Origin of the sequence: Anaerobacillus sp. 1_MG-2023, from assembly GCF_030547345.1 — a bacterium.
Taxonomy (GTDB): Bacteria; Bacillota; Bacilli; order Bacillales; family Guptibacillaceae; genus Guptibacillus; species Guptibacillus hwajinpoensis_B.
In genome coordinates this window covers 1-57,671 of sequence record NZ_JAUORD010000016.1, presented here as the reverse complement: position 1 = coordinate 57,671, position 57,671 = coordinate 1, and the positions used below count along the sequence as shown (strand labels likewise).

The 57,671-nt window shown below is 42.3% G+C and carries 44 protein-coding genes, 1 pseudogene and 1 riboswitch (1 of these 46 running past the window's edge); of the genes and pseudogenes, 37 read left to right on the top strand and 8 right to left on the bottom strand.

Translation table 11 applies throughout. The features are described from left to right. From Q4550_RS20540 to Q4550_RS20490, 11 genes are all read left to right on the top strand, one after another. Positions 1–3,338, top strand: the 3' portion of a protein-coding gene (locus tag Q4550_RS20540) for an alpha amylase N-terminal ig-like domain-containing protein (RefSeq protein ID WP_303535642.1). The gene continues 2,176 nt to the left of window position 1, outside the view; only the last 3,338 of its 5,514 coding nucleotides appear in the window; its start codon lies off the left edge, out of view; the stop codon is at positions 3,336–3,338. A 359-nt stretch (positions 3,339–3,697) separates the two neighbouring features. Then, positions 3,698–4,315 (top strand): transposase, encoded by a 618-nt coding sequence (locus tag Q4550_RS20535; protein ID WP_303535640.1) that lies wholly within the window; start codon positions 3,698–3,700, stop codon positions 4,313–4,315. A gap of 52 nt (positions 4,316–4,367) precedes the next feature. After that, positions 4,368–5,246, top strand: coding sequence for a DNA-processing protein DprA (locus Q4550_RS20530; RefSeq protein ID WP_303535639.1), 879 nt, complete (start codon positions 4,368–4,370; stop codon positions 5,244–5,246). Positions 5,247–5,770: 524 nt separating this feature from the next. Then, entirely contained in the window at positions 5,771–9,601 is a 3,831-nt protein-coding gene (locus tag Q4550_RS20525) for a cell wall-binding repeat-containing protein (protein WP_303535636.1), read from the top strand. A 183-nt stretch (positions 9,602–9,784) separates the two neighbouring features. Continuing rightward, the gene (locus tag Q4550_RS20520; protein WP_303535634.1) at positions 9,785–12,229 is read left to right on the top strand and encodes a cell wall-binding repeat-containing protein; all 2,445 of its coding nucleotides are present in this window, start codon (positions 9,785–9,787) and stop codon (positions 12,227–12,229) included. 140 nt (positions 12,230–12,369) lie between these two features. Then, positions 12,370–13,998 carry a cell wall-binding repeat-containing protein gene (locus tag Q4550_RS20515; RefSeq protein ID WP_303535632.1) on the top strand — a complete coding sequence of 543 codons (1,629 nt, stop codon included), beginning with the start codon at positions 12,370–12,372 and terminating at the stop codon, positions 13,996–13,998. A 150-nt stretch (positions 13,999–14,148) separates the two neighbouring features. Further along, the gene (locus Q4550_RS20510; RefSeq protein ID WP_303535630.1) at positions 14,149–16,911 is read left to right on the top strand and encodes a cell wall-binding repeat-containing protein; all 2,763 of its coding nucleotides are present in this window, start codon (positions 14,149–14,151) and stop codon (positions 16,909–16,911) included. 172 nt (positions 16,912–17,083) lie between these two features. Then, positions 17,084–18,961: a C40 family peptidase gene (locus Q4550_RS20505; protein WP_303535627.1), complete on the top strand. Its 1,878-nt coding sequence runs from the start codon at positions 17,084–17,086 to the stop codon at positions 18,959–18,961. Between the two features lie 229 nt (positions 18,962–19,190). Further along, positions 19,191–20,459, top strand: coding sequence for a D-serine ammonia-lyase (locus Q4550_RS20500; protein WP_303535624.1), 1,269 nt, complete (start codon positions 19,191–19,193; stop codon positions 20,457–20,459). 188 nt (positions 20,460–20,647) lie between these two features. Further along, the gene (locus Q4550_RS20495) at positions 20,648–20,935 is read left to right on the top strand and encodes a hypothetical protein (RefSeq protein WP_303535622.1); all 288 of its coding nucleotides are present in this window, start codon (positions 20,648–20,650) and stop codon (positions 20,933–20,935) included. Between the two features lie 58 nt (positions 20,936–20,993). After that, complete coding sequence (locus Q4550_RS20490; protein WP_303535620.1) at positions 20,994–21,383, top strand: nucleoside 2-deoxyribosyltransferase; 390 nt, start codon at positions 20,994–20,996, stop codon at positions 21,381–21,383. Positions 21,384–21,436: 53 nt separating this feature from the next. On the opposite strand, the gene Q4550_RS20485 is transcribed toward Q4550_RS20490, so the two are convergent. Further along, entirely contained in the window at positions 21,437–22,153 is a 717-nt protein-coding gene (locus Q4550_RS20485; RefSeq protein ID WP_303535618.1) for a hypothetical protein, read from the bottom strand. 168 nt (positions 22,154–22,321) lie between these two features. Here Q4550_RS20485 and Q4550_RS20480 point away from each other — a divergent pair, with 168 nt between their 5' ends. Both Q4550_RS20480 and Q4550_RS20475 read left to right on the top strand, forming a co-directional pair. Next, the gene (locus Q4550_RS20480) at positions 22,322–22,660 is read left to right on the top strand and encodes a helix-turn-helix domain-containing protein (protein WP_303535615.1); all 339 of its coding nucleotides are present in this window, start codon (positions 22,322–22,324) and stop codon (positions 22,658–22,660) included. Next, a pseudogene (locus tag Q4550_RS20475) lies at positions 22,657–23,532 on the top strand (IS3 family transposase); the annotation flags it as partial. The gene Q4550_RS20480 and the pseudogene Q4550_RS20475, both read left to right, overlap by 4 nt. Before the next feature lie 166 nt (positions 23,533–23,698). Here Q4550_RS20475 and Q4550_RS20470 read toward each other — a convergent pair. The 4 genes from Q4550_RS20470 to sat form a co-directional block, all read right to left on the bottom strand. Further along, positions 23,699–24,457: a sulfotransferase domain-containing protein gene (locus tag Q4550_RS20470; RefSeq protein WP_303535613.1), complete on the bottom strand. Its 759-nt coding sequence runs from the start codon at positions 24,455–24,457 to the stop codon at positions 23,699–23,701. Positions 24,458–24,552: 95 nt separating this feature from the next. Then, on the bottom strand, positions 24,553–25,155 hold the full coding sequence (gene cysC, locus Q4550_RS20465; RefSeq protein WP_303535611.1) for an adenylyl-sulfate kinase: 603 nt from the start codon (positions 25,153–25,155) through the stop codon (positions 24,553–24,555). An 18-nt stretch (positions 25,156–25,173) separates the two neighbouring features. Next, complete coding sequence (locus Q4550_RS20460) at positions 25,174–26,928, bottom strand: SLC13 family permease (RefSeq protein WP_306558535.1); 1,755 nt, start codon at positions 26,926–26,928, stop codon at positions 25,174–25,176. Between the two features lie 15 nt (positions 26,929–26,943). After that, positions 26,944–28,101: a sulfate adenylyltransferase gene (sat, locus tag Q4550_RS20455; RefSeq protein WP_303535610.1), complete on the bottom strand. Its 1,158-nt coding sequence runs from the start codon at positions 28,099–28,101 to the stop codon at positions 26,944–26,946. Between the two features lie 195 nt (positions 28,102–28,296). Continuing rightward, positions 28,297–28,481, top strand: a riboswitch (cobalamin riboswitch). 133 nt (positions 28,482–28,614) lie between these two features. On the opposite strand from sat, the gene Q4550_RS20450 reads away from it, so the two are divergent. From Q4550_RS20450 to Q4550_RS20390, 13 genes are read left to right on the top strand one after another with little or no spacing between them, the layout of a single operon-like run. Next, a complete protein-coding gene (locus Q4550_RS20450) occupies positions 28,615–29,598 on the top strand; it encodes an ABC transporter substrate-binding protein (RefSeq protein WP_303535609.1) in 984 nt (327 codons plus the stop codon). Beyond that, entirely contained in the window at positions 29,582–30,622 is a 1,041-nt protein-coding gene (locus Q4550_RS20445; protein WP_483298575.1) for a FecCD family ABC transporter permease, read from the top strand. The genes Q4550_RS20450 and Q4550_RS20445 overlap by 17 nt, the downstream gene beginning before the upstream one ends. Before the next feature lie 2 nt (positions 30,623–30,624). Continuing rightward, complete coding sequence (locus tag Q4550_RS20440) at positions 30,625–32,094, top strand: adenosylcobinamide amidohydrolase (RefSeq protein WP_303535605.1); 1,470 nt, start codon at positions 30,625–30,627, stop codon at positions 32,092–32,094. Continuing rightward, entirely contained in the window at positions 32,091–33,053 is a 963-nt protein-coding gene (gene cbiB, locus Q4550_RS20435; RefSeq protein WP_303535604.1) for an adenosylcobinamide-phosphate synthase CbiB, read from the top strand. The genes Q4550_RS20440 and cbiB overlap by 4 nt, the downstream gene beginning before the upstream one ends. After that, entirely contained in the window at positions 33,031–34,095 is a 1,065-nt protein-coding gene (gene cobD, locus Q4550_RS20430) for a threonine-phosphate decarboxylase CobD (RefSeq protein WP_303535603.1), read from the top strand. Before cbiB ends, cobD begins: the two co-directional genes overlap by 23 nt. Continuing rightward, entirely contained in the window at positions 34,083–34,646 is a 564-nt protein-coding gene (locus Q4550_RS20425; RefSeq protein WP_303535602.1) for a bifunctional adenosylcobinamide kinase/adenosylcobinamide-phosphate guanylyltransferase, read from the top strand. The genes cobD and Q4550_RS20425 overlap by 13 nt, the downstream gene beginning before the upstream one ends. Further along, on the top strand, positions 34,643–36,130 hold the full coding sequence (locus Q4550_RS20420; protein ID WP_303535601.1) for a cobyric acid synthase: 1,488 nt from the start codon (positions 34,643–34,645) through the stop codon (positions 36,128–36,130). The genes Q4550_RS20425 and Q4550_RS20420 overlap by 4 nt, the downstream gene beginning before the upstream one ends. Next, a complete protein-coding gene (gene cobS, locus Q4550_RS20415) occupies positions 36,127–36,918 on the top strand; it encodes an adenosylcobinamide-GDP ribazoletransferase (RefSeq protein ID WP_303535599.1) in 792 nt (263 codons plus the stop codon). Before Q4550_RS20420 ends, cobS begins: the two co-directional genes overlap by 4 nt. After that, positions 36,876–37,490, top strand: coding sequence for a histidine phosphatase family protein (locus Q4550_RS20410; RefSeq protein WP_303535598.1), 615 nt, complete (start codon positions 36,876–36,878; stop codon positions 37,488–37,490). Before cobS ends, Q4550_RS20410 begins: the two co-directional genes overlap by 43 nt. After that, the gene (locus Q4550_RS20405; RefSeq protein WP_303535596.1) at positions 37,442–37,876 is read left to right on the top strand and encodes a bifunctional adenosylcobinamide kinase/adenosylcobinamide-phosphate guanylyltransferase; all 435 of its coding nucleotides are present in this window, start codon (positions 37,442–37,444) and stop codon (positions 37,874–37,876) included. The genes Q4550_RS20410 and Q4550_RS20405 overlap by 49 nt, the downstream gene beginning before the upstream one ends. Before the next feature lie 16 nt (positions 37,877–37,892). Beyond that, a complete protein-coding gene (locus Q4550_RS20400; protein ID WP_303535595.1) occupies positions 37,893–38,483 on the top strand; it encodes a cob(I)yrinic acid a,c-diamide adenosyltransferase in 591 nt (196 codons plus the stop codon). A 2-nt stretch (positions 38,484–38,485) separates the two neighbouring features. Continuing rightward, the gene (locus tag Q4550_RS20395; protein ID WP_303535594.1) at positions 38,486–38,971 is read left to right on the top strand and encodes an ECF transporter S component; all 486 of its coding nucleotides are present in this window, start codon (positions 38,486–38,488) and stop codon (positions 38,969–38,971) included. Then, positions 38,968–39,699: an ATP-binding protein gene (locus Q4550_RS20390; RefSeq protein ID WP_303535592.1), complete on the top strand. Its 732-nt coding sequence runs from the start codon at positions 38,968–38,970 to the stop codon at positions 39,697–39,699. Before Q4550_RS20395 ends, Q4550_RS20390 begins: the two co-directional genes overlap by 4 nt. A 77-nt stretch (positions 39,700–39,776) precedes the next feature. Here Q4550_RS20390 and Q4550_RS20385 read toward each other — a convergent pair whose 3' ends face one another. Both Q4550_RS20385 and Q4550_RS20380 read right to left on the bottom strand, forming a co-directional pair. Next, positions 39,777–39,941: a Fur-regulated basic protein FbpA gene (locus tag Q4550_RS20385; protein ID WP_303535590.1), complete on the bottom strand. Its 165-nt coding sequence runs from the start codon at positions 39,939–39,941 to the stop codon at positions 39,777–39,779. A gap of 228 nt (positions 39,942–40,169) precedes the next feature. Then, positions 40,170–40,787, bottom strand: a complete 618-nt coding sequence (locus tag Q4550_RS20380; protein ID WP_303535588.1) for a cell wall hydrolase — start codon at positions 40,785–40,787, stop codon at positions 40,170–40,172. 517 nt (positions 40,788–41,304) lie between these two features. On the opposite strand from Q4550_RS20380, the gene Q4550_RS20375 reads away from it, so the two are divergent. The 3 genes from Q4550_RS20375 to Q4550_RS20365 all read left to right on the top strand — a co-directional run bounded on the left by Q4550_RS20375 (position 41,305) and on the right by Q4550_RS20365 (position 44,951). Further along, entirely contained in the window at positions 41,305–42,705 is a 1,401-nt protein-coding gene (locus Q4550_RS20375; protein WP_303535586.1) for a cell wall-binding repeat-containing protein, read from the top strand. Between the two features lie 206 nt (positions 42,706–42,911). Next, positions 42,912–44,294 (top strand): cell wall-binding repeat-containing protein, encoded by a 1,383-nt coding sequence (locus Q4550_RS20370; RefSeq protein WP_303535585.1) that lies wholly within the window; start codon positions 42,912–42,914, stop codon positions 44,292–44,294. 519 nt (positions 44,295–44,813) lie between these two features. Then, the gene (locus Q4550_RS20365; RefSeq protein ID WP_303535584.1) at positions 44,814–44,951 is read left to right on the top strand and encodes a hypothetical protein; all 138 of its coding nucleotides are present in this window, start codon (positions 44,814–44,816) and stop codon (positions 44,949–44,951) included. Between the two features lie 54 nt (positions 44,952–45,005). Here Q4550_RS20365 and Q4550_RS20360 read toward each other — a convergent pair whose 3' ends face one another. Then, positions 45,006–45,911, bottom strand: a complete 906-nt coding sequence (locus tag Q4550_RS20360; RefSeq protein WP_303535583.1) for an LCP family glycopolymer transferase — start codon at positions 45,909–45,911, stop codon at positions 45,006–45,008. Between the two features lie 1,032 nt (positions 45,912–46,943). Between Q4550_RS20360 and tagD the strand changes: the two genes are divergently transcribed. The 8 genes from tagD to tagH all read left to right on the top strand — a co-directional run bounded on the left by tagD (position 46,944) and on the right by tagH (position 57,451). Beyond that, entirely contained in the window at positions 46,944–47,336 is a 393-nt protein-coding gene (gene tagD, locus Q4550_RS20355; RefSeq protein ID WP_303535581.1) for a glycerol-3-phosphate cytidylyltransferase, read from the top strand. Between the two features lie 71 nt (positions 47,337–47,407). After that, positions 47,408–50,281 (top strand): CDP-glycerol glycerophosphotransferase family protein, encoded by a 2,874-nt coding sequence (locus tag Q4550_RS20350; RefSeq protein ID WP_303535580.1) that lies wholly within the window; start codon positions 47,408–47,410, stop codon positions 50,279–50,281. 24 nt (positions 50,282–50,305) lie between these two features. Continuing rightward, positions 50,306–51,475: a glycosyltransferase family 4 protein gene (locus Q4550_RS20345; RefSeq protein ID WP_303535579.1), complete on the top strand. Its 1,170-nt coding sequence runs from the start codon at positions 50,306–50,308 to the stop codon at positions 51,473–51,475. A gap of 29 nt (positions 51,476–51,504) precedes the next feature. After that, the gene (locus Q4550_RS20340; protein ID WP_303535577.1) at positions 51,505–53,610 is read left to right on the top strand and encodes a DUF6270 domain-containing protein; all 2,106 of its coding nucleotides are present in this window, start codon (positions 51,505–51,507) and stop codon (positions 53,608–53,610) included. Positions 53,611–53,626: 16 nt separating this feature from the next. Continuing rightward, complete coding sequence (locus tag Q4550_RS20335; RefSeq protein WP_303535576.1) at positions 53,627–54,175, top strand: hypothetical protein; 549 nt, start codon at positions 53,627–53,629, stop codon at positions 54,173–54,175. Continuing rightward, the gene (locus Q4550_RS20330; RefSeq protein WP_303535574.1) at positions 54,162–54,590 is read left to right on the top strand and encodes a hypothetical protein; all 429 of its coding nucleotides are present in this window, start codon (positions 54,162–54,164) and stop codon (positions 54,588–54,590) included. The genes Q4550_RS20335 and Q4550_RS20330 overlap by 14 nt, the downstream gene beginning before the upstream one ends. Beyond that, a complete protein-coding gene (locus Q4550_RS20325) occupies positions 54,517–55,713 on the top strand; it encodes a DUF6270 domain-containing protein (protein WP_303535572.1) in 1,197 nt (398 codons plus the stop codon). Before Q4550_RS20330 ends, Q4550_RS20325 begins: the two co-directional genes overlap by 74 nt. A gap of 64 nt (positions 55,714–55,777) precedes the next feature. Then, positions 55,778–57,451, top strand: coding sequence for a teichoic acids export ABC transporter ATP-binding subunit TagH (gene tagH / locus Q4550_RS20320; RefSeq protein ID WP_303535571.1), 1,674 nt, complete (start codon positions 55,778–55,780; stop codon positions 57,449–57,451). Positions 57,452–57,671: the final 220 nt, after the last annotated feature.

The following is a 57,671-nucleotide window of genomic DNA, read 5'->3' as shown; positions in this document are numbered from 1 at the left end:
CATGGTTAACAAATGGGGCTTCCGGATGGCGCCTTGATGTCGCAAATGAAGTCGATATGGAATTCTGGCGTGAGTTCCGTGATGAATTGAAATCTGAAGAAATGGCCGGTGCCGGAGCAACGCTCAAGGATGGGGAAGAGCCGCTGATTCTAGGTGAGATCTGGGATGACGCATCAAAATACTTCCTTGGGGATCAATATGATTCCGTGATGAACTATCGTTTCGAAGGTGCTATTCTTGATTTCTTGAAAAATGGGAATGCAGCAAGTACAGATGAGAAGTTGATGGCAGTACAAGAGGATTACCCTGGTGAGGCGTTTCATGCGCTCATGAATTTAATGGGGTCTCATGATACGCCGCGTGCAATCTATGTACTTGGTGGCGGAACTGACACGTATGAACGAGCTGAGTTTGATCCGAATTACGATCACGAGCTTGGCGTGCAGCGCTTAAAGCTAGCTGCGGTTCTGCAAATGGGTTACCCAGGTGCCCCAACGATTTATTCCGGTGATGAAGCAGGTGTAACGGGTTCTAAAGATCCTGATGATCGTCGCACGTATCCGTGGGGAGATGAAAATGCAGAGTTAGTAAAGCACTATCAAGCTGCAGGAGCTGTTCGTACTGAAAATGCAGATCTTCTTGCATACGGGAAGCTCACAACCCTGCATGCAGACGGGGATGTCTATGCTTTTGCTCGTACGAATGATGACGGTGCAGCAATCATTGCAGTGAACCGCGGTACCAAGGCGCAAACGATTGAACTAAATGTGAAGGAAGTTGTGAAAAACAACATTTCATTTACAGATGGACTCGCGAAAGATGACAGCGTAACGGTGAAGGATGGTAAGGTTTCGGTAACGATTCCTGCGATGACTGGCCGCATGCTAATTGCTAATGAAGGTCAGAATTTTGAGCGACCAAAAGCGGCTAGCGACTTGAAAGCTTCTGCTGGAGAAGGAAGCGCAACCCTTTCTTGGACAGGAGATGCAGCGAAATACAAAGTGTATCGCTCAACGCTACAAGGGGCGATGTATGAAGAAGTGAGTGTAACGGAAGACAAGGAACTTACCGTTGATGGATTAACTAATGGCCAAGCTTACTTTTTTGCCGTAACGGCGATCGATGAGGGTGGCAATGAATCGGTAAAGGTGGAAACGAAGGAACCAACGATTCCGCACATCGAGTGGAAAGAAGGAAAATACGAAATTTTTTCAGTTTCAGTCATTGATGATCAAGTGCTGGATCTATCTAACACTTTCGCAATCGAAGCCAGTGTAAAAATAGATGGCGCAACGGAATCAGGTCTTGCAAAAGGATTAATTGGAAAACTTCAAGTAAAGCATGACGGTGAGTGGCAAGAGTCTAAAGCGACTTACACAGGACAGGAAGAAGAGGCTAATGGATTTAAAGCGGAATTCCGCCCAATTGAGAAAGGAACATACGCTTACCGACTTGCTTTTTCAACTGACCGTGGAGCTACGTGGAAAACAACGAATACAGAAGAAGTCACGTTCTCTCAAGATCAGGATGATATGAAGGCCCCTGCAGATGCTGTGAAGCTTGAAGAGCCGTTAAAGGAATCTGCACAGGTAACATTAAACTGGGCACTTGAAGGAGCTGACACCCCTTACTTATTAGCGGTTGAGCGGGATGGTCAAACGGTTGAACTTCTAGATAATGTAGAAGCGATGACGTACACCGACTTCGCTGTTGAGAACGGCAAAGCGTACACCTATCGCATCGTAGCGTATGACAAAGCTGGAAATCAAACCGCTTCTAATAAAGTAACGGTAACTCCGGATATTGTGATGGTAGACGTAACATTTAAAGTGCATGCGCCTGACGATACACCACTTAGCGCAAAAGTAACGATGCCTGGTGATCAAAATGGGTGGAGTACAAGTGCATGGGAAATGTCTCGTAATGGAGCGGTATCACCGGATTGGGAACTACAAAAATCTTTCCCAGAAGGAACGGTCTTAACGTACAAATATGCAAAAGGGGAGTCATGGGATCAGGAAGGACTTGCCGACCATACGCGTAATGATAAGTCTGATGATGACGTCAGCTTCTATGGTTACGGAGCAGAAGGTACAGACCTTAAAGTGACGGTAACTAACCAGGGCAGTAATAAAATGGTTGTACAAGATGAAATTTTCCGTTGGATCGATATGCCCGTTGTCGTAAACTCTCCTGAAAATGGTGCCGTCTCGGAAGGCGATACGGTTACTTTTAAAGGAAATGCGATCAAAGAAGGTAACCTAACAATTAATGGTGAGAAAGTAAACGTGAATGAGGATATGACGTTCACACATGAAGTAAAGCTAGTAAATGGTGAAAATGAAATACCAATTACAATTGAACCATCTGAAGAAAATAAATCTAAGATTTTCAATAACGATGGTGGAGCGATTGGAAAGAATACAAAGAAATATACGTGGAAAGTGACATCTGATGCTGGTGAATCGGAGTCGAAGCATCCAGTGAGGATATTTGGAGATAATCGCTATGATACAGCTGTGGAAATCTCAAAAGAAGGCTGGGACGAAGCGGATACTGTTGTTATTGCACGAGGAGATAACTTCGCAGATGCGCTGGCAGGGGCACCACTCGCGTATAAATTAGATGCACCAATTCTTTTAACGCGTGAAAAGGGGCTTGAGAAATCGGTCATAAGCGAAATTAAGCGCCTTGGTGCGAAGAAAGTGATTATTCTTGGCGGGACATCAGCCGTACCGAAATTTATCGCTTATCAGTTAGAAGGACTCGATTTGAAAGTGAAACGAATCTATGGAGATGATCGTTTCGAAACAGCTGCTAATATCCAGGCGAGTCTTGGTGGTAACCCTGATAAAGCTGTCGTAGCAAGTGGAATGAACTTCCCTGATGCCCTTTCTGCGGCATCTTACGCAGCAGAAAATGGTTATCCAATTCTGTTTACAAAGCAAGACGTTGTGCCAAAAGCAACGGAAGTAGCCCTGCGCAGTGTCGACCAGGCGATCGTCGCTGGTGGTGAAGCGGTGGTTAGTGAAAAAGCGTTCAGCAAGCTACTGGATGCGAAGCGCTATGCTGGAGAAAACCGCTTTGGTACAGCGGCGTCAATTGCAACTGAACTTAACCCATCTCAGCACGTGTTCATAGCAACAGGAATGGACTTTGCTGATGCGTTAACAGGTTCCGTTCTAGCTGCCAAACAAGATGCAGCGATGCTTCTTGTAAAGCCAGATGACTTGCCGTCTGAAACAACTGAAGCCATTGAAGAACTAAAAGCAGATACGTACACCATTTTAGGTGGAGTCAATGCGGTTAGTGATGATGTGGTGGAGGGGTTGAAGTAGGCAATGCTTGATGGAGTTCAATGGGGTCAGGCTCGTGCCTGACCCCATCAAAAGACAAAAGCTCTGAAAGTGTCCGCCTCAGGTGGACACTTTTTTAATGCAAATGACTCTTCAATTGCATTGAACCTATAGTGGATAAGGGTTTAACGGTAGGAGATGAATGAGGGGGTCAGGTACGTACCTGACCCCCTCATTCATCCCTATTACCTCCCTCTCCATTTTCCTTCAAATGAATTAAAAAATATTTCTGAATAATTTACAAATTAACTATTCCCAAATTCTTGAAAGGTGGTATACTACAATTATTAACCCCGATATGGTAGAAATTCCCCATTTTCCTTACTAAAGGAGCAATTCGAATGGCTCGTAAGAAACGCAATTGGTTCCCAGGCGCTAAGTACCATATTATCTGTCGAGGGAATCGAAAAGGACCACTTTTTGAAGAGCGTATTGATCGTCTGAAGTACTTATTACTTTTAGAACAAGCTCGTCTCGTTTTTTCGTTTCGCCTACACGCATACTGTCTCATGACTAACCATGTGCATCTCTCCATCGAAACCTTCGATCATCCCCCTGGTGAAATCATGAAAGTGATCAACTCCAACTATGCAAGATATTTCAACGACAAATATGAGTACACAGGACATGTCTTTCAAGGTCGCTATTTCGCTGAACTGCTCGATTCGATTGATTATGAAATTGACGTGAGTAAATACATCCACCTTAATCCAGTTAAAGCCCATATGGTAGTAAAGCCAGCGGACTATATGTGGAGCAGTTATCGTGCGTACATTTCTGATCGCAAGAATCCACACGCTTTCCCAGATTACATACTCTCACTTTTTCAGGAACCTGCCAGGAAAGCCTACCGGCGTTATGTCGAGAATAGTGAACCCTCAACACCACCAGATCTTGTTAAACAATGTCCAGAGCGAAAAGGTAGCAAAGTATATGTGCTCTCTAATCTTCCAGAGTAACAATTGAAAAAAATCCCGCCATAAAAATTAATCACGAAAGAGAAGTGAACGAATGGAGCGCTGGATCTGGCTAAGTTCGATTCCGCATGTGGGTCCGGTGACACAAAAAAAGCTGTTGACCGCTTTCGGAACTCCTGAACGAGTCTATGATGCCTCTCTCTCTGAACTTCAAAATGTCCGTGGAATCTCTCGCCTTGCACGTGAAGCAATAATGGCTACCCGTTCACTTGAGAAACCAAAGCGCATTCTCGAACTTGTTCAGCAAAAGGAGATCTGGCTATTACCCCGAGATGACCCGCTTTACCCTGTTTATGCAAAAAATGTTCCTGAATCGCCTGTTCTCTTATATTACAAAGGTCATATCAAGCCAAGCTTACCTTCTGTCGCCATAGTTGGTTCCCGTTCTTGTTCTAACCATGCACGATGTGCTGCGGAAGAGTTATCCACCAAACTCTCAAGCCTGAACATCCCTGTTATTAGTGGTCTCGCTAAAGGAATCGATCATGCTGCTCACACTGCCTGCCTCGCAAATTGTGGGCATCCGATTGCTTTTGTTGCAAATGGAGTTGATGCTTGTTACCCGAAAGAGCACCGCTCGCTCTTCGAAGCAATATCAATTGAAGGCGCTGTCATATCGCAGTATCCACCTGGCACAGCACCTACACCAAAGCAATTTATTCAGCGAAATGCGTTAATCAGTGCATGGTCAAGTCATCTCGTGATTATGGAAGCTAAAGTGAAAAGTGGTGCTATGACGACAGCTCACTTTGCGCGGAAGCAAGCAAGAAACGTCTCTGTTTTCAATAGCAATGATGCTCGATTTAGACAGGGGACAAACTGTCTAATGAAGCAAGGTATACGCCCTTATATTGATTTTCATTCAATTGAAAACGAATTAGAAAACCCATATACTCTTGAGTCACCAAACTAGTATACTCCTCGCTAGACTAACGTGTAATGATCCCTCAAGGATCTTCAAGATCATCTCCCCCGACTAGAGCATGATGGATCCAACCCATCAGGGAAGAGATGTAAGAAAGAAGAAGATAAACCTGCCTCTTAACCATCCAATCGAGCCATCGATAGGATGGTTTTTCTTTGTGATCAAAAAACTAGTTCTTAAGACTAGTATGTTAATAAAAAATGAAAGGGTAAAGAAAAGTGAAATCTATCGTTATATATTAATTTCACCGTTTCTTTACAATGCGAAAAATTAAATAAAGAGTTTTCAAGGAACAATTAGTGTCCCGTAAGCGCGGACAAAAGTAGCGAAAACAGCGGTTTTGTATGTGAAGGGGGTCAGGCTCGCGCCTGACCCCCCTACCACAAAATGAAAGCGTCATCTAAATTTAGACAATTTACGCTATTTTTACACATCTGGGTCAAAAGTTATTGTATACTGACAATTGGTGGTATCATCACCAAAATTCGACTACATATCCGGGGGGATGAAATTTGAAACGAAGGTCAACCAGTCGTTTTATTAGCTTTGCGCTAATATTTTCAATGGTTCTTAGCTTTTTCGCATTACCAGTTTCACAGCTTTCTGCTTCTGCTGAAGGAACAATTACCGTTAGTGAAGCAATCGCAAATAATACTGGTTCTGCAACAGTAGAAGGGTATATTGTAGGCACAACTTCTAACGGACCATCTTACAACTTAGAAAATGCTAATAACGTAGACACAAATATTGCTATTGCAGATTCTGCCAATGAAACACAAGCAGAAAATATTATTCCAGTACAACTACCAAAAGGATCTTTAAGAGATGACCTTAATTTAATCGCTCATCCTGAAAACAAAGGGAAGAAGATCCAAATCACTGGAAACCTCGCAACGTACTACGGTGTTCCGGGACTCAAAGAGCCTTCAGCTTACACATTTCCTGATGGAACAGCTCCCGACCCAGGCCCAGATCCAGAACCTATCGAGCTCTCAACAATCACTGATGCTAGAAAAGTAGCAAATGGTACACAAGTAAAAATAAAAGGCATTGCCACAGCTTCCTTTGAAACGGGTGGCCAAACGAACTTGTTTATCCAGGATGACACTGCTGCCATTATTGTGCGTGCTGCAGGCATTACGGCTCAACCAGGTGATGAAGTAACTGTAGAAGGCGCCATGTCAGATTATTTTGGCATGCAGCAAGTACAAACTAGTGCCTCTAATGTAGCCATCACAACGGAAGACAAAGGTATCCCGTCCCCTCAGTCACTCAAATCCACTGATCTTTCCAAAGATAACGGTGAACAGCATGAAGCTTCATTCACTCAATTTAATGATGTCACTGTTAAGTCAGTCGATAGCAATGGAAATTTCACCGCTGAAGACGCTTCAGGTGAATTTGTCATTAAACCAACAAATAAATCCCTACTTGAAGTAGGTAAAACCTATGAAATTCTTAAAGGTGTTATTGACTACAACTATAACGAATACAAACTCGTACCTAGAAGTGCGGCTGACGTCATCGAAACAGCTTTCTCAGTAACGGCGAATCCTGCCTCAGGTTCTGTTATTGAAGGCACGATGGTGAAGCTTGCAACAGCAGAAGAAGGCGCGACGGTTCATTACACAACAGATGGCAGCGAACCGACAGCTGAAAGTACAGAATACTCAGCGCCAATTGAACTAACTGAAGATACAACGATTAAAGCTGTCGCAGCTAAAGACAATAAATTAAGTGAAGTCGCGACTTTTGATTACACTGTTTTAAAGTCTGCTGATGGCATTAGCATTCACGATATTCAAGGTTCAGACCACAATTCTCCTTATGAAGGAATGGCTGTTACGAAAATTGCTGGGATCGTTACGGCAAAAGACGGCAATAACGCCTTCTACATGCAAGAAGTAAATCCCGACGATAGCAACGCCACTTCAGAAGGAATCTATGTTTATAAAAGCGGCGGCGCTGGCGTAAACGTTGGCGACAAAGTAGAAGTAGACGGTCAGGTGAAAGAGTATAAAGAAGGTGGTTATAGTGACGCGAAAGACCTTCTCACTACTCAAATTACTGCCTCTTCCATTACAGTTGCTTCTTCCGATAACACATTGCCAGAAGCGATCGTAATCGGAACAGACCGCACGCCTCCAACTGAAATCGTAGAAGATGACGAAATGAAATCTTTTGATCCTGAAACAGATGGACTGGACTTTTATGAAAGTCTTGAAGGAATGCTTATTGAGATTCCAGATGCAAACGTAACAGGGCCGGTGAAATACGATGAGCTTCCTGTATACGTAAACACAAGTGAAGATCAACTTCTTACTCGTGCTAACGGACTGCTGCTTTCTGCAGACGATCCAAACCCTGAACGTCTCTTAATTGACGTTGATGGCATTGATATTGACGTAACGACTGGTGATCGTCTCGATGGCTCCGTCACTGGAATCGTGAGCTACGATTACAGTAATTTCAAAATCCGTCCGACGGGCACATTCCCATCTGTGATTGATGGTAATACAGAACGTGAAGTAACGAAAATGGAGTCATCAGAAGGCGATCTAACTGTTGCTTCTTATAACATTGAAAACTACTATCCTGGTGTTGGGGAAGAGAAAACAGGCAAAATTGCTGAATCGATTGTAAAGAACATGAAAACACCAGACATCGTTGGTTTAGTCGAAGTACAAGATAACAATGGTCCTACAGATGACGGCACGACAAGTGCAAACGAATCATATGAAGCGATTATTCAAGCGATTGAAGAAGCAGGTGGCCCAACATACAAGTTTACTGAAATCGCACCTGAGGATAAAACAGATGGCGGACAGCCTGGTGGAAATATTCGCGTTGGGTTCATCTATAATCCTGAACGCGTTAATTTCTCTGAGAAGAAACCTGGTGATGCAACAACTTCAGTTGGCGTCGATGAAAACGGACTAACGCTTAATCCTGGACGCATTGATCCAACAAATGAAGCGTTTGAAGATTCCCGTAAATCACTTGCAGCTGAGTTTGAATTTAATGGTGAAAAAGTGGTGGTTGTAGCGAACCATTTTAATTCAAAAGGCGGAGATGGCGCACTATTTGGTGCTGAGCATCCTGTTGTATTAGGAAGTGAAGTACAGCGTGTGAAACAGGCGTCAATCTTAAACAACTTCGTAAATGACGTAGTGACGAAGATGGATGGTGGCAACGTTGTTGTTCTAGGTGACTTGAATGACTTTGAATTTTCGAAGCCAATCCAAACGCTAGAAGGCGACGTACTAACAAATATGGTCAAAAAGCTTCCAACAGAACAACGCTATTCTTACAACTATCAAGGAAATGCGCAGGTGCTCGATCATATTCTCGTATCGAACAATCTAGCAAACCGTACGATGATTGATAGCATTAACATTAACTCTGATTTTAGTGAAGCAGATGGCCGCGCAAGTGACCACGATCCAATGCTTGCGAAGATTCAAATGAACAACAGCGTTGACCGCACTTCAGGAGACACACGTTACGAAACAGCAGTAGAAATTTCGAAAAAGGGATGGGAAAGTGCTGAAACAGTAGTGATCGCAAGAGGCGATGAGTTCCCGGATGCCCTTGCAGGAGCACCGCTTGCGTACAAATATGATGCACCGATTCTTTTAACTGAACAGAATAAGCTAAATCCAGCTGTGAAGAAAGAAATCGAACGTTTAGGCGCGAAAAAAGCGATCATCCTTGGCGGTACCTCAGCGATTTCTTCATACACGGAATATGAACTAAAAGGTCTTGGTTTAAAAGTAGATCGTATCGGAGGAGCAACGCGTTACGAAACAGCTGTGAACATTGCAGCGAAGCTTGACGGGACGCCTGAAAAATCGATCCTGGCGAATGCCTTTAACTTCCCAGATGCCCTATCTGTTGCTTCGTATGCAGCGAAAAATGGCTACCCAATCGTGCTAACAGATGACGATCAGCTTCCTGCTGTTTCGAAGAAAATTTTAAATTCAACGGACGAACAAATCGTTGTTGGTGGAGAAAGTGCGATCAGTGAAGAAATTGTAGACATTCTTTCCAAACCAGTTCGTATTAGTGGAGATACTCGTTATGAAACGTCAGCTGCTATCGCAACCGTTCTAACACCTGATGCGGATACAGCGATTGTAGCCACTGGTGTGAAATTTGCGGATGCGCTAACTGGTTCTGTCCTTGCAGCAAAAGAAGATGCTGCGATCCTTCTTGTGAAGAAAGATGAAGTTCCTGAGAAGATTTCAGAAGCAATTGACGAAAATGACATTCATAACTTCCATATCCTCGGCGGTCCTAACGCTGTAAGTGATGATGTTATGAACGATTTAAAGAACAACTAAAGTAAGGATAGGGCGGGAATTCTCCGCCTTCTCCTTTTCTATGAAACTAGTTATAAAGTAATGTTTTGAATATGTTAACTATTGCGACAAAAAGGACCATTCACCTAGTAGTCTAGTATATAATGAAAATCGCGGAGGCATTCCGACAAAATTTGAGTTTTCGAAAGGGAAGGGATTACGTACATGAATATGAAAAAACCTCTTTTCGGTGTTCTATCAACAGCAGCACTAGCAATGGGGATTGCAGCAGCATCACCGTCACCTGTAGAAGCAGCAGGCGATTTCGATCTTACAATTATGCATACAAATGATACACATGCGCACCTTGATAATGCTCCAAAAAGAGTAACAGCTGTAGAAGAAATTCGTGCAGCTCGCGCCAATACCATTTTATTAGACGCTGGAGATGTTTTCTCTGGTACCCTCTTTTTCAATAAATACAAAGGTCTCGCTGATGTTCAGTTCATGAATATTATGAAATACGACGCGATGGTACCGGGTAACCACGAATTTGATGAAGGTCCAAAGACGTTCTCTGAATTCGTCAAGCAAACGAAATTCCCGATCGTAAGCTCAAATATTGATTACAGCAAAGATCCTTATCTTAGCCCTCTATATAAAAATGAAATGGCGATGACTGGTGATGATGGTACCATCTATCCAGCCGTTATCCTTGATGTAAACGGCGAAGAAGTGGGTGTGTTCGGTCTAACGATTGAATCAACAGATGAGCTATCAAGCCCAGGCGAAACGATTTCCTTCCAAAATCATCAGGAGCAAGCTGAAAAGATGATCAAAATGTTCCAGGATAAAGGCGTAAACAAAATCGTAGCTCTTACTCACCTCGGAAAAGCGGTTGAAGTTGAGCTAGCTAAATCAGTAGAAGGCATCGACGTGGTTGTTGGTGGTCATAGCCACACGAAAATTGAAGAAGCGGTTGTAGTTGATACATTTGAAGATCCAACTCTAGTTGTACAAGCAAATGAATATAGCAATTTCTTAGGTGATCTTGAAGTGACATTTAACGAAGAAGGCGTGCTAACGGATTGGGATAATGAACTTCTTGATTTGGGTAGTAAAAGTAAGTTCGAACCTAACGCAGAAGCAAAAGCTCTTTATGATGAACTGAAAAAACCACTCGAGGAAATTGAGAAAGAAGTAGTCGGTCAATCTGATGTTTATCTTAATGGAAAACGTGCATCTGTAAGAACAGGTGAAACGAATCTAGCAAACTTAATTACTGACGGCATGCTTTACAAAGCTCAGCAGTTTACTGATGCAACAATCGCAATCACAAACGGCGGAGGAATCCGTGAATCAATCGATGAAGGGCCAATTACGTTAGGAGAAGTTCTCACAACGATGCCTTTCGGAAACAACCTCGTTACGCTAGATATGACTGGTGCAGAAATCATTGATTCATTGGAACATGGGGTAAGCGGTGTGGAAACGCAGGAAGGTCGCTTTGCTCAAGTAGCCGGGCTTCGGTATTCCTTTGATAAAGATCTTCCTTCTGGTGAACGAATTCTAGATGTAAATGTGAAAACAGAAAACGGCTATGAAGATATTGACCCAGAAGCGACTTACACTGTAGCAACTAACGCTTATATCGCTCAAGGTGGAGACGGATACGATGCAATGGGTGAAGCTGCCGCTGACGGACGTATGAACGAACTTTTCTTCGTAGACTTTGAAGTATTTACAGAGTATCTCGATGAAATTGGAACAGTTAAAGCGAAAGACGAAGCACGTATCGTTGAAGCAGATGCTGAGCGTATCCAGGGTGAAACGCGCTATGAAACGTCTGTGAAAATTTCGCAAGAAGGCTGGGAGACTGCAGATACGGTTGTTCTCGCACGTGGCGATTCCTTCCCGGATGCACTAGCAGGAGCACCACTTGCTTATAAATACGATGCGCCAATTCTTTTAACAGAAAGCGGATCACTGAATAAAATGGCGAAAGAAGAAATTGCACGTCTTGGTGCGAAAGATGTCATTATCCTTGGTGGCACAAGTGCAGTAAGCAATTACGTGAAGTTCCAGCTTGAAGGTATGGGAATCGATGTTGAGCGTATTGCAGGGGACAACCGATTCGATACAGCTGCAAACATTGCAGCGCGTCTTGGTGGATCTCCAGATAAAGCGATTGTAGCAAACGGCATGAACTTCCCAGATGCTCTTGCAATTGCACCATACGCTGCACAGAAAGGTTATCCAATTCTACTAACAGAAGCTGATGAAATTCCATCTGCAACTAGCAATGCGCTTAAAGGCATTGATGGATCGATCATCGTGGGTGGCGAAACAGCTGTTAACGGTAAGCTAGATAAGAAGCTACATGCTGAAGATCGCTATGCAGGAGACAATCGTTTCGGTACAGCGGCTGATATCGCTACAAGCCTTAACTCTTCAGCACGCGTTTACGTTTCCACTGGCATGAACTTTGCTGATGCCCTTTCAGGATCTGTTCTTGCAGCGAAACAAAATGCTGCAATGCTATTAGTGAAGCCGAATATGCTTCCGAAAGAAACAGCAGAAGCGATCGAGGACATGGAAGCTTATGACTTCAACGTTCTTGGTGGAGAAAATGCTGTAAGTAACGACATTTTAGATCAGCTCAAAAAGTAATCTATTCATTACGAAAGCGCGGGGAACATTTCCCGCGCTTTTTGATATTTATTTTATGAATAGGCAGGTATTGAAGAAAGGAAAGCTAATTGTATACGTAACGATTCGTTATAACGAATTATTTTTGGGGAGGGTTCTGATTGAAGAGGTCGGGAAAGCGAAAAATCAGTCCGCTGTTGCTAATGGTTCTCGTGTTCGCCATGATCATGCCGTCTCAAGCCTTCGCCACTGCAAGTCTCGATGAAGAAAAAAACAATGTTTATTATGCTGCCCTTGGTGATTCACTCGCGGCTGGCGTCATGTCGAACAATACTCTCGGTTTAAGTTATGCCGACTACATAGCTCAGGATATAGATCGCGTAGGTTTATTAGGAAGCTACGAAAAACCTTTTGCGGTGCCTGGAGCGACTTCTAAAGATTTGTTGAACGCTTTGATGGATCGTGACATGCAAGTTAAGATCGCCTCCAAAAATATGATAACGATTACGATCGGTGCGAACGATTTTCTTCAAGTACTCGGTTCGGAACCGGAACGATTGAAGAACCCAGAAGAAGTCAAAAAGATCATCACTGAGCTATCGGAAAATTACGCTGCTATTATGGGAATTATAAGAAGCGTTAATGCGTCCGCGGATGTTTATTTAATGGGATACTACAATGGTTTTTACGCATTCCCTGAGGCGGAACAGCGTTCGCTCGTTGAACTGACAAAGACAGTGAATGGGATCATTAAGCAGATCGCGTCCGATTCATTCAGCCACTACGTTCCCACCTATGATGCCATTTCAACAGATTATGCAACCTATTTGCCAAATCCTAAAAACATTCATCCATCGGCAGCGGGTTACATGGCGATCGCCGATGAATTTTGGGAGCAAGTGAAATTAAATTTGCCAACAAACGTTAATAGGATCGCTGGAGCTAATCGATATGAGACAGCAGTGAAAATTTCTCAAGAAGGCTGGAAGCAAAGCGCGCAAGGAGTTGTGATAGCAAGAGGCGATGATTTTCCTGATGCGTTAGCTGGTGCTCCGCTTGCCTATGATTTAAATTCCCCTATTTTATTAACACACTCTGACGGTCTTGATAAAATTGTAAAGGATGAGATTGAACGACTCGACCCAGAGTTCGCGATTCTTCTTGGAGGAGAGCAGGCTCTTTCCAAAGATGTGGAAGATGAATTAGGCACAATGAAAATTCCAGTTGAACGAATAGCAGGAGCGAATCGCTATGAAACAGCTGCAATGATTGCAGTGAGTCTTCCTCCATCAAATAAAGCTGTTATTGCGAACGGTATGAAATTTCCAGATGCTCTTGCGATTGCCTCTTACGCAGCGGAAAATACGTATCCCATCTTGCTAGCAAAACAGAATGAACTCCCAGAAGATACGGCCGAAATTCTCAAACAATATCCTGAGAGCATTGCTGTGGGCGGTACGGCTGTTATTTCGGAAAGCCTTTTCGAAAAGTTACCAAAAGCAAAGCGATACGGGGGTAAGAATCGTTATGAAACAGCTTCAATTATTGCAATGGAATTAAATCCATCGCATAAGGCTTTTGTCTCAACGGGTCTTGAATTTGCAGATGCGCTAACCGGAAGTGTTCTTGCTGCCAAAAGGGACAGTAGTTTTTTGTTAGTAGATCCATATAATATGCAGGATGCGGTCATTGGAGCAAAAGAAAAGTTAGGCATCTATCATTTTACGATTCTAGGAGGTCCGAAAGCGGTTAGTCCTTCCATTGAAAGGGAGCTTATTGGAGTTGAATAGTCGAAGAATGATTTCTGAGGGATCAGCTTACGAGCTGGTCCCTTTTGTTACCGAAAATTGCAGAATTATGGCAATTTTTCACTCCCTAATGGTAGACTTGTAGAGTATAAAATCTACTGAAACACTTTGGTCAACTATAGGGGGAGCAGGATGAAGAAAAGCATCTATGGAATCGGTTTACTTTTATGTAGTCTGTTCATCATTTTGGGAGCAGGCAAGGCAAATGCGATGCCTGCGCTACAAGAAACGCAGGAGCTCGTTCAGCCATCAGGAGAGACATTTGAGGCGTCACTCAGCGGCAGTGAAAATTTTCATTGGTGGACGGCGAACGATGAATCTGTGATTAAAATAGGGGAAGACCAATACTGGTATTACACTCGTATTGTTGGTGAAAATCTAGAAGTTACACAAGCTAGATTTGCTATTAATAAAAAGCCTTCTGACGCGGCAGAGCTTGAAGATGTGAAGAAGCTCCAACCGACTGAAGGAATGAATACAAAGCAAAAGGAGATTCCAAATGCGGATGATTCATTTGATTTATTGAGTGCAGGAGCGAAGGAGGACACGCTTGTTTTATTAGTTGAATATAGCGATGCAAAAATCACTTATTCAGATGCAGACTGGCGTAACCGATTCTTTGGCGCTAGTGGGAGTACGCTAAACCACTATTATGATGAAGTTTCAAAAGGAAAGCTCGGATTTAAAGGGGCTGCCGAATCAAGCGGAACAAATGATGGGATCGTAAGGGTAACACTACCGTATGCTCACCCTCGTCCTGAGACGGCAACAAATCCAGATAGTACATATTCACAAATCATTAAGAATGCGCTAAAGGCATCGAATGATAAAGTAAACTATGCTCAATTTGACCAAAATAAAGACGGTTCTATTTCTTCGGAGGAATTACATATTGTCACCATTGTATCCGGTGGTGAAGCAAGTTATGGAGATACGGGGAAAGTGGTTTGGGGTCATATGTCGAGCCTTTATGAAAGCGAAGCTCCCCGCCTTGATGGAGTGAAAGTAGGCTCTTATCAAGGGAACGGCGGCTACACGATGTTTGGGGAGAAACATGGCGGACATATGGCAACCGTTGGAATTATTGCACATGAAATGGGCCATGATCTGGGGCTACCGGATCTTTATGATACGGACGGCACTTCAGATGGCGTTGGCATCCACAGTTTAATGGGAAGCGGTTCTTGGACAACCCATAACAATGAGTACGAAGGATCTTATCCAACTCATCTCGATCCATGGTCCAAAATGGTGCTTGGTTTAGAGCGACCTATTGAAGTGCAAAATAATGGCTCATATGAAGTTGGGAATTTTACTTCTGACGATTATTCCATATTGAAATTAAAAACAACCGATGAATCGGAGTACTTTTTAATTGAAAATCGTCAGTTTATTGGCTTTGATATCGGTTTAGCTGATCAGGTGGCGTCGCCTGGAATTGCCATCTGGCATATTGATGAGCAGCAGCTGGAAAATCGTCAAAACAATAGAGATGAATCACATAAAGCGGTGGATGTGGAAGAAGCAAATGAAAGTAGATTGGGTTACCCGGAGCTAGATCAAGATCCAAATACGCGATTATACTACGATCATTATTATAGCGGGAATGGCTACAGTCGCTTTAATAGCTCTACATCACCAAATAGCAAAGTGTATTCAGGGGCTAGTTCAGGCGTTTCTGTTACAGTTGATGATCCGAATAGCGATACAATGATGGTTTCAGTAAAAGTGCTGCAGGGAGACGATCAGCTTCCACCTGTATGGGCTAAAAACGCAGAGCTTACGGCTAGCTCTATTAAAAATGACAGACTGACATTAAATTGGTCTGAGGCGACAGACACTTCTGGGGTTGAATCTTACATCGTCTATAAAAATGATCGCGTGTTAAAAGAAGTGGAAGCAACGACAAGAAAGCTTACCGTTCAGGGGCTTACTACGAATAAAGCCTATGATTTTCGAGTAGAAGCGGTGGATAAGAAAGGCTATGTTACAACGTATGGCCCAGAATTGACCGTGAAAACGTCAGCGAACACAGTAAAACGAATCGAAGGCGCGACTCGTTTTGATACAGCAGCGAATGTGAGTGCGAAAACGTATGATAAGGCGGATACGGTCGTAATTGCGAGAGGTTTAGATTTCCCAGACGCTCTCTCTGGTGCGCCACTTGCTTATCAACTAAAAGCGCCTATTCTCCTTGCGAAAACGAATGAACTTCCAATAGAAACGGTAGAAGAAATCGACCGACTCGAGGCGAAGAAAGCGATTATCTTGGGTGGAGTTAACGCAATTTCACCTGCAACAGAAAAGAAAATTAAGTCACTCGGACTAGAGGTTGAACGGATTAGCGGGGATAATCGCTATGATACTTCCGCAAAAATTGCGAAGCGCATGGGAGGAGATCCTGAGAAAGCGGTGATCGCCTATGGTCTTAATTTTCCAGATGCCCTTGCGATTGCACCATATGCTGCGCAAAATGGCTATCCCATTTTGTTAGTGGATAAAGAGACAATCCCTGCGGCAACAAAACTCGCGCTGAAAAACATTGATGATACGGTTGTCATCGGTGGTGAAAGTGTGATTACAAAAAAATTGTATCAAGGTCTTCCGTCACCAGAGCGTATCTCAGGTGCCAATCGGTTTGAAACGGCAGCTAAAGTGAAAACCACCTTTTATCCAGAAGCTAAATCAGCTTATTTGGCGACAGGATTTGGTTTTGCAGATGCCCTTGCAGGCTCTGTGCTAGCGGCGAAAGATGGCGCACCACTTTTGCTAGTGAAGTCTGATGAGCTTCCAAAAGAAACGGTAGAAGCGATGAAAGGGATGAATGAGTTCAACTTGCTAGGCGGTCAGTCAGCTATTAACGGAAAAGTTGAACAGCGCTTATATCAGGAATAATGCGACAAAAGATGCGTTCCAATATTAAGAGATACAGGGAATTTGACCTGTATCTCTTATTTTTTGTAATAAATAACAGGACATCTCTTAAACTTTGTTGAATTATAGCCGATAGTAAAGACAGAGTGTCGATATTTAGGACAGCAATTTAATTGGAATGAGGAGGATCTGGATGCAACCTTCATTGGTCAAGAAAGCAATAACTGGTTCTGCGTTTGTCGCTGGAGTAATGTTTGTTCAACCTGATGGTGTAGAAGCAGCGTTTGGGGATCAAGAGCTTAAGCAAGGCATGAATAATCAGGACGTCAAAGAGCTACAAGATGTATTGAAGGCGAAGGGTTACTTTACTTACCACACGTCAACAGGATACTACGGTCCAATTACAAAGGATGCAGTCAGCCAGTTCCAACAGGCTGTCGGGTTAAAGGTTACGGGGGTAGCGACAACTGATACCCTTCAGAAGCTAGCAGGAACATCAAAAAGTCAATCGTCAGCTGCGTCGTCTTCATCCACTTTGCAAATCGGATCCCGCGGACAAGAGGTAACGGATCTTCAGTCCAAACTGAAAGCGGCAGGCTACTATTCCTACAACGTGGATGGGATTTATGGTCGAATTACACAGAAAGCTGTGCAGGATTTCCAAAAAGAAAAGGGGCTTTCCGTAACAGGGAAAGCAGATTCTACAACGCTCAATGCCCTTGCAAACGCAAGTTCATCAAGCTCAAAATCATCAAGCTCTTCTTCCGATATTTCCATCGGGATGCGGGGGAGTGCAGTAACGGATCTTCAGTCAAAGCTGAAAGCAAAAGGCTATTATACATATAATGTAGATGGCATTTTTGGTCAAATCACGAAGAAAGCCGTACAAGATTTTCAAAAGGCAAAGGGACTTTCGCAAACAGGCGTAGCGGATAGTAAAACCTTATCGGCCCTGTCAGAGAGTGGGGATGGAGCAAAGCCTACGAGCGGACTTACTGTTGGCTCTCGAGGAAGTGCCGTAACAAATCTTCAGCAGCTATTGAAAGATCGAGGCTACTATTCCTATAACATAGACGGGATCTTTGGTAGTATTACGCAAAAAGCGGTCAAAGAGTTTCAAAGTATCGTAGGTTTACAGGCAACGGGCATTGCTGATGATAAAACGATCGATGCTTTGAAATCCAGAAGTCAGCAAGAGACGTCAACAGTTCTTAAAGTTGGTTCAACCGGGAGTGCTGTAACGGATCTACAAAATAAACTTAAAAAAGCAGGAACGTTTCATGTTGAGGCGACAGGCTACTTTGGCCCTGTCACTGAAAAAGCGGTCAAGGACTTTCAGAAAGCAAAAAAACTGCAGGTGACAGGCACTGCAACAAAGGAAACAATGAATGCGCTTGACGGCTTAACAGATAAAGTCGAGTCATCCCCTTCAACTGGAGAAGATTATGGTGATTTGTTAAAAAAAGGCTCAACAGGATCACTTGTGAAAGAGCTTCAGTCTAAATTACAAGCGATTGGCTTATACAGAGGTCCACTTGATGGTGATTTTGGAAATGGCACAGAGCAAGCTGTTCGAAACTTCCAATCACGTAACAAGTTAACGGTTGATGGAGTTGTAGGACCAGCAACATGGGAAAAGCTAAAGCAATCGACTGGATATGAAGGGAATAGCAATGGGGACAGCGGAAGCGGGAGCGGCAGTTCCAACTTTAGCGTGATGGACCTTATTGCAGATGCATCTGTATACATAGGTGTTCCTTATGTGTGGGGTGGAAACACGCCAACACAGGGCTTTGACTGCAGCGGATTCCTCGTCTATGTGTTTAACAAGCAGGGCGTATCCTTGCCAAGAACAATGGCACAAATGTGGAACGTTACAACAGCTGTCAGCTCTCCATCCGTAGGAGATATCGTGTATTTCACAACATACAAACCAGGTGCGTCACACGGAGGTATCTACATCGGAAATAATAAATTTATCCACGCCGGCTCTTCAACAGGCGTCACCATTAGCGACATGACATCAAGCTACTGGGCACCGAGGTATTTAGGGGCGAAGCGCGCGCATTGATTTTTTTAAAAGGGGTCAGGTACGTGCCTGTGAGCTGACCCCGCTTAAAGACAAAACCAGCAAAAGTGTCCACCTATCGCGGACGTTTTTGCTGGTTTTTTTATTCATAAGATCACCTAAAACCCCTGTTTTTACAGTGTTTACCAGATATAATTGGGGTGGGGATCAGAGAGGTGCCTGTGAGCTTACCCCTCTCTGTCCCCGACTACAGTAAAGGAGTGAAGGAACAATGACCATAGCCGGAAAAACACTTAAACAGTGGAAAAGTGACCATCCATTATTAAACGACCTTCTTCAATTAAAAGAAGTATATTGGAGAAATCCGCAAAAAGTAAAAATGGCTCAAACAACTGAGCTTTCGATGACAGACATCCAAGATGCGGAAGCTCGTATGAAACGCTTTGCTCCTTATTTCCGCAAAGTATTCCCAGAAACGAATGGCATCATTGAATCTCCAATTTCAGATATTAGCAAGATGAAAGCAAAACTTGAGAAAGAAGAAGAGATCAGTATTCCAGGGGATCTTCTTCTAAAACGGGACGATATTCTTCCAATCGCCGGCAGCATTAAGGCACGTGGTGGCATTTATGAAGTACTCAAACATGCAGAAAAACTTGCGATTGGACATGCGATTTTAACGAAAGATGACGATTATTCCATTCTAGCTGACAAAAAGTTCACTGAGTTCTTCTCAGCCTTTTCGATTGCGGTAGGCTCTACCGGAAACCTCGGTTTAAGCATCGGGATTATGTCAGCGAAACTCGGCTTTAATGTCACGGTCCATATGTCGAGTGACGCAAAGCAATGGAAGAAAGACCTTCTTCGCGAAAAAGGCGTTCAAGTTGTGGAGCATCAAGCAGACTATGGGGCTGCGGTAGAAGAAGGCCGGAAGCAGTGCGAGAAGAAGCTGACTTGTTATTTTATTGATGACGAAAATTCAAAAGACCTCTTTCTCGGATATGCAGTAGCAGCGCTTCGTTTGAAAAAGCAGTTTGATGAGCGAGGCATAAAGGTGGACGCTGAGAACCCGCTTCACGTTTATCTTCCATGCGGAGTAGGCGGCGGCCCTGGCGGCATTGCTTTCGGGCTTTCTCAGGTATTCGGAGAACACGTGCACTGCTACTTTGCAGAACCGACACACTCCCCGTCAATGCTTATCGGCTTAATGACAGGTTTACATGATCAAGTGTCCGTTCAAGACTTTGGGATCGACAACATGACTGCGGCAGACGGTCTTGCTGTAGGAAGACCATCAGGCTTTGTTGGACGCGTCGTTCAACCGATTCTTAATGGTGTTTACACCGTCACGGATGAGCGAATGAAAGAAATGCTCCGCTGGGTTTATGAAACCGAGCAAATTAAGCTTGAGCCTTCAGCTCTCGCGGGAATGAGCGGGCCACAAGTAACAGCGGTAGATGGGAAGAGTTTGCGTGGTACGCATCTTGTATGGGCAACAGGTGGGAGCCTTGTGCCGGATAAGGTGTGGAGAGAAGAGTGAAAGGGGTCAGGTGCGAGTCAGACCCCCCATAAAGACAAAACCACCAAAATAAGCTGAAAAGTCCCTACATTGAGGACACTTCAGCTTATTTACATCCTCAAACTTATGAAACAATACGACCTCCTCATTCGTATCTATATAAAGATTGGTCAAAAATGTAAAATCATATTGTTAGAGGGGGCGAGGAGTTGGAATTGTTCTTAGAGATTTTAGGATTAACGGGTGATCTTATTTTCTGGAGAGATCCTCCAGATGGGCAGCGGATTGAAGCAAATATTGCCGCATTGATGGCATATAGCTGGTTCGTTGAGCTTATTGAGAAACCTCAATATAACAAGTTAATTCAAGAAAATTCTTCTGTACGATATGTAATTGGAAAAATGAACATAAAAAAGCTTAAAAAATCACCGATGTATGAAGATCGAAAAGAACGGAAATTGAAAAATGTAATCCAAAAACAGTTAGCATCCGGTTGAGAAAACAAATGAAACGGATTTCTGTTTCACAACGGAATGAGAACGGAGGAAAAGCAAAGTGAAATTTTACATTGCATCGAGTTTTCAAAACAAACAACACGTGCAAACACTCGCTTCAGAATTAAAACGTCACGGCTTCAAGCATACATACGATTGGACGAAAAATGAAAAAGCCGCTACGTTCGATGAACTTGCTTCAATCGGAGAAGCAGAATTAGAGGCAGTAAGAACAGCTGATTTCCTAATTGTTCTGCTTCCAGGAGGAAAGGGAACTCATATTGAACTTGGGATTGCGTTAGGTCGAGAAACCCCGGTTTACCTATTCAATGAAGATGGATTCCATAACGCAAAAGAAGCGAGCACCTTCTACCATACTAGCGGGGTAACGAGAGTGGAAGAGAGTTATGAGCAGCTCGTTAAAACCATTTTAGAAAAGCAGCATAGCTAAGGGAGAAGGGGGCCAGGTTCGCACCTGTCCCCCATTTTAACGTGACCTCTCCATCAAACCGCCTCCGCTCTCACTCTCCGCCCACGCACCTCACGCACTACTTTCCAAATCACAAACACACCAAGTCCAATAATTAAAATACTGAGCGTGTACGTCAGCTGCACTGGTTTATCATCTTTCACAAATATGCCAAAGTAGCCCCATAAAAACACGATTGGATAGATCAAATCGTCGTTGTAAAGGCTGAAGTAAACCGCAAGTCCTGCACCGATAATGAGAATGATAATCGTCCAGGTTAACTCATTCATACCAAAAATCAGCGATACGTTATTTTCTTGAGCGACGACGAATGCATCCACGATCGTTGCAATCGATGTCCAAGCGAGATAGAAAGAGAACGGTACGCTAAAAAAGGAAGAGCGCTCAGAATTTTTCGTAATAATAGCGTAAAGGATAGACAGGGTAATCAATGAACCCGCGATAAACAAAAGCGCAACCGATTTACTTACAAGGAGAGCTGTTCCTGATAGCAGCATGCTGAATGCAAAAAGATAGGAAACTTTCACATACAAGGCCTGATCACACTCACTCGCTGTAAATTGTCTAACGAGTGAAATGAGCAAAAGTAAATAAATCAATAACCAAATCGCGAACGTATAGCCGGCGGGGGCAATCAGTACATCATTAGTACTCGACATATCTCCTGAGAAGAGGAGTGAAGAGGCGAGCAAATACAAGTAAGCAGCAATCGTAACGAGCTTCATGGTCATGACCGTTCCTCCTTCATAGGTCTAGTTACTCGTATGCTACCCCGATTGGAGGATTCCTATTAAACGAAAAAAGAGAAAGGGGTCAGGCGCGAGCCTGTGAGATTATCCCCTTAAGGTAGACACTCAATAAATGAGGGTGTTACGTTGAAACCTTAAGGAGTGAAGCACATGGTTAAATATTCAAAAGAATTCAAAGAAGAGATCGTTCAGTACTATCACGATCATCCAGAGCTAGGTTACCTGAGTATCGCAAGGATCTACGATATTCCTTCTGATGAAAGTGTTCGTCGATGGATTAAGGAAAAAGAAGAACGAGGAACACACGCTTTCACGCCAAGACCCAAATCAGAGAAGCCAATCAAGAAAAATGTAAAGAAAAGAACCGAAGTTATCTCAACAGAACAGTGGGAAGAGCCACGGGAAGCCAATGAACGTGTGGCGTTCTTAGAAGCAGAGAACGCTTATTTAAAAAAGTTAATCGCCTTACGGAAGGAGGGGTCGAACTAACCAAACGTCACTACTACAAGATGATAGAAGAGTTATCGAACTCCTACTCCATCACGGATCTCTGCTTTATTTCTAAAGTGTCTAGAAGTGGATTTTACAAATGGAGAAAGAGACAAAATCAACCTCTCACTTCCAAACAACTGGAAGACGAATTTCTAAAAGAATGGATTCTTGAACTTGATCAGTCCTTTCATCACACTCTGGGCTACCCTAGACTAACCGATGAAATCAATGCCGTATACTACAAAAAAATCAACTCAAAACGCGTGTATCGTCTTCAGAAAGAGTTGGGCATACAAGCGCAGATTTTCAAGAAGAAACGGACGATTATCCATGAAGGACATCAGGCAGAGAATATTCTCAAACGGGACTTTCAGGCTGATAAACCCAATCAAAAGTGGGTTACAGACATCACCTATTTAACAACCGGCTTAAAGCGTCTATACCTCTCTGTCATATTAGATTTGTATTCAAATGAAGTGGTTAGCTACCATATCCACGAAGAAAATAATAACCATCTGGTTCTACGTACAATTAATAAAGCCCTAGTTCACCAGAATGTCTCAGAAACCATCATTCATAGTGACCAGGGCCATCAATATACTTCCAAAGCTTATACCAACCTTCTGAAAGAAAAAGGACTGGTGAAAAGCATGTCTCGTAAAGCAAACTGTTGGGATAACGCACCAATTGAAAGTTTCTTTGGACGTCTTAAAGAAGAGTCAATGCGCATACATCGAACGAAAACCAAAGAAGAAGTACATAACGTCATCAATGCATATATGCATCATTACAATAATCGACGTCGGCAACGAAAATTGGGAAGGCGGTCACCGATTCAGTATAGAAAATCACAATTACTAGCTGCCTGACCCTCATAATTTCCTTGTCTACTTGACAGGGGTAAGCTCACTGACCCCCTTCACAAACAAAAGTAACAAAGTGTCTCTCACAGAAAGACACTTTGCTTATAGAAAGTTTCATTTTCCCTAAAATAACCATGTTCTGATAAGTGGAAAAAACAGAGAGGGATTTAGATTATCTCCCATACCCCAATTCATCTAACAACTGCCCTGCATGCTTTATAAATAGCGCTTCAAGCTCACCGTTCAATTCTTCACGCCAGCTACCGATTTTCCCTTTTCGGAACGTAACGGATTCTTGTGGCTTGATGTTTGCCGTCATTTTCGTGATCAGTTCTTCGCGATTGTAACTATGAGCTGTATCACCCCAAAGAAAATCAATGATCTCACCAGTGGCTTTTCTTCTGTTCTCTTCTGATGACATCAGGTCTTCAAATCGAACAGAGTGAACGTTTGGACGCCCCATCCACTCACTAAAACTTCGGTACCACTCAGCAAAATGAGGTTGCACAGCAACAAAAGGCGTGATCGGAACGCCCCCTTCGATTAGAAATTGAATCCGATCGTTGTGCGTAAATTCTTCCTGCATAAACGTTTCATAGAGATGGTGAGCTGGCACCTTTGGAATAAAATGTGCGTATGAAACGAGCACGTCCCGTGGATCCCTGAGTACAAAAATTTGTTTCATTTTCAATTCCTCAAAAAACGTCTCCCATTCCGTAGAATATTGAAAGTGGCCATTCAGGAAGGAATGATCAGGGAGTGCTCTTGCAGTGGCCAATTTCTCTGCCGTTTGGTAATGATAATGACCGTACATACCAATAAACGGATCATTTTGCATACCGGGTACACCGAGCAATAGCTGTTTTAAAAGATGCGTCCCGCTTTTCGGAATCGAATTTAGTAAAAAGCGTGGTAGCTTTGTGTCAGTCAAACGTGTAAACCTCCTTTAATAAGCAAACGTGGTGGACTTGCTTTACTATCCTATGAAGAAGAATGGTAAGAGGAGTGGACAGGGGGCCCGCCCGTTTACACATTTAAGTACCCGTTTTTCACCAAAAATGATTTGATCGATTGAACCGCTTCCTCAATTGTTTCCTTTTCTGTATCGATCGTAAGCTCTGGCGCAACCGGAGCTTCATAAGGGGCATCAATTCCTGTAAACTGACGGATTTCACCTTTTCGCGCTTTGGCGTAAAGGCCTTTGGGATCACGGATCTCACACGTTTCCATACTGGCTTTTACGTAGATTTCAATAAATTCTTTGTCTCTGAAAAGTCCTCGAATCTTATCTCGCTCTTGCTGAAAAGGAGAGATAAACGCAGCAAGCGTCATAATGCCAGCATCTACAAAAAGACGAGATACTTCACCAATTCTTCGCATATTTTCAATTCGATCCGCATCGGAAAAGCCAAGATCTGCGTTCAATCCGTGTCGAACGTTATCACCATCAAGCCTGTAAGTATGCACACCCGCTGCATGTAAGGCGTTCTCAAGCTCAACCGAAATCGTTGATTTTCCTGATCCGGAAAGTCCTGTGAACCAGAGGACAGCCCCTTTGTGTAACTTCATTTTTTCACGGTCCAGTTTCGTCACGTTTCCTTCATGCCAGGTGACATGTTTTTCTTTCATTTATTCGTCCTCCTTTCATTAAATCATGACAACAAAACGAACGATCAATAGCGTCGTTACCATGACGATCAGCGTTAATGGGAAACCAATTTTCAAAAAGTCGTGAAAACGGTAGCCGCCGGCGCCATAGACGATTAAGTTCGTTTGATAGCCTATCGGCGTCATAAAACTTGCGGAGGCTGCAATTGCGACGATCATCGCAATGGGGAGGAGGTCAATCTCAAGCGTATGTGCAACCTCGATGGCGATGGGAAACATAAAGACAGCGGCAGCGCTATTTGTCATCATTTCAGTGAAGATGTTCGTTAACACATAAATGCTAAGCAACGTTGCAAGAAGTCCGAGCGGTGCCGTTAATTGGATAAGGAGACCTGCCATCGAAGCGGCTACACCTGAATTCAGAAGCGCTGTACCAATACCGAACGAACAAGCGATCATAAGGAGAACGTGCCATTGAATCAAATCACGCCCTTCGCCTGGCGTCACAATCTTTGTTAAAAAGAGAAGCAGTGTCGTCACAGCCATAGCAGTGAGCATGGAGAGAACGCCAATCGTAACGAGAATAATCATGACACCAAGCCATCCAATCGAAAGCCAGCCTAATCTGATTTGGCGTTGCGTGACGAGCTTATGATCGATTGGTGTAATGTCGTAGAAATCCTTTTTCTTATGAAACTGCTCACCCGCGACCATTAAGAGAACATCACCAGGTTTTAAGACAATATCACCAATTTTCGATTTCAAGCGCTGATTTTGGCGATGAACAGCGATCACGGCTGCTTGATGCTGGTGTCTGAAATTGGTGTCCTTTATTTTTTTGAAAAGGTGTGACGAATGAGGTGTGACAATTCCTTCAATGAGCTGGTGATTTTTTGGAAAATAAGACCCGGAGCTTCCCTGTAGCTGTAGTCCCTTCATCCGCTGGATCTCAGCGATCGTTGAGATGTCACCACTAAAAACAAGCCGGTCTCCCTCCTTCAGAATCGTCTCGCCTGATACAGGAGCGATCGCCCGTTCGTGACGCAAAATACTGACGAGAAATAACCCTTTCAAACTCCGTAGCTGCGCTTCTTTTACAGTGCGATTGATATAGGAGAATTGTTCTGTAACAAGCACTTCACCAGTATATTTCTTGAGCAATTCAGGTTCAGTGAAGGATGCAGAACGTCGATCTGGAAGCAGCTTGTTACTAAAGAAGACCAAATACGCGAGACCGAATAGCGTGATTGGGATCCCGATCGCACTAAGCTGGAAAAAAGAAAAACCTTCATAGCCGTTTTCGAGTAGCAGTCCATGAACGACAAGGTTTGTCGAAGTACCAATTAACGTAATGGTGCCGCCAAGAATCGTTGCGTAGGAAAGCGGAATAAGAAACTTGGAAGGAGACATCCCGTTTTCATCACACCATTTTTTCACCATTGGTGTAGAAGCGATCACGATCGGTGTATTGTTCACAAATGCTGAAATGAACGATATTGGAAATAGCAATTTACTCAGGCGCTTCTTTGGCGAATGGGAGCTTTGTAGGAGACGTTGAAAGAGGCGATCCACAATTCCACTCCGCTGAATGCTTCCTGCAACGATGAAAAGTAGAGCAATCGTGAGCATCCCTTCATTGGAGAATCCGGCCGTTGCTTCCTCAGGCGTAATAATGCCAGTGAATAGAAATAAGACGAGAACCGAGGCTAGAATAACCTCAGGTCGTCCTTTTTCAAAGAAAAGACAGAAAAGCATGATGATCATCGTAATCATAACGAAATAGAATGCCATCATTCAGCGCGCGCGGCATCATTCGTCTTCATGATCGTGCTGCACCTCATCCAATAGAATCTCAATCACTTCAGGGCGAGAAAACTCTTTCGGAGGTCTTTGGCCATTCTTCAGCATTTCCCGGACCTTTGTGCCGCTTAGATGAATGTGAAATTCGCCATCGTGCGGGCACGTTTTGGCCGTAGCCATGCTCGAACACTTGATACAATAAAACGCGTGCTCGAATGCCATAATCTCAATGCCGATTTCGTCTTTTGAAAATTGGTGAAAAATGTTCTGCGCAGCGAACGTATCGTAATAATCGCCAACACCTGCGTGGTCACGGCCAACAATAAAATGTGTGCAGCCAAAGTTCTTCCGAACGAGACTATGAAAAATCGCCTCGCGCGGGCCAGCATACCTCATCGCGGCTGGGAATACGGAGAGAATGACGCGATCGGACGGATAATAGTTTTCTAAAAGAGCGCTGTAGCTTTTCATTCGAATATCCGCCGGAATGTCATCTTTCTTCGTTTCTCCAACGAGTGGGTGAATGAGAAGGCCATCAACGGTTTCAAGAGCCGTCTTTTGAAGGTATTCATGTGCGCGATGAATCGGGTTGCGCGTTTGAAAGCCAACGATTGTTTTCCAGCCGCGCTGTTGGAACGTCTCTCTTAATTCTGCTGGCGTTTGAAAATGGTCTTGAAGCGCTGTTGGGTGCTGAAGCAGCGTAATCGGGCCACCGAGGTTAAAAGCTTCCTGCTCGTACGTTTTTTGAACACCTGGATGTTCAGCGTCGTTCGTTCCATAGACGTGTCGCGCTTCTTCTGTTTTGTCTGTTTCATAAATATCTTCTACTTCCATTAATCCATAGATTTCCCCGTCTTCACCCTTCAAGCAAACAGTAGGACTAGAAAAAATCTTGTCACGCGTTTCTTCGGATACAGAAAGCGTAATAGGCAAGCTCCAGATTGTCCCATTTGCGAGCCTCATTTTAGTTAAAACGTGCGTATAATCTGCTTGATTCATAAAGCCCGTTAACGGACTAAAAGCACCGATTGCGATCATATATAAATCGGATAAATTCCATGGTGTTAAGGTGACGACCGGAAACATTGTGGCCTTCTCAAGAAGCGCCAGGCGGTCCTCTTCACATGGAATGCGGTTAATTAGCTGACCGCCATGTGGTTCTATCATAAATAAATCTCCCTTCTTGCTTGTTCACATATAGAGTTGCTACTAGCTTATGAAAGAAGGAGGAGAGAAGAGAGGGCTAATGAGAAAATTGGATGAGGGGTGTGTATTTAAAGGGGTCAGGCGCGAGCCTGCCCCCCTCAAAACACAACTGTTCCCCCCACTCCCGCAATCATGTATAATAAACCTGTTACCAATTACATAGTGATCGATTTAGGTGTCTTTTCAATGAAGACTTAATAGGGAAGCTGGTGCAATTCCAGCGCGGTCCCGCCACTGTAAATGGTCGCCTGCTGCAGAATCCACTGTTCGAAACAGCGAATGGGAAGGAGCGGCATGCGATAACCATGAGCCAGGAGACCTGCCTGAGTCAAGCGCGAACAGCCTACGAGGATAGGGATGTGCGAACGGATTCGGGTGCTTTGTGCACCGTTACTTCCATTCGACCATCTCCATGCCCTCGTGCGTGGAGATTTTTTAGTTTAGAGACATCAGAAAACAGGAGGAGAAACACACATGAAAAAGCTTTATTCACTACTCGTTTTACTTTTTCTCGTGACAGGAATCATCGCAGGTTGCGGAGCGAGTGAAGAGAACAGCGCGACAAATGAAGGAAATGCGAATACAGAGCAAGCTGAACAGTCAGAAGATAGCGCTTTCCCAGTAACGATAACGGATGCGTTGGATCAGGATGTTACGATCGAAAAAGATCCTGAAAAAATTGTCTCCCTGATCCCGAGTAACACTGAGATCCTTTTCGACCTGGGAGCAGGGGAAGAAGTCGTTGGCGTATCTGATTTCGCCAACTATCCAGAAGAAACGGCTGATATCGAAAAAATCGGCGGCATGGAATTTAACGTGGAGAAAATCATTTCTCTAAAGCCTGATCTCGTACTTGCACACGGATCAAGCGCACATAACTCAGAAGCAGGGCTACAGCAGCTTCGTGATGCTGGCATCAGCGTTCTCGTTGTAAACGACGCGAAAAGCTTTAAAGAAGTCTACAAATCAATCGAAATGATCGGACAAGCAACCGGTGAAACGGAAGAAGCGGAAACAACGATCGATGAAATGAAGCAAGATCTTGAAGACATTCAAGCAAAAGCAGAAAGCATTAGTGAAGAAGATCAGAAAAATGTCTTCGTCGAAGTTGCCCCTGCGCCTGAAATCTACTCTCCAGGGAAGAATACGTTTATGGATGATATGTTAACAATGATTCACGCGAAGAACGTGACGCACGATCAGGAAGGCTGGAACCAGGTGGATCAGGAAGCGATTATCGAAGCGAATCCAGACGTGATCATCACAACGTACGGCTACTATACAGAGAAGCCAGTTGAACAGGTGTTAAGTCGCGACGGCTGGCAGGACGTGACGGCTATCAAAGATGAGCAGGTTGTTGACGTGCACTCTGACCTCGTTACGCGCTCTGGCCCTCGTCTTACTGAAGGAGTAGAGGAACTTGCAAAAGCGGTTTACCCGGATGTTTTTGCTGAATAAACGGTTCATTGCCTATCCGATTGCGATAGCACTCTTAATTGGTGCCATGCTCCTTGGCATTTCAATAGGTACTGTTTCAGTTCCAGTGCTCACCATTCTAAAATTAATCGGAAGTGAAGTTTTACACCTTCCATTCATGGGCAAAACCGATCCAATGTTTACAACGATTGTGATGGATATTCGCTTGCCGCGCGTCATTTTGGCAGGTCTTGTGGGGGCGTCTCTTGCGATAGCAGGGGCCGCCTTTCAAGGTCTTTTACGTAATCCATTAGCGGATCCGTACGTGCTCGGCGTTTCATCCGGAGCATCAGTTGGAGCGGTACTCGTGCTGTTTTTCAACCTGTCCATTCCGTTTGTCGGCATGTTCACCCTACCAGTTATGAGCATCGCCGCATCGATCCTCACCATTTTCCTCGTGCTTTTCTTCGCACGACAAATCGAGCGCTCGATGCGCGTGGAGACGATCATACTCACCGGAATTGTGTTTAGCTCATTTCTTGGCTCACTTCTGTCACTTATGATCGCTTTAACTGGAGAGGAGCTTCGTCAAATTATCGGCTGGCTCCTTGGAAGCGTGTCGATGCGCGGATGGGAATACATTGGGATCATTCTTCCCTTTTTCATCATCGGCTCAGGGATTCTGCTCTTTAGCAGCAAAGAGCTGAACGCGATGTCGTTTGGGGAAGAACGCGCCCAGCATATCGGCGTGAACGTCGCGAAACGAAAGCTTTGGATTCTAATCGGTGGTTCGATTTTAACAGGGGCAGCTGTTGCGGTTTCAGGAACGATTGGCTTCGTTGGTCTTGTGATTCCGCATTTAACGCGCCTCCTATGGGGTCCGGATCACAGGCATTTACTGCCACTCTCCATTTTACTTGGAGCTGCTTTTCTGATCATCGCTGATTTGATTTCACGAACGATCATTTCACCAACGGAACTACCGATTGGCGTCATCACATCGCTCATCGGTGCCCCGGTGTTTGCCATTATTTTAATAAGAAGACGTAAGGAAAGAAGAGGATAAGCATGCTAAGCGTACATTCTGTTACAGGAGGATACCCCGGTCACGACGTGCTTGATGACATCTCGTTTGATGTGAATCAAGGTGAGCTTCTCGGGATCGTTGGACCAAACGGCAGCGGCAAGACGACTATTTTTAAAATGGTTAGCGGCATTCTAAAAGCAAAGTCCGGCTCGATCATGCTCAAAGATAAGCCGCTCTCAAGCTACTCAGCGAAACAGCTGGCGCGCGTGCTCGCGGTTCTTCCACAGCATGCGGATCAGGCTTTTCCTTATACCGTTAAAGAAACCGTTTCGCTCGGACGCTACGCCCATCAGACGGGATGGTTTCAAATGTGGAGTGAGCATGACGAGATGGTTGTGCAACGTACAATGGAGCAAACGGGAATTGCCGCCTTTGCGGATAACTACGTGAACGAACTCTCAGGCGGTGAGCGTCAGCGCGTGTTTCTTGCACAGGCGCTCGCGCAGGAACCCGAGATTCTATTGTTAGACGAGCCGACGAACCACCTCGACCTTTCTTATCAAAAAGAACTGCTCGATCTCTTAAAAAAATGGACGCGCGAACAGGGGCTAACGGTGATTTCGATTTTTCACGACTTGAATCTGGCTGGTCTGTACTGTGACCGCCTGCTTCTTCTTGAAAATGGGAAAATCAACATGCACAACAAGCCAAATGACGTCCTAAACGAACAGCGGATTCAATCGGTTTATCGTACAAAAATTGAAAAGCATCCGCATCCGACCGTGCCAAAGCCACAAATGCTCTTGTTACCAGAAAAGCAGGCAGAAGATCAACGTGATCTCACTATTGATGAGCGCTACCTTGAGCGATCAGATAACATGATCACGCTCACGACACCATTTCCGCTTCGGACGATGTCTTCGGGTGTCGTCGGATCTGGAACTGGCTGGTATCGCACATTCGTAAACCGGCACGTTCCAAAAAGCTATAGCTGCTCAGATCATAAAGAAGAAATGGCGACATTTTTAGAGGAGCATGGCATTGATCCGACGGAAACAGTTGGCATGATGACGGCCGTTCGACTAGAGGATGTCTCTTACCGCTTAGTAGAAGATGAAGACGTTTCGGTATTTGTCGTTGTAACGGCAGGCGTCGGAAACGCCGTCGATGCATCGAAAAGCGCAGAGCACGTATACGAGTCGCTCCCTGGAACGATCAACACGTGGATTTTCGTGAACGGAACGCTCACAGATGAAGCGTTCATCCAGAGCATCATGACCGCAACGGAAGCGAAAGTTAAGGTCATGCACGACCAGCAAGTAAAAGACTCGGTGACAGGCACCATAGCTACAGGCACTTCTACTGACAGCATTTTGGTCGCCGCGACGCAGCGTGGACAGCACCAGGCATACGCCGGAACGATCACAACGCTCGGAAAATTGATTAGCCTCGGCGTTTACACCTGTACGACAGAGGCGCTTGAAAAGTACCGTACGAGGATCTCGCTATGATCATGCATCACCTTCTAGCAATCAGCCTCGCTTTTTTTCTAGATCTATTGATTGGCGATCCACCAAAATGGCCGCATCCGGTGAAGTGGTTTGGCTCCCTTATCAGCCTTCTCGACAAACGCTGGAACTATGGTGCGAACCGCAAACAAAAAGGTGCCCTCATGACGCTAACCGTCCTTTTTGTAGTGATCACACTAACCGGGTTAACAGTTTTTCTTGCCTACAACCTTCACCCGCTTGTGGGGATTTTCTTTGAAGGGATTCTTATCGCAACTACGATTTCACAGAAAAGTTTGCGAGAGGCGGCACTGGACGTATATAAGCCGCTCCAGCAAGGTGATATGACAGAGGCGCGACGCAAGCTTTCCTGGATCGTTGGACGTGATACAGATCATCTCGATGAAAGTGAAATCGTGCGAGGCACTGTTGAAACGGTCGCTGAGAACACTAGCGACGGCATTACAGCACCGCTATTTTGGGCGCTCATCGGCGGTAGTGTTGGGGCGGTGGCCTACCGAGCGATTAACACGTGTGATTCAATGGTTGGCTATCGAAACGAAAAATACGAAGCATTTGGCTATGCCTCTGCGAAGCTTGATGACGCTGTGAACTGGATTCCAAGTCGCATCACAGGGTGCTGCATGATGCTTTCCAAAAAGCCGGAGCATACCTCAAGAAGCCGCGCCTGGCACGTTTTATTTCGCGATGCAAAACAGCATCCGAGCCCAAACAGCGGCTGGGGTGAAGCGGCAACGGCAGCGCTTCTCGGCGTGCAGCTTGGCGGGATGAACACATATAAAGGCATCGTTTCAAACCGTGCGCTTATCGGTGACGCCATCATTAAGCTAAGCGCCATACATATTCCAAAAGCGATTGCGATTATGAATCGCACGAGCATTCTTTTTCTACTTATCTTATGGATCGGAGGGCTTTTCCTTGCTACCACCACACGGCTCTAATCCGCACTATTTATACGAATCGCTGAGCATCGAACAGCCCGAGGAGACGCTCGATTTCAGCGCAAACCTGAATCCATTCGGTCCTCCAAAGGCGTTGATCGAAAAGTGGCCAGACGCTTTTGACCTCATCACAACATACCCTGATCCCCACGCCACCTCGCTAACGAAAAAGCTTGCAGCAATGCACGGTACGGAAGAAAGTCACGTTCTCGTTGGTAACGGTGGTGCTGAACTGATCACGCTCGTCGGTCGTTTTCTTTTTCATAAACGAGTTTGCATCGTGCAGCCTGCTTTTTCAGAGTATGAAGAAGCATGTCGTAGTGCAGAATGCGAAGTCACTTACCATAAGCTTGAAGAGGGATGGCGCCTCGACCCAAACCCTCTTGTTGAAAAAATGAATCACCTTGACGCCATTTTTCTCTGTACGCCAAATAACCCAACCGGTGTTTCGTATGATCCTGAATCAGTCAGAACACTGATTGCTGAAGCGGAAAAGCAAGATTGCTACCTCATCATCGATGAGGCCTTCGCTGACTTTTTACAAAAAGAGCCCCGCTATACCGTCGAGCTCATGACAAATAGGAACCTCATCATTTTGCGCTCGTTAACGAAAATGTTCGCCATTGCAGGCTTACGTCTAGGTTATATGATGGCGCATCCTGAAGTGATTCGCACAGTTAAAAAGCTCAAGCCACACTGGAGCGTTAACGCTTTAGCGCTTATGGCTGGTGAGATTTGTCTCGACGAACAGGAGTATATGAACGCAACGCGAAAGTTCATGGAGAAAGAGCGAGAGAAGCTCCAGACCTTTTTTGAAAAATATCGATATGTCTACTCACGTTCAAGCGTGAATTTTTATTTACTAAAAGATCCTGATCAAACCGATCCAGCGCCGCTCATGCACTACTTGATGAAAAACGGCATCGTCCCAAGGCATACGGAGAACTTTCCGGGTCTTGAAGGGAGTTGGCTCAGGTTTGCGATTCGAACTTCCGATGAAAACGACCGGCTTATGGAGGTGCTAGCATCATGGCGAAGCTGATCTTTATAACTGGTGGCGTGAGGAGCGGGAAAAGTCGTTTTGCGGAAGAACGAGCAGCTTCGATCCGGACAGAAAATAGCACGCTTTACTATATCGCCTGCGGTCAGGCAAGTGACGTGGAGATGGAAGCGCGAATTAGCCGTCACCAGCAGGACAGGGAAAAGGCCATCGTTCCATGGCAAACAGTTGAATGTCCAAAGGATGTAGGAAGCGCCTCGTTACAGCTTGGGCCAAACGCGGTTGTTTTGCTTGATTGCGTCACAACGCTTCTATCCAATGAATTGTTTCTTCATGAAGACTGGTCAAATGCCCTTTTTCAGGAACAAACGAAACAGAAAATTCAGCGTGATATCGAAAAACTTAACGAAAGCTCAGAAGCCCTCGTCATTGTTAGCAATGAACTTGGGCATGAACCGTTAGATGGGGAACTTGTCTCCGTTTATGCACGATTGCTTGGTGAGATTCATCAGTGGATTGTTAGCGAAGCGGACGAAGCTTATCTGATTGAAATGGGCCTGCCGCAGGTTATGAAGGGAGACGGAATCACATGAAGGGTGTCATGATTCAAGGCACGGCATCAGACGTTGGCAAAAGCTTGATCGTGACGGCCCTTTGCCGTCTTCTCGCAAACGAAGGCTATGCCGTCGCTCCGTTTAAATCACAAAACATGTCGAATAATTCTTACGTAACAATGGAAGGGAAAGAGATCGGACGGGCGCAGGGAGCGCAAGCAGAAGCCGCTAGAACCGAAGCGAGCGTATGGATGAATCCAATCCTGCTAAAACCAAGATCCGATCAGCATGCGGAAGTGATTCAGTTCGGAACATCTTACCGTACGCTCTCGGGTAAAGATTACCGAAAATCGTACTACGAGATGGGCATAGAAAGCATTGAGCGTGCGCTCGATCACCTACAGCAGAACTATGATGTGGTTGTGATGGAAGGAGCGGGCAGCCCGGTTGAAGTCAATTTAAAAGATCGCGAGCTCGTGAACATGAAGGTGGCTGAAATGGCCGATGTTCCTGTCATTCTTGTGGCGGATATCGATCGCGGCGGCGTGTTTGCAAGCATCGTCGGCACGCTTGAGCTCCTGGATGCTCACGAGCGTAAGCGGGTAAAAGGCATCATCATTAATAAATTCCGTGGTGATGCAACGCTCTTCGAAGATGGCATCATATGGCTTGAAGAGCGAACCGGTCTACCAATTGTCGGTGTTCTTCCTTACGTGGAGCATCACGTGGAAGGAGAAGATTCTCTCTCACTTACCGATCGGTTTTCACAGAAAAAGGGTGCGCTTGAACTCGTCGTGCTTCAGCTTCCGTATATTTCGAACTATAGCGACATGGAGCCGTTTAACGATGAGGACGTCACGGTTCGCTGGGTGCAGGATCCGAGTGAACTGGGCACGCCAGATGCGGTCATTATTCCTGGAACGAAAAGTACAATCCGTGATTTGGATTGGTTGAAGGGTCGAGGTTTTGACGACGTGTTACAAAGCTATATAGCACGCGGAGGAAGCGTTATTGGTTTATGCGGCGGCTATCAAATGCTAACGGAGACGCTGATGGATCCTTATGGCGCTGATACGGGTGAGTCCGGGAAAACGGTCGAAGGTATGGGCCTCATTCCCGCGCAAACGTCGTTTCATAAAGAAAAAACAACCGTACGAGCAAGCGGTTCGCTTCATTCAGCTACTAATCTAGCAATGCCAATAGAAGGCTATGAAATTCATCTAGGGGAAACACTTTTTGCACATACATCAAAACCTTTTCTCCAGATCGAGGGTCGGCCTGAAGGTTACTATGGCGAAGAAGGTCGTGTGATTGGCACGTATTTGCATCATCTTTTTCATAATGATGAATGGCGAACTGAGTGGCTGAATCGCCTGCGAACGCGGAAAGGATTGCCGCAACAAGAGCAAATCAACCGTGCGAGTATGAAAGAGAAAACGTACGATCATCTCGCCAACCAGCTGAAGCCACACTTGAATTGGGAGCTTATGAAAAGCATCATGTTTCAGCGTGAGAGCCAATGAGTTTGTGGCAGGGATTTCTTATTAATGTGCAATTTTTCACCGTCATCCCGGTACGGCGTGAGCTTTCAATGGAGCGGGAGCCGTTAACGCGCTCGATTCAAACGTTTCCGATTCTTGGGCTGCTTCAAGGTTTGCTATCGGCAGCGCTTCTCTACGGACTCATCGAATGGACGCCTTTTTCGTCGCTTGCGGTGGCGTTCATCACATGGGTATTTCTGATGGCGTTAACGGGTGGTCTTCATCTTGATGGCTGGATGGATGCGAACGATGCGTTTTTCTCTTATCGAGATCTAGCCAAACGTCTTGAGATTATGAAAGATCCGCGGACAGGAGCTTTCGGCGTGCTGTCGGTGATCGTGCTTCTCTCAGCAAGGTTTCTTTTTCTTTATGAAATCATTCAAATGGCGACGTTCAGCTCGTATCTCCTCATTGCGGCCATACCCTTTTTTAGCAAAATTGTGATGGGGTATTTTCTGTTAAGCATTCCGCCTTCGAAACAAGAGGGGCTTGCTTACTTTTTTCAGAAATCGATTAAGCGATCAAGCTTATGGATTTATCCGATTTATTGGATCGCGCTCATCGGAATGACGGTGCTACTTTCACCAGACGTTTTTCTAGCCATGCTGTTGTTAAGTGCAATGACAGTTCTTTTTGCGGTCGTGATGAGAAGAAAGATCCTTAGCTGGTTTAACGGCGTAACCGGGGATGTGCTCGGCGCGAGCGTTGAAGGGATGGAGGTGATCTTATGGATGAGCGTGTGGCTATTACATTATTTCGTCATGGGGTAACGGATGAAAATAAGCGCGGGGCTTATATTGGCTGGACAGATACGCAACTAAATGAAGCGGCTGAACTTGCTACAATCAACGTTGATCAGTATGATCTTATTTTCACGAGCGACTTACAGCGATGCATGCAAACAGCGAAACGTCTGTTTCCGAATCGGAAAAGAATTCCCGTGCCGCTATTGCGGGAAATCCTGTTTGGAGATTGGGAAGGAAAAACGTATGCTGACCTTGAACATGATATCCAATACAGAAGCTGGATTGATGATCCATTCGTCATGTCTCCACCTGGAGGTGAGAGCTTCGCTCAATTTGGTCAGCGGATTGAGGAAGGGTTCAAATCGGTCGTCGAACAGGTCATTGAATCACCAAATCAGAGAGGCATCGTGATTACACACGGAGGCGTTATCCGCTATTTGCTTACCAAGTATGCCCCAGAAAAGCGTTCGTTTTGGGAATGGAAAGTTCCCCACGGTTCAGGAATCGAGCTTGAATGGACACGAGATGATCTAAGGAGGGATATGCGATGCACTTCGTTACAGGAGGTGCCTATAACGGCAAATCGAAATGGGTGAAAACGTTCTACGGATTAACGGAGGATCACTGCTGGAGATCCGCTTATGACCAAATGAAAATCCCGCTTAATGTAAGCCGCTTTTACGGAGATGTCGTTGTTCTTGAAGGTGTAGAACAGTGGATTAAAGGACTTACGGCTGACTCGGGACATGAAGAATGCCGTGCGATCTGGCAGTCGCTGCTAGGCATCTGGCGCTCGTGGGAAAGCGAGCAACATGAGCGAACGGTCGTGATCATAGGCGCGGATATTACTAAAGGAATTGTACCAATTGAAAAAGAAGAGCGAGAATGGCGTGATTTAACAGGATGGGCGTACCAGGATTTAGCGGCCTTAGCGGACCGTGTTGATGTGATCTGGTACGGACTCAATCAGCAGCTAAAATAATCGAGGGGGAATAGGGATGAGAATTTATACACGAACAGGTGACGAGGGAAAAACAAGCATTATCGGAGGAAGAGTCGACAAAGACGATGTACGAGTAGAAGCATACGGAACGGTGGATGAAGCGAATGGCTTCGTCGGACAGGCAATCGTTGAATTAAGTGAACTTGGTTCAGATAAATTCACGGATCTTCTAGAGGATTTGGAAAAAATTCAGCACGAGCTTTTTGACTGTGGCGGCGACCTTGCGAACGTCTCAACGAAGCGAGAAGTGAAGCTTATGGAAGAATCCATTACGTATCTTGAAGGGCGTATCGATGAATTTATTGAAGAAGCGCCAGCGCTTGAGAAATTTATTTTACCAGGTGGAAGCAAGCCGTCCGCAACGATTCATATCGCACGGACAATCACACGTCGTGCTGAGCGTCACGTTGTCACGTTAAATAAAGTAGAAGAAAACAATCCACCCGTTCCAATGAAATATTTAAACCGCCTATCAGATTACTTTTTCGCCCTTGCTCGCGTGATCAACTTCCGTTTGAACGTAAAAGACGTGGAATACGCAAGAAGCGCAAAAGTGTTCCGCGGCGGCAAGCGTAAAGGAGAGTAGGCATGTTGGGAAAACGCGCAAGCCTTCTCGCTATGTTCATTGCGCTATCCGTTGTTGGCGCGCTTATTAAAATTCCATCCGTTATCGGAAGCGTTGCGCTCGATGCGTTTCCAGCGCTCGTAGCTGCCGTTCTCCTCGGAAGCAGAAGCGGTGCGCTGATCGCAGGTTTTGGTCATCTACTATCTGCGCTCATTGTCGGCTTTCCGCTCGGTCCCATGCATCTACTGATCGCGGTAGAAATGGCGGTGCTCGTTTGGCTTTTCGGTGCGCTTTATGAGAAAAGCAAACGAAAAACGGCTGTTGGATTCTTTTTAATAGGAAATGGAGTTGTTGCTCCACTACCGTTTCTCTTTATGCTTGGCATGGGCTTTTATATGGCGATTATGCCAGGTCTCGTTGTTGCATCAGCGATCAATCTCGTACTTGCAATGGCTCTCATTCCACGGTTAGTAACGATTTTTGAGAAAAAAGGACTTGCGAGCTTATGAGAGACGGTACGATGATTCCGCTCGATGACGAATATCTCGTGATTACAAGCGATAACAGCGGAGGCATAGGAGAGAAAGAACATGATATCGTGAACGTGCCATATGATGTGCTTTCTTACTTCGCTTTTCGCGTTGCGGTAATGGAAAATATCGCGCACAGAGCAACGCCACTTTCTGTCGTTTTACATAACTTCTGCGGCGGCGCAAAGTGGGAGGATCTTGTGGGCGGCATCGAGCTAGGAAAAAGAGAATTAGGCATGAACGAGCTGACAATCACAGGAAGCTCAGAAACGAATATGCCTCTCCTCCAATCAGCGCTTGGTGTTGTGGTGATTGGACGGAAACAGGGTAACGAACTTCCTGAAGTATCGCTAAGTGATGGTATCCGATTCGCCGTAATCGGTAAACCGCTCGTTGGCGATGAAGTGGTGAGCGAGCCAAATGCGATAGCACCACTTGATCTGTTTCAGTGGGTGAGTGAACAAGAGAAAGTTCGAGCTGTATTGCCTGTTGGATCAAAAGGGATACTGTATGAGTTAAATGAGCTTCTATCTGATGATGAAGTGATGGATGAACAGGTGATGGTAGATCTGGACGTTCATAAATCATCAGGACCGTCTACTTGTTTTATTGTCGCTTATCGAGAAGAAGTAGAGGAGCAGCTACGTGAACGAGCGGGGGAGCTTTTTCATGTAGTGGAAATAAGAAGGGGTCAGGCACGTGCCTGACCCCACATACAAACAAAAACCGCGCATTGTCCGCCTCAAGCGGATAATGCGCGGTTTTTTATCTATTCAACTATTCTTCACAATGTTTTCATACGGTTTTCTCTCTCATACTTCTTCTCAAGCTCTGTTAACGTAAGACTATGAAGTTGAGTAAGGTCTTCTCGGTTGTGTGGTGAATTTAGTAACTTACGAATTAGGTAGGTTCGACGATCAATGATGCCTTTACGGAGTTGAACTCCCATGAACACAACCTCCTTCCTTTACTATCACGTTTGACTCTAGCATAACGCGTTTTGCTTCTTTTGTGTGTTAAGAAATTGTGAAGAAATTAACAAAGAATGTGTGAAAGGAGAGAGAAGTGGAGTGATGTGCGGTGAAGGGGGTCAGGTGCTAGCCTGACCCCCTTCACAAACAATAAAGGAGCAAAATCCACCTCACGTGGACTTTGCTCCTCCGACTTCAACTATTCCCTACCGCGCATACACATGCTGACCAATTGTTTTAATCACATCACGCGAATAAATCCACTCATCCGTTACGCCACCTGGATTGTAGTAATACGTTGCGCCTCCAGATGGATCCCAACCGAAGTAAGCATCTTTCGCAGCTCGGAAAGAAGATGCATTAGGAGTCAGCCAGTACTGGCCATCATTCAGAGCGGTAAACGCATTCTGCTGATAAATCACCCCGTATGTACTCCCAGGAAACGAAGCGGATTGAACGCGATTCAAGATAACAGCGGCGACCGCAACCTTACCTTCATAGAGCTCACCGCGAGATTCACCATGAACAACATGTGCAATCATCTCAAGATTACTCAGCATGTTCAACGTATTCGTACCCGCTACGCCATCTGCGCTAAGTCCAAAATCCGCCTGGAAATTACGAATCGCTTCTTTCGTAACCGACCCATAATAGCCCGTTGGTGTCGTATGGAAGTAATCAAGCTTCTCTAAAATCGACTGCATGTGCTGAACTTCTGATCCTCTTGAACCAGTGTCCATCATTGCCGATGCATTATCCTCTAAGACGAATAAATAAAAGCATGATGCAAGGACAAGAGAACCCAGTACATGTAAGAATTTCATTAGTAAGCTCCTCTCAAATAAGATATCTTCCATTATAGTACAGGAAAGAGAGGAAAGATATGGAACAGAATGCCTTACCTTATATGAAAGAAAATAACATCGATAATCTAGTTTTAACCAGAATAAGGAATAGTAGGGGTTCATTTTACCTAATCACTTTCCAATCTGCTCTCTTCTATAAAAGACTAGCGGTCCACTCCATGGGCTCAAATTTTTCTTGGAAAATGAAACATGAAACAGCAGCTTAAACATTCTTGGTGGGAAGAATGCTGCCGGAGAAGGTGGTGAGGACGACCTTAAGATCTTATTTGGTTAATGAATAGGGAAAACTCAGACCCACATCTGAGTTTTTTATTTAATCGAAGAAAAAACATCTCATTCGACAAAAACAGCCTATAGCGCAACGCTCGTTTCTCCTATATAATCCTCTTAGTGTAAATAAATGGAAGGGTGATGAAGGAGCAGGGGACATGCTCGTTTTGCTTCATAAATGAGAATGATAGGGGAAAAGATCCGAATGAAAAAAGTACTTGGGCTAGTATCAACCGCACTCCTGGCAGGAAGCCTCATCGGTGGGCCTGTTGCCTCTGCCTCCACCCACGATGCGCTTATGAAAAAAGCGCAGAAAATGACGATGAACGACGGTTACGATGACTGGGAATACATCTCTGAAGTCGAACCAAATAATAGTTTCAAAGAAGCAAATTCCTATATAAATGATGACGTCATGACCGGTAAATTAACCGATCAGGATCAAGATTTCTATAAATTAGAAGTCGAAGCAGACGAGCCGGTATCCTTATCTTTCGGTGCAGGTACGGATGAAGAAGAGCCAACAATGGAGCTTTGGGTTGATCTTTATGATGAGAATCAGAAGAAAATCACACCAGATTATGAAGAAGGCGAATACGGTTACTACGGAGGTATCGAGGAGATTGAGCCTGGAACCTATTATTTTAGAGTAACGGATACCGCTAATAAAAATAATAACGTAGACTACTATTTCTCCGCTTTCACGTACTCCAATGATCCAATCGTCATGAGAATCGCAGGGGAAGACCGCTATGAAACGGCAGTTGAAATCGCCAAGACAGGATTTGAAGAAGGCTACACGCGACACGTTGTTCTTGCGACAGGACAAAACTTTCCTGACGCCCTTGCCGGAGCGCCACTTGCTTATCAATATAGCGCACCAATTCTTCTCACCCAAACGAAAGAGCTACCAGCTTCTGTAAAAGAAGCGCTAAACTATTTTGGAACGGAGCACGTCACGATCCTTGGTGGCCAAACAGCTGTATCAAAAAATGTGGAAAAGTCCCTCACAAAAATGGGCATTACGTTCGATCGTATTGAAGGAAAAGATCGCTACGAAACAGCTGCCAAAATTGCTAAAGAAATCGATCCTTATTTCAGCGATACAGCGTTTGTCACCTACGGAGGAAACTTCCCAGATGCGTTATCTGTCGCCTCCATTGCAGCATTTCAAGGAAGCCCGATTTTATTAACAAAAACAAAAGAAATTCCAGCTGTAACAGCAAAAGCATTAAAAAATTACAATGACACATACGTTATTGGCGGAACGGCCGTTGTCAGCAACACGGTCTTCAACAAGCTCCCTCATCCAAAGCGGATCTCAGGAGACAACCGCTATGATACGTCTGTTCAGGTGGCAAAGCAGCTCGATACGCCGGGGTATGCGGTTAACCTCGCAACGGGTGAAAACTTCGCAGATGCTCTTTCCGGTTCCGTTCTTGCTGCAAACTTCTACGAGCCTGTTCTCTTAACGAGAAAGAACGAGCTACCTAAGGAAGTTAAGAAACTATTTATGGATAAAGATACATTCTTCTTCACGATCTTCGGTGGACCGAATGCGATTAGTGAAGATGTAGAGGATGAGATTTGGGAGATGTTTGAGTAAGAAATGGACGGTTAGCATTTGCTAACCGTCTTTTTTATCTTTGAGTGGGGTCAGGCACGTGCCTGACCCCACACGACTTTATACCCACACCCTCTGGATTATTCTCCCACTTTCTTGTTATACTCAAACACGTGCAATGAACATAACAGGAGGTGGAGAGAGAAACGACAGGCATAAATCAGAGAATACCGGGGGAATACATATTAATGAAGAAAGCATTCGGGATCCTAACATCACTTTTACTTGCAGGAAGCTTAATCGGTCAGTCAGCTTCTGCAGAAACAGGTAGCGCAGAACAGCCTCAGCCGAGCGCTAAAGCACCCTTTGACATTAAAGGCTTTATAGGGGAAATGGAGCCAAACAATGAATTCGAGAATGCGCGCGAAACAGGCATCGATTACATAGCAGCTGGAACGTTAACTGATCATGATCAGGATATTTATAAATTACAAATCACAGAAGAACAGCGAATTGATTTTCTAGTTGGAACGGATGCATACGATTCACCTCTTCAGTTCCAAGTGGACGTCTATGATCAGAACTTCGAGAAACTGACGCCAGATAGCGAAGAGACCATTGGTCTGTACAAAGGAAGTTTTGATCACCTGAAGCCAGGAACGTACTATTTCGTTATTAAAGACCTTAACAACGAAGACAACGGTGAGACGTATTATTTCCAGACGTTCGGAGATGGAATGGTATTCTCTGATCGCTTTTACGGATTTAACCGCTACGATACAGCTGTTGAAATCGCCAAAGAAACGTTTCGAGAAAATGACGCGCCACACATGGTCCTTGCAACAGGATCAGATTTTCCAGACGCTCTTGCAGGTGCACCACTAGCCTATGCAAAAGATGCGCCAATTCTTTTAACGAAAACAGATCGAATCCCAGATGACGTTCTCAATGCATTCGACTACTTTGGCGTGAAAGAAGTAACGATTATCGGCGGGGAGAATGCAGTATCCAAAAAGGTAGAGAACACATTAACAAACGACCTTTCGATGAAGGTAAACCGTATCGCAGGCAATGACCGCTATGATACGGCTGCAAAAATCGCCGATGAGCTGGGTGCTACAAGCGAAACGGCTTACGTCACTTATGGTGGGAACTATCCCGACGCATTATCTATTGCATCAATTGCGGCGATGGAAGGAAGTCCGATTCTCTTAACGAAATCAAATGATATCCCTGACGCCACGAGCGACGCTCTTCAAAACTACAGCGATTCGTACGCCATCGGCGGACCGGCTGTTATCTCAGAAAGTGTCGTTGATCAACTTCCAGATGGAGAGCGTATTGCTGGAGCAGATCGTTATGAAACATCTGTAAATGTCGCAAAAGAGCTTGGTGTTAGACTTCAATCTGTGAATCTAGCAACCGGCCTTGGCTTCGCCGATGCGCTAACAGGATCCGTGCATGCAGCAGTTAATGAAGAACCGGTGATCTTAACAAGACCAAGCCGACTGTCTACTCCAGCGAAAAAGCTCTTCGGTGACTATGGTACGAACACGTTCACAATTTTTGGTGGACCAGCTGCCGTTGACTTTGAAGTTGATGATGAGATCTATAAGATGTTTGTAGAATAGGAGAGCATAAACAAAATATAAGTGAAATGAAAGAAGGACAGTGCCTGGGCACTGTCCTTCTTTCATTTTATATCAACTTACTACGCTTAACATAATCTTCGCCCACCCAAACAATGCGATCCAGAGAGGAATACTTAATGAGACGCCCCATACCATTCCTTTAGCAAAATTGCCTTCTTCCTGGTAATGCATAACCTCATCCCCTTTGACTGAAAGTCCATCCGGTTAAGGCAGGGTGACTTTCATCTATCATACATGAAAGCGTAATCAAAATCTGTCGTTCTACGAAAAAGAATCAGGCGTGTTTTGGTTCATTTTGTTTAAAGACTCTTACTAGAGTATACCCTGTTTAAGCAATTGATATACCGGTTAATAGAATGTAAAGAAGAAGCACTAAATCAATTTACAGATAATTAACAATCATTCTATGGAAATTACTTGAAAACGGTGGTATAATCGCCAAATAGTTTACTAGAAAACGGAGGATTTGTAATGAAAGGGAAAGAGAATTAAAATCCCATGTGGGATGAATTACAGCAATTTGTGCAACAGGTTGAGGGAGAAGCGAAGCAGGCAGGTGAGGCTAAGCCTTACATAGACCAGATTCGAGACATCCTTTCAAAGAACATGTCGCTATCAAAACTAGAAATAGAGTAGCAAAAAGAAAGCCTCTTCCATTTCAATAGGAAGAGGCTTTCTTTTACTAGTAAGCTAGCTAATTTCAAGATGTTCTTTCACCTTCTGTGTAATCGACTGCTTCTCCTGATCAGATACGATGTAATACCAGAGACCATCAATCATCTCGCCACTGCCATCAATTTCGAACGTTTCCATGTTATTGCGTGCGCCTTTGTAGTTCTTGAAAATATCATTCATTTCTTTAAACGTCATATTCGTCTTTACGTTGCTACCGACGGCTTCAAGCAGGTCGTCGATTTTGTTAATGCTTCCAACATTTGCTCCCTTATCAATAATCGCCTTAATGATTTCACGCTGGCGATCGTTTCGACCAAGGTCGCCTTTCGGATCTTCGTAGCGCATGCGAGAGAAAGCAAGGGCTTCGTCTGCATTTAAGCTTACTTCACCTTTTGGGAAGGTATAGCCACCGTAATCGAATGCAAATGGATTATCAACAGTCACACCATTCAATGCGGATACCACATCTTCAAATGCTTCCATATTTACTTTAAAATAATAGTCAATCGGAACGTCAAGGAAATTCTCGACCGTATCCATCGCCATTTCAACGCCACCGTACGCATAGGCGTGATTCATTTTCTCAACTGTACCGCGCCCGATAATTTCCGTGCGCGTATCACGTGGAATATTGAACATCATCATTGAGTTATCATTCGGATTAACGGTAATCATGATCATCGTATCGGAACGTCCCTGATCATTCTCTCGTTCATCCACTCCCATTAAGAGAATCGAAATCGGGTCTTTTTCCTTCGTTTCTACTTTTTCCGTTCGAAGAGTAGAAGTTTCACGGCTAATCGGTTCATGCATGTCGCTTGCTGTGTTTTTTACGGAGTCATATAAATAATAGGCGTAGCCACCGCCGGCTATTACAAGAACACCAAGAATTACACCAACGATGATAAGGAACTTCTTCATTTTACATTCCATCTTTCCATAGAGTAGTCGTCTTGTCACATAGATTCAAAGTCTACCTTTCATTATAAGTCGAACTATTTTGTAAAGTAAATACCTACCAGGAATTGACTATGTTCAGAACCGACAAATTGAATATTACGGTAAAACCACAAAATCATTCTTCATATAGATATACATTTCTCATGATCGTTTCCTCTATTCCTCCCATAGGCTATTATTTTGTTATTATACATATTTTAAAAAGCAGGTAGATACAGTTTTGTCCATTAAATTATATAGATAACTTCGGCTTCTTACCTTTTAATGGGTTTTAAAGCTAGATAGCTCTGATTCATATGGAAATTTTAGAGGACATAAGTTTCTTTTACCATAGTAAAGGAGTTTCTTTCTAAGACAGCTTCAATGACAAATAATACTCTAACCAAACGCTGAACCCGTTTATGATACATATGTAGATTATGCATCGACTTAAGCAGGGTCTGCACTCTTCTATATCCATAGATTTTTATTAACTTTTGTGTGCGCAGACCCATATTTATATTTTTAAATTTAATGATCTTCTAAGTAACTAAATTCAGAGGATTTCTGGCATATTAACCACTTTTAGTATTTATATTCAGACCTTGTTACACCTTTAAACTCAAATAAGGGTTAAACAGTTTATTTGTAATATATTTCAAACAACTCTATACCAGTAATTACGAACTCAATTCTCCTTAAGATAGTTGTCACATCTTTCAGAAATCGAGATGATGACTTAGAAAAGAGGCTACAATGCTTCAGTGTATTTAAACTTATTAATTAATTGCGGGGACAAGCCCCTATCAAATGCCTATTTTGTCCCAAAAAACATTGAATAATTTGGAAGTATAAAACCCTATTGAACCGGTGATATTCAAATCAAGATCCTGAAAATACTATTATTTTATGAATGGTAATGGTAATATTAAGGAAATGTAAAACTTTCTAGGACTAAAGTTCTTTTGAACACTTTTCATATTATGTATGTATTAATTTTAGATGGAGGTTTATATGAAGAAAGTAATAACATATGGCACATTTGATTTGCTTCATTGGGGGCACATTAACTTGTTGAAGAGAGCTAAGGAATTAGGAGATTATTTAATTGTAGCTATTTCTTCAGATGAATTTAATGCACTAAAAAATAAAAAATCATTTCATAGTTTTGAGAATCGTAAATTTATACTCGAAGCCGTTCAATACGTGGATGAGGTGATCTCAGAAGAAAATTGGGAGCAGAAAGTAAGCGACATCGACTTATACGAAGTCGATCTATTTGTCATGGGGAACGATTGGGAAGGAAAGTTTGACTTTTTGAAAACGAAATGCGAAGTAGTTTATTTAGAAAGAACTCCAGGTATATCAACTTCTCAAGTAAAACGAGAGCTTGCTTCGGTGAAATAGTAGAGTAGTGTTAAAAAGTACTATAAAGCATGAAAAATCTTTTGATTACAAAGAATTAATAGGGGTGTAATATGGGTTTATTAAATTTTTTATGGCAGCCAAGTGAACAGTTTAAATGTTATTTACATGGCTTGAAATACAATCAACATAAGTTAGAAGTTAAGTTAAAATTAGATGGAGACTACAAAGAATCAACACAACCAATTAAGTTTGTTCTTATAGAAAGACAGACGCGTAAACAGATAACAACAAAAGTTAGCAGTGATTTAATCTTAGAGGATAAAGACCTCTTCCAGTTCAGCTTAGACATCACTGAGAATGTAAATGAACTAACATCAGGCATATGGGATGCTTTTTTTTATGTGAATTTACAAGGAAAAGAAAAGGTTTTGAGAGTTAAAAACAGTTTAACTAATACCCTCGAATACCCACCGCTTTATATCAATTCAGTAAACAAGTCACTTATTCCCTATTCAACTGTAAAAGGAAACTTATCATTTAAATCTGATATGAGTACCGCTAAATTAATGTCGGAAACTGTTAATTTAGACACTTTTGGTGTGCTTACAATAAAGGGGTATTTCTTAGTGCCATCCTGGCATGTGTCAGATAATGCAGAAGTAAAAAAAACTATTCTGCTAACCCGTAAAAACGGTAAAACACTGGAGATTCCAGCTACTCAAGTGACACGACCGGACCTATCAAAACATTATGGTCAACCTGATGGAACTTATGATTGGGCTGGCTATGAAATTAAATTAGATTTCGAAAAAGACAATCTACTAATAAATTATGATGAATCATTTGAAATTGCACTAAGAATGGAATATCAAAATAAAGTAATGTCTCTACCCCTGACCATAGATCCATCAAAAGTATTTAATCACTCTGCGATCTATCATACATCTGGAGTGGTTAATAAAGTAATGTTAAACGTTGACCAAAACAATCATTCTCTTTCTATACTTGTAACTAGAGAAGATTTTCAGGCGGAAGTCAGTGCAGTTTACGCCAAAAATGGTGAAATTACTTTGCACGGACAAGTTATGACCTCTTTGGATGAAACGGCATATGCTAATAATGCGCGCATTCGTTTCGAAAAAAGAGGTACAGGAATAAGTTATGAATTTGATACGAGCGTTAACGAAAAAATCTTTACTTATACAATCAATATTGAGGAGTTTTATCAACAAGGTTTGTTTACAGACGGTATCTGGGATTTGTATTTTATTTCAGATTTATGTAAATCCAAATTGGTATCACGTTTAGATGATATTAGCTTTAAACAAAAGCTTGTCAACTTACCGCAACAAACATTTATTAATCGAGATAGGCATATAAAGGTTATCAAACCTTATTATACCCTCCATGAAGAAGTTTCAATCCTAGTAAGAGATTATATTCAAACAAAATCAATTGATAATGTGCGAATTGTAAAATCAGACTTACTTATTAATGGCAAGCTTAATGTTCAACCACCACATAAAGAGCTGCCTAAAGTTTTGGAAGGATCAATACTAATAAAAGGCCAATACGGAGCAAGATATCATTTCCCGGTAGAGTGGGAAGTGCAAAAAACCGGCAAGACGACTCTTGAACATAAGTTTGTAGCAAGAATAAAGCTTGCTTATGAAGAAAAGTCAAAGAAAATACAACTACTTCGAGATATTAATTTTGATCTAATTCAATGTCAACTCAATTTAGATGATACTTTAATCCCATTTACGATGAATGTGGATGCGGCTAAAGTAGTCATGACTCTTGAAGATCGTTTAAAGCAACGCACCAAACTGAAAACGATGATTAATCGAAGTTTACTACCTTTCTATAGGGCATGTAATAAAGTAATGCCGGTTAATAAAAAGGTAATTGTTTTTCAAAGTTTTCATGGTAAAAGCTATTCTTGTAATCCAAAAGCCATTTATGAGGAGCTAATTGATTCAAACAAGAATTATAAATCTGTATGGGTAATAAATAACCTAAATACTGACATCCCAGGAAACCCTATTAAAGTAAGACCTCATTCTTTGAAATATTATTACTATATGGCGATTGGGAAATTTTTTGTGAATAATGGTAACTTTCCAGACTTTTATGAGAAGCGTCAAGGTGCTGTACATCTTCAAACCTGGCACGGAACACCGTTAAAAAAATTAGGTTTTGATATAGATCCAACTTCTGAATCTTATGCAGAAAATACATCTCCAGCGCTCCTTGAAAGAAATAAACGTTGGGATTATTTAATTGGGCCAAATGATTATACCTCTACAATACTGAAGAGAGCTTTTGCCTTTAACAAAACAACTCTAGACATTGGATATCCTCGTAATGATGTCCTCTTGAACAGAAATAAAGAGGTTAAGATTCGAGCTCTTAAGAAAAAGTTAAATATCCCTGATGATAAAAAAATAATGTTATATGCACCAACATGGAGAGATTATGAATTCCATAATGGAACTAATTTCCAACCTTATCAGTTTAAATTTGATTTAGACCGAATGAGAGAAAGATTTGGAGATGAATATGTCCTATTGGTAAGGCTACATTATAGAGATGCAATGAGAATTAAATTAGAGGGCTATGAAGATTTTGTCTATAACGTATCAAGCTATGATGATATTCAAGAGCTTTATCTTATATCCAACCTTCTAATAACAGATTACTCTTCCGTTATGTTTGACTACGCAAACTTGAATAGACCAATGATTTTCTTTGCCTATGATATGCCGCGTTATGCAACGCAAGTGAGAGGATTTTATTTTGATTTTCAAAAAGATGCACCAGGTCCGATTGTAGTAAGTGAAGAGAAGTTATTTCATGCGATTGATAATATAGAACGCATTCAACACACATATAGAAAGAAATATAAAGATTTCACAGCTAAATTTTGTCATCTTGACGATGGAAATGCCTCTAGGAGAACAATTGAAAAAGTATTAGGGTGAAATTAAGAGATTGGAGAATGATTTGTGAAGATTAGGTTTCTAGTTTTTGATGTATATGGGATGGGAGGGACGGTGCGAACCGTCCTCAACGTTACGAATTACCTTGCGCAGAGCGGTTATGATATTGAAGTGGTTAGTGTCTTTAGACATAGAAATATTCCTTTTTTTGAAATTGATCCTAGAATTAAGGTGACAGTTCTCCATGATGTTGTAAATCGGAAAAACAATCAATTTGATATGAAAAGTAAGGTAGCAAGTAAATTACTGAAGGTGAAGAGTAGGTTAATTCATCCTGATGACGAAGGACACCATTTTTTTTCAGCTTTAACTGATATAAAAATGTATAACTATATCAAATCGATTGATTCTGGGATTCTTGTTAGCACGAGACCAAGTTTCAACATTTTTGCAAGTAAATATGCGAACAAAAATGTAAAAGTCATTGGACAAGAGCATTTGAATTTCGCGATTTATCCAGAACGTTTAAAACGCTCCATTGTGAAGCACTACTCTAGTTTAGATTACTTAGCAACGTTAACTGATGAAGATACTACTGACTATAAGGAATTGTTGTCTTCTGGAAGTGTAAAAGTAAAAAAATTAACGAATTCAATCCCCAAACTTCAGGGGGGGATATCTTCTTTGGAATCAAAAACTATTATTGCAGCTGGTCGATTAGTACCACAAAAGGGCTTTGATCTCCTTATTGAAGCTTTTAAAATTGTGAACGAGAAGCATCCTGATTGGAAATTAAAGATCTTTGGTGGAGGAAGAGAACGTCAAAATCTTCTAGATCTTATTGAAGAGAAGGAACTCTATAATCATGTTGTTCTAATGGGATCTACTCCCAACATTGACGTAGAATTAACCAAGTCATCAATTTATGCGCTAAGTTCACGTTTTGAAGGCTTTGGAATGGTTATTGTTGAAGCAATGCAATGTGGTGTTCCTGTTGTTAGTTTTGATTGTCCTAAAGGACCTGGCGAAATTATTAAGCATAACGAAGATGGAATCCTTGTAGAAGATGGAAATATTGAAGCTTTTGCGGATTCTCTTATTCGTTTAATAGAAGATGAAGAACTACGTAAAGAGTTTAGCGATAAGGGCATGAAGAATGTGAAACGATATGAAATAGATGAAATCGGTAAGAAGTGGAAAGAAACGATTAGTGAATTGATTACTCAACCTAATTAAAAAGATAATTATAAAATAGAGGTGACAAATTGAATCCTTTAATTACAGGAGTACAATATATTAATGATGTGTTAAGAATAAAGGGAGAAGTGGATTACCGTACTGAAGATCACAACATCTCTCTTTGCATAAGAAGGCGTGAAGTTGAACAAGGCTTGGAATATCCTGAACAATATATGTTTACCACAGAATTGAGTGGTTCAACGTTTTCAATGGAAGAAAACATTAATCGTTTATTTGATAATAAGAAAGTCTATGACGGTGTTATTTGGGATTTCTTCTTTTACCATGATGGACATTATACTGAAGTGAAAATGGCCACAGCAGCACCAAACTTGAAAGAAATTGATTACCTACCCTTTTCGAATAAATTATTCAAAGCAAAGCCTTATGTTAACGGGCGAAATGGACTATCTATGCTTATCTTACAAAATGATCTTTTTGCTGAAGTATCTGCGATGACATTTGATCACGGGAATTGTTCAATAGAAGTCGAAGTGAGTGGAAATATTGCTCATAAAGATCTTATGAATAAATTTGTTACGTTAAAAGCTCAAAAAAGAGAGCAAGAACATCTTTTTGAGTATTACGAATCCATAAGAGTTGAATCAACTTCTGAAGGAAAACTTCTTTTTAACTTCTCTATAGATGATCTTTTTGAGGGATATGAATTTAATAAAAATGAGATCTGGGATTTATTTATAGAGTTGAATGATACAAATAGTTGGTCCTTAGACCTTCCTGTAAAAAGAACTAGAAACGTAGATTATCAGTATCGACAGTTTGAAAAAAATGATCTCTATCGAGTAAAACCTTATAAGACAGGTCACAATACGCTTGCATTAATTATAAAACATGCAGAAATTTATCCGACTATGGACGAAATTTATTTTAAAGAAAATCGCCTTCTATTAAATGGGCGTATTGAATCTACTAACTATGATCTTGATAAGCTCGACGAATTTCATTCTTCTTTTGTATTAAAAAAGCGGCACACAGTAGGTAAAGAGTTAACATACAGCATTGAAAAAGAAATGGATTTACTAGTTACTAATCAAATTTTTGATTTGGCAGTGGATGTTTCTCAACTCTTAGAGGAAGAGTTTATTCGTAATAAGGATGTATGGGAACTTTTTCTCCGTCTTAACACTATCTCTGGAAATTCGATCGATCTGTCAATCAGTGCTGAGAAAATAAACCTCCTTAAAGTAGAGTATGAAGAATTATTTACTAACAAGATGATAAAATTTAAACCCTTTGTAAATGGGAAGAAAAATTTATCTCTATATTTCTTAGATAACGCTTCAAGTCAAAATCAAATGAATGTCGCTGTTTTGGGCTCTTGTTTTAGTAGATATGCCTTTAGTTCGAATGCTTATTTTAACCCAGAATATAAGAAATACTATAACTGTGCGTACACTCAATTTCATTCTTCAGTGATTAGTTTAGCTTCTGATGAAGTTCCTATTGATCTAAATCAGGTAGAAGATATGAATGATAGTAACAAAAAGTTTCTTGAAGGAGATTTTCAGAAGAACTTTTTTGAAACACTTGCAGAGTTAAATCCCGACTATGTCATTATTGATTTATATGCTGACGCTGCACGTGAAGTAATTAAAATTTCCGAAGGTCAATATATAAGTGCTAGTTTAGCATTTCGTCAAAGTCAGTATTTCCAAAAATTTATGGGCTATGAAGTTATCACTCATGAAAATAATGATAAGTACTTTGCACTTTGGAAAAAGTCTATGGAAGTTTTTGCGAAAAGATTACGTGAGGTTATCCCTGAGGAACGTATTATTTTGAACTTAGGTGGTTTCACAAATACCTATATGGATAAAGATGGATCGGTTAAGAACTTTTCAAACCCTAATAGGATAAAGGCAAATAACTATTTTTGGGATCGCCTAAATAATTATTTTGTGGAGTGCATGCCAAGATGTAAAGTGATTAGTTTAAAAGATACGAAGTTTATTGGAGATGTAAATCATCCTTTTGGACGCTCCTATTCTCATTATCAATCAGGATACTATAAAGAGTTCCTACGTAGGTTGAATGACATCGCCCTCTTCGACTATAACAATGGAAGAAATAAAGCTCATAATAGAAGAGAAGAAGTTCTTCAAGTTAAATAGAGAAAGGGTTTTAGTGTTGGAAGTTAAGGTTTCAACAGTTGATTATTACAATGGAATGATTTCTTTAGAAGGTTATTCTGATCAATCTTTAAGTGAAGATACTACGATTTGTGTAAAACGAAGAGCTATTGAACATACCGTTGAATATTTAGATACAAGGTATTTTAAAAGTAAAGTAAATGAGAAAAAATTCATATTTGAGATCAAGATTGATCAATTAATAAACACGGAACACTTGGAAGAAGGGCAAGTTTGGTACTTCTATCTAAATAATGGCGGGCATTCTTATCGGTTACAAATTGATCACCAATTTAATGCTGCTTATCATTTATTTTCTGATCATCCACTTTTTAAAGCAAAACCTTATAAGGCTGGGGATGGTGGTCTTGGCTTACTAATACAAATGGTTAATCTTCAAGCAAGTTTAGAGGCTATGGGTTTTCAAGATGGCGTTTTAACTCCTGAATTCTTGCTTCATTCTATTGATTTGGGTGAGGAGTTTTTTGAGGAGCTAACCTGTCAATTAGTGTTTAAAAAAAAAAAGGGAACAAATGAATCTATTTGAGTATTACGAGGAAAAAGTCTTAAACCTCACATACCAGAATGCAACATGTAGTGGGACATTTAATATTAGTAGTCTATTTGATGGTACACTAGAATTTTATGAGCAGGCATGGGATGCTTTTATAAGGGTTACTCTAAAAGGACGAAAACCGGTGGAATCTCAAGTTTATACAAGAGTGAATTCAAACGATGCAAGATATGAATATCAGACTTTGAGTTCTAATAATGCTCTTAAAATGAAACCTTATATTACAGGTAAAAAAACGTTTGCCCTGCTACTTCGAAAAAAAGATATTGTTGTTGAAATAGTTGAACCTATATTAATTGAAGATGCTTTACACGTTGAGGGGGAGAGTTTATTCCAAAGAGTTGGATCTTTCCAATTTAGGGGAGGAAAGCCTGTCCCTGATTGCTAAGAAGCGATTTACCTATGGTGATGAATTTTCGTATTTCGAAGGTGTGAGAAGCAGACTGAAGCAAACGGAGAATGGTTTTAAAGCAGTAATCGATCTTTCTAAAATAATTAAGTCTGCCCTCCATCAAGAACATGAAAAATGGGATTTGTTTTTAGAAATAAAGGTTGCTCCAAACCAGAAAGTAGATATACTCGTTTCTGAAGAGCCTTCTTTAAAATTAGAGACTTCTTATAAAATGAAAAAACAGGCAGAGCCATTGGTGATTCGTTCATCGATTAACAATAAAAATCAAATTTCAATTAATGTGCAAAAAGATAAATCTAGCTTTTCGGATGATGTGATACGTCTTGCCGTTATGGGTTCTTGCTTTAGTAGAAATGCCTTTGAATCAAAGGCATATTTTAATCCAGAGTACAAACGGTATTATCAATATACTTTCACACACATTCAATCTTCAATAATTAGCTTAATGTCAAAACCTGTATCGTTCGATTTAGAAAAATTGCAGCATATGAATCAGAACGAGCAGGTGCCGATTATTAGAGATTTCAAGAAAACGTTCATGAGTGAGTTATCTCATTCTAAACCTGAATATCTTATTTTGGATTTCTTGGCAGATGCAGCAAGAGATGTTTTCCGTATAAGAGAGGATTCTTATATTAGTGCAAGTTTACTCTTGAGGGAATCTATTTTATTCTCAGAACTGCAACAAACGAGTGAGCTAATTGATCATCAAAACAACAATGAGTATTTTAAGCATTGGAAAGTTGCGGTAGATCAGTTTATAGAGGATCTTTTGAAAATCCTTCCTGAGGAAAAAATCATTCTCAGTAAAGGGCGATTTACGACAAGATACTATGATGAAAAAGGTAATGTACAGTCTTATTCAAATAGTCGGCAAAAATTGATTCGAAGAAACAACGCTTTTTGGGATAAGTTAAATAATTATTTCATCCATCGCCTTCCAAACATCAAGGTGATTGATTTAACACAAGATCAATTTATCGGTCATTATGCTCATCCTTATGGAAATAGTCCTTCTCACTACGAATCAGATTATTATAAAGAATATTTTAAAAGGCTAAATCAGATCGTTAGAAAAGATCTGCAGTGCAACAGGTGATTTGAAGTGCAAATTAATATGTCTATAAAATGTGATTAACATTATATTGATAGGAATGTAGCTCATGAGTTATTCGGTACGTTTATCAAATGTGACAAAACGATACAAAATGCACCGGCAGAATTCTGATAAATTAAAGGATCTTATTTATCCTAATGGGTATGGAGAAGATTTTTATGCCCTTAGGAATATTGATCTTTTAGTAGAACCAGGAGACGTTGTAGGCTTAGTAGGTATAAATGGTTCGGGAAAATCAACAATCTCTAATATTATCGGAGGTATTACGCCTCCGACAATGGGCGAAGTAGATGTAAAAGGCGAAGTTGCTGTGATTGCCGTTGCAGTAGGTCTAAATAAAGATTTAACCGGACGTGAAAACATTGAATTAAAGTGCCTGATGATGGGGTATAAAAAAAGCGAAATTGAAAAGATGAAACCAGATATTATTGAATTTGCTGATATCGGTAAGTTCATTGACATGCCTGTAAAAAAATATTCTAGCGGTATGAAGGCAAGGTTAGGATTTTCTATTTCTATCAGTGTAGATCCCGATGTACTCATAATTGATGAGGCACTTTCTGTAGGAGATAAGACGTTTGCAGATAAATGTTTGGAAAAAATGAATGAGTTTAAAGCACGTGGCAAAACCATATTTTTTGTTAGCCATTCAGCTGGACAAATGAAGAAATTTTGTAATAAAGCTCTTTGGTTAGAACATGGTGAGGTTAGAGAATATGGAACCATGAAAGACGTAATGCCCCGCTTTGAAGCATTTGTAAAAGATTTTAACCAACTAAGCAAAGAAAAGAAAAAGGCATTTAAAGAAGAGGGGATCAGAAAGCAAGCTAATCTGGTAGCTCCACCACATCAAGATGATAGCAGTTTGGTTCCTTCTTTAAGTCGATCCAAAGGTAATAAGAAAAAGATTTCATCAAAAAAAGGTAAGCTAGGAATATTTGCACTTATAATGGCTTCCTTCATAACGATCGGGTATTTTCAAAAAGATGTTTTAGTAGATGTAACTAGTCAAGTTCTTAGTTTTGAAGAAAAAGATGAAGCTGTTATGGCTAATACCAAAGTACAAAAAGAAAGCAAAGAAAAACAAAATAAAAAAAATCCTCTGGAAGAGATAGACGTTCGTTATGTTGAAGTAGCGCGCGCAAGGGTAAGAAGTGCTCCAACTCTAAAAAGTACAGAAGTGACATTGTTAGACTTTGCACATCCATTTAAAGTAATAGATGTGAAAAATGGAGATACGACATGGTCTAGTACAACAACAGAGGATGGAGATGAAGTTTGGCTTAGCAACAAAATTTCCAAAAAGATCTCTCTTTCCAAAGCTTTTGACTATAATGAATTTCTTCAACGGTTAGAAGGATTAACAGACACTACTGAATTAAAAAGAAATGCAAAATATTTGGGTCAAGATTTTGATGATTTAGAAGGTGAATATGAGGAGAATAAGTTTTCAAAAACAGTTGAAGATATGGAAGGTATATCTTATTCTAGCTCTTCAGTAGATTTAGTTGTTAACGGTAATGATCAAGTAAGTAAGGTTAATATTCATCATTTCTCTTTTCCTATTACTAAATTAATTGAAGAATTCGGAACTGCTCATTTAAACGATGAATACTCCTCACTATATTTATACAGAACGAACAAATACGACTTTTTTTTCCAATCAAATGATGGAGTTAGAATTTCTGATATTAAAATCGTCTCATTGTTAGATTTGTAAATCTAAGTTGTGCAAATAGCGAAGTGTAAAACACAGAATCACGTAGAATTTTATCGTGATTCTTTTTACTACTTAATGACTTTAGATTATTGATAGGTTTAGATAATTAAAGATTCGTGAAGTTAAGCATTTAATAAAACTTGTGTAAACGCTAGAATAAAGTTGACAGTAATCGCTTGATGAGATTTTACACTTTTGCTCTATTAACCTAATACTTTAG

Excerpts from the sequence above, each read along its gene's own strand:
- Q4550_RS20535 (WP_303535640.1), top strand. The coding sequence starts at position 3,698 with ATGGCTCGTAAGAAACGCAATTGGTTCCCAGGCGCTAAGTACCATATT.
- Q4550_RS20530 (WP_303535639.1), top strand. The coding sequence starts at position 4,368 with ATGGAGCGCTGGATCTGGCTAAGTTCGATTCCGCATGTGGGTCCGGTG.
- Q4550_RS20520 (WP_303535634.1), top strand. The coding sequence starts at position 9,785 with ATGAATATGAAAAAACCTCTTTTCGGTGTTCTATCAACAGCAGCACTA.
- Q4550_RS20510 (WP_303535630.1), top strand. The coding sequence starts at position 14,149 with ATGAAGAAAAGCATCTATGGAATCGGTTTACTTTTATGTAGTCTGTTC.
- Q4550_RS20505 (WP_303535627.1), top strand. The coding sequence starts at position 17,084 with ATGCAACCTTCATTGGTCAAGAAAGCAATAACTGGTTCTGCGTTTGTC.
- Q4550_RS20500 (WP_303535624.1), top strand. The coding sequence starts at position 19,191 with ATGACCATAGCCGGAAAAACACTTAAACAGTGGAAAAGTGACCATCCA.
- Q4550_RS20485 (WP_303535618.1), bottom strand. The coding sequence starts at position 22,153 with ATGACCATGAAGCTCGTTACGATTGCTGCTTACTTGTATTTGCTCGCC.
- Q4550_RS20480 (WP_303535615.1), top strand. The coding sequence starts at position 22,322 with ATGGTTAAATATTCAAAAGAATTCAAAGAAGAGATCGTTCAGTACTAT.
- cysC (WP_303535611.1), bottom strand. The coding sequence starts at position 25,155 with ATGAAAGAAAAACATGTCACCTGGCATGAAGGAAACGTGACGAAACTG.
- Q4550_RS20460 (WP_306558535.1), bottom strand. The coding sequence starts at position 26,928 with ATGATGGCATTCTATTTCGTTATGATTACGATGATCATCATGCTTTTC.
- sat (WP_303535610.1), bottom strand. The coding sequence starts at position 28,101 with ATGATAGAACCACATGGCGGTCAGCTAATTAACCGCATTCCATGTGAA.
- Q4550_RS20450 (WP_303535609.1), top strand. The coding sequence starts at position 28,615 with ATGAAAAAGCTTTATTCACTACTCGTTTTACTTTTTCTCGTGACAGGA.
- Q4550_RS20445 (WP_483298575.1), top strand. The coding sequence starts at position 29,582 with ATGTTTTTGCTGAATAAACGGTTCATTGCCTATCCGATTGCGATAGCA.
- Q4550_RS20440 (WP_303535605.1), top strand. The coding sequence starts at position 30,625 with ATGCTAAGCGTACATTCTGTTACAGGAGGATACCCCGGTCACGACGTG.
- cbiB (WP_303535604.1), top strand. The coding sequence starts at position 32,091 with ATGATCATGCATCACCTTCTAGCAATCAGCCTCGCTTTTTTTCTAGAT.
- Q4550_RS20425 (WP_303535602.1), top strand. The coding sequence starts at position 34,083 with ATGGCGAAGCTGATCTTTATAACTGGTGGCGTGAGGAGCGGGAAAAGT.
- Q4550_RS20420 (WP_303535601.1), top strand. The coding sequence starts at position 34,643 with ATGAAGGGTGTCATGATTCAAGGCACGGCATCAGACGTTGGCAAAAGC.
- cobS (WP_303535599.1), top strand. The coding sequence starts at position 36,127 with ATGAGTTTGTGGCAGGGATTTCTTATTAATGTGCAATTTTTCACCGTC.
- Q4550_RS20410 (WP_303535598.1), top strand. The coding sequence starts at position 36,876 with ATGGATGAGCGTGTGGCTATTACATTATTTCGTCATGGGGTAACGGAT.
- Q4550_RS20405 (WP_303535596.1), top strand. The coding sequence starts at position 37,442 with ATGCACTTCGTTACAGGAGGTGCCTATAACGGCAAATCGAAATGGGTG.
- Q4550_RS20400 (WP_303535595.1), top strand. The coding sequence starts at position 37,893 with ATGAGAATTTATACACGAACAGGTGACGAGGGAAAAACAAGCATTATC.
- Q4550_RS20395 (WP_303535594.1), top strand. The coding sequence starts at position 38,486 with ATGTTGGGAAAACGCGCAAGCCTTCTCGCTATGTTCATTGCGCTATCC.
- Q4550_RS20390 (WP_303535592.1), top strand. The coding sequence starts at position 38,968 with ATGAGAGACGGTACGATGATTCCGCTCGATGACGAATATCTCGTGATT.
- Q4550_RS20385 (WP_303535590.1), bottom strand. The coding sequence starts at position 39,941 with ATGGGAGTTCAACTCCGTAAAGGCATCATTGATCGTCGAACCTACCTA.
- Q4550_RS20380 (WP_303535588.1), bottom strand. The coding sequence starts at position 40,787 with ATGAAATTCTTACATGTACTGGGTTCTCTTGTCCTTGCATCATGCTTT.
- Q4550_RS20375 (WP_303535586.1), top strand. The coding sequence starts at position 41,305 with ATGAAAAAAGTACTTGGGCTAGTATCAACCGCACTCCTGGCAGGAAGC.
- Q4550_RS20370 (WP_303535585.1), top strand. The coding sequence starts at position 42,912 with ATGAAGAAAGCATTCGGGATCCTAACATCACTTTTACTTGCAGGAAGC.
- Q4550_RS20365 (WP_303535584.1), top strand. The coding sequence starts at position 44,814 with ATGTGGGATGAATTACAGCAATTTGTGCAACAGGTTGAGGGAGAAGCG.
- Q4550_RS20360 (WP_303535583.1), bottom strand. The coding sequence starts at position 45,911 with ATGAAGAAGTTCCTTATCATCGTTGGTGTAATTCTTGGTGTTCTTGTA.
- tagD (WP_303535581.1), top strand. The coding sequence starts at position 46,944 with ATGAAGAAAGTAATAACATATGGCACATTTGATTTGCTTCATTGGGGG.
- Q4550_RS20350 (WP_303535580.1), top strand. The coding sequence starts at position 47,408 with ATGGGTTTATTAAATTTTTTATGGCAGCCAAGTGAACAGTTTAAATGT.
- Q4550_RS20330 (WP_303535574.1), top strand. The coding sequence starts at position 54,162 with ATGAATCTATTTGAGTATTACGAGGAAAAAGTCTTAAACCTCACATAC.
- tagH (WP_303535571.1), top strand. The coding sequence starts at position 55,778 with ATGAGTTATTCGGTACGTTTATCAAATGTGACAAAACGATACAAAATG.